The sequence below is a fragment of the Novosphingobium umbonatum genome (genome assembly GCF_004005905.1).
Classification (GTDB): domain Bacteria; phylum Pseudomonadota; class Alphaproteobacteria; order Sphingomonadales; family Sphingomonadaceae; genus Novosphingobium; species Novosphingobium umbonatum.
Genome location: NZ_SACO01000002.1, coordinates 398,324 through 455,994, shown reverse-complemented (window position 1 = coordinate 455,994; position 57,671 = coordinate 398,324). Strand labels below are relative to the sequence as shown.

At 62.3% G+C, this 57,671-nt stretch carries 51 protein-coding genes (1 of these 51 cut by a window edge); 21 read left to right on the top strand and 30 right to left on the bottom strand.

The features are described from left to right. Positions 1–473, bottom strand: the start of a protein-coding gene (locus tag EOE18_RS04435) for a sugar phosphate isomerase/epimerase family protein (RefSeq protein ID WP_246027255.1). Its footprint begins 529 nt before the window's first position; 473 of the gene's 1,002 nt are visible here — the first part of the coding sequence; the start codon lies at positions 471–473; its stop codon lies off the left edge, out of view. Between the two features lie 4 nt (positions 474–477). Beyond that, the gene (locus EOE18_RS04430) at positions 478–1,677 is read right to left on the bottom strand and encodes an MFS transporter (RefSeq protein ID WP_246027254.1); all 1,200 of its coding nucleotides are present in this window, start codon (positions 1,675–1,677) and stop codon (positions 478–480) included. Between the two features lie 506 nt (positions 1,678–2,183). Here EOE18_RS04430 and EOE18_RS04425 point away from each other — a divergent pair. From EOE18_RS04425 to EOE18_RS04390, 8 genes are all read left to right on the top strand, one after another. Next, a complete protein-coding gene (locus tag EOE18_RS04425; RefSeq protein ID WP_127706581.1) occupies positions 2,184–4,391 on the top strand; it encodes a TonB-dependent receptor in 2,208 nt (735 codons plus the stop codon). A 156-nt stretch (positions 4,392–4,547) separates the two neighbouring features. Continuing rightward, a complete protein-coding gene (locus EOE18_RS04420; RefSeq protein ID WP_127706579.1) occupies positions 4,548–5,456 on the top strand; it encodes a LysR family transcriptional regulator in 909 nt (302 codons plus the stop codon). Between the two features lie 158 nt (positions 5,457–5,614). Continuing rightward, positions 5,615–6,730 (top strand): FAD-dependent oxidoreductase, encoded by a 1,116-nt coding sequence (locus EOE18_RS04415; protein WP_127706577.1) that lies wholly within the window; start codon positions 5,615–5,617, stop codon positions 6,728–6,730. Positions 6,731–6,745: 15 nt separating this feature from the next. Then, positions 6,746–7,648, top strand: coding sequence for a VOC family protein (locus EOE18_RS04410; protein WP_127706575.1), 903 nt, complete (start codon positions 6,746–6,748; stop codon positions 7,646–7,648). Further along, positions 7,645–8,106, top strand: a complete 462-nt coding sequence (locus EOE18_RS04405) for a nuclear transport factor 2 family protein (protein ID WP_246027253.1) — start codon at positions 7,645–7,647, stop codon at positions 8,104–8,106. The genes EOE18_RS04410 and EOE18_RS04405 overlap by 4 nt, the downstream gene beginning before the upstream one ends. 8 nt (positions 8,107–8,114) lie before the next feature. Next, the gene (locus EOE18_RS04400; RefSeq protein WP_127706573.1) at positions 8,115–9,272 is read left to right on the top strand and encodes an alpha/beta hydrolase family protein; all 1,158 of its coding nucleotides are present in this window, start codon (positions 8,115–8,117) and stop codon (positions 9,270–9,272) included. Further along, a complete protein-coding gene (locus tag EOE18_RS04395; RefSeq protein ID WP_127706571.1) occupies positions 9,269–10,060 on the top strand; it encodes a cyclase family protein in 792 nt (263 codons plus the stop codon). Before EOE18_RS04400 ends, EOE18_RS04395 begins: the two co-directional genes overlap by 4 nt. Positions 10,061–10,063: 3 nt before the next feature. Beyond that, the gene (locus EOE18_RS04390; protein WP_127706569.1) at positions 10,064–11,023 is read left to right on the top strand and encodes a fumarylacetoacetate hydrolase family protein; all 960 of its coding nucleotides are present in this window, start codon (positions 10,064–10,066) and stop codon (positions 11,021–11,023) included. An 86-nt stretch (positions 11,024–11,109) separates the two neighbouring features. Here the strand turns inward: EOE18_RS04390 and EOE18_RS04385 are convergent, their stop codons facing one another. The 7 genes from EOE18_RS04385 to EOE18_RS04355 form a co-directional block, all read right to left on the bottom strand. Then, positions 11,110–11,811, bottom strand: a complete 702-nt coding sequence (locus EOE18_RS04385; RefSeq protein ID WP_164852658.1) for a cupin domain-containing protein — start codon at positions 11,809–11,811, stop codon at positions 11,110–11,112. 4 nt (positions 11,812–11,815) lie between these two features. Further along, positions 11,816–12,973 carry an amidohydrolase gene (locus EOE18_RS04380; RefSeq protein WP_127706565.1) on the bottom strand — a complete coding sequence of 386 codons (1,158 nt, stop codon included), beginning with the start codon at positions 12,971–12,973 and terminating at the stop codon, positions 11,816–11,818. Beyond that, entirely contained in the window at positions 12,966–13,487 is a 522-nt protein-coding gene (locus EOE18_RS04375) for an Lrp/AsnC family transcriptional regulator (protein ID WP_127706563.1), read from the bottom strand. Before EOE18_RS04375 ends, EOE18_RS04380 begins: the two co-directional genes overlap by 8 nt. Before the next feature lie 19 nt (positions 13,488–13,506). Continuing rightward, positions 13,507–14,892: an aspartate aminotransferase family protein gene (locus EOE18_RS04370; protein WP_127706561.1), complete on the bottom strand. Its 1,386-nt coding sequence runs from the start codon at positions 14,890–14,892 to the stop codon at positions 13,507–13,509. A 111-nt stretch (positions 14,893–15,003) separates the two neighbouring features. Beyond that, positions 15,004–16,071, bottom strand: coding sequence for a tartrate dehydrogenase (locus EOE18_RS04365; RefSeq protein WP_127706559.1), 1,068 nt, complete (start codon positions 16,069–16,071; stop codon positions 15,004–15,006). Between the two features lie 4 nt (positions 16,072–16,075). Next, on the bottom strand, positions 16,076–17,536 hold the full coding sequence (locus EOE18_RS04360) for an NAD-dependent succinate-semialdehyde dehydrogenase (RefSeq protein WP_127706557.1): 1,461 nt from the start codon (positions 17,534–17,536) through the stop codon (positions 16,076–16,078). A 3-nt stretch (positions 17,537–17,539) separates the two neighbouring features. Beyond that, positions 17,540–18,409, bottom strand: coding sequence for a GNAT family N-acetyltransferase (locus EOE18_RS04355; RefSeq protein ID WP_164852657.1), 870 nt, complete (start codon positions 18,407–18,409; stop codon positions 17,540–17,542). 198 nt (positions 18,410–18,607) lie between these two features. Here EOE18_RS04355 and EOE18_RS04350 point away from each other — a divergent pair, with 198 nt between their 5' ends. Further along, complete coding sequence (locus tag EOE18_RS04350) at positions 18,608–20,077, top strand: aldehyde dehydrogenase family protein (RefSeq protein ID WP_127706553.1); 1,470 nt, start codon at positions 18,608–18,610, stop codon at positions 20,075–20,077. On the opposite strand, the gene EOE18_RS04345 is transcribed toward EOE18_RS04350, so the two are convergent. From EOE18_RS04345 to EOE18_RS04300, 10 genes are all read right to left on the bottom strand, one after another. Then, positions 20,074–21,216 (bottom strand): NAD(P)/FAD-dependent oxidoreductase, encoded by a 1,143-nt coding sequence (locus tag EOE18_RS04345; RefSeq protein ID WP_127706551.1) that lies wholly within the window; start codon positions 21,214–21,216, stop codon positions 20,074–20,076. The two genes, EOE18_RS04350 and EOE18_RS04345, sit on opposite strands and share 4 nt — an antisense overlap. After that, entirely contained in the window at positions 21,213–22,595 is a 1,383-nt protein-coding gene (locus tag EOE18_RS04340) for an FAD/NAD(P)-dependent oxidoreductase (protein ID WP_127706549.1), read from the bottom strand. The genes EOE18_RS04345 and EOE18_RS04340 overlap by 4 nt, the downstream gene beginning before the upstream one ends. Continuing rightward, positions 22,577–22,900, bottom strand: a complete 324-nt coding sequence (locus EOE18_RS04335; RefSeq protein ID WP_127706547.1) for a (2Fe-2S)-binding protein — start codon at positions 22,898–22,900, stop codon at positions 22,577–22,579. Before EOE18_RS04335 ends, EOE18_RS04340 begins: the two co-directional genes overlap by 19 nt. Further along, positions 22,897–24,678: an ABC transporter ATP-binding protein gene (locus tag EOE18_RS04330; RefSeq protein WP_127706545.1), complete on the bottom strand. Its 1,782-nt coding sequence runs from the start codon at positions 24,676–24,678 to the stop codon at positions 22,897–22,899. The genes EOE18_RS04335 and EOE18_RS04330 overlap by 4 nt, the downstream gene beginning before the upstream one ends. Next, positions 24,678–25,496 (bottom strand): ABC transporter permease, encoded by an 819-nt coding sequence (locus EOE18_RS04325; protein WP_127706543.1) that lies wholly within the window; start codon positions 25,494–25,496, stop codon positions 24,678–24,680. The genes EOE18_RS04330 and EOE18_RS04325 overlap by 1 nt, the downstream gene beginning before the upstream one ends. After that, the gene (locus tag EOE18_RS04320; RefSeq protein ID WP_425464283.1) at positions 25,493–26,464 is read right to left on the bottom strand and encodes an ABC transporter permease; all 972 of its coding nucleotides are present in this window, start codon (positions 26,462–26,464) and stop codon (positions 25,493–25,495) included. The genes EOE18_RS04325 and EOE18_RS04320 overlap by 4 nt, the downstream gene beginning before the upstream one ends. Beyond that, on the bottom strand, positions 26,461–27,975 hold the full coding sequence (locus EOE18_RS04315; protein ID WP_127706677.1) for an ABC transporter substrate-binding protein: 1,515 nt from the start codon (positions 27,973–27,975) through the stop codon (positions 26,461–26,463). Before EOE18_RS04315 ends, EOE18_RS04320 begins: the two co-directional genes overlap by 4 nt. After that, positions 27,975–29,255 (bottom strand): NAD(P)/FAD-dependent oxidoreductase, encoded by a 1,281-nt coding sequence (locus EOE18_RS04310; RefSeq protein WP_127706539.1) that lies wholly within the window; start codon positions 29,253–29,255, stop codon positions 27,975–27,977. The genes EOE18_RS04315 and EOE18_RS04310 overlap by 1 nt, the downstream gene beginning before the upstream one ends. A gap of 3 nt (positions 29,256–29,258) precedes the next feature. After that, a complete protein-coding gene (locus EOE18_RS04305) occupies positions 29,259–29,927 on the bottom strand; it encodes a haloacid dehalogenase type II (protein WP_127706537.1) in 669 nt (222 codons plus the stop codon). Between the two features lie 150 nt (positions 29,928–30,077). Then, a complete protein-coding gene (locus tag EOE18_RS04300) occupies positions 30,078–31,004 on the bottom strand; it encodes a 2-hydroxyacid dehydrogenase (protein WP_127706535.1) in 927 nt (308 codons plus the stop codon). 338 nt (positions 31,005–31,342) lie between these two features. On the opposite strand from EOE18_RS04300, the gene EOE18_RS04295 reads away from it, so the two are divergent. After that, on the top strand, positions 31,343–31,723 hold the full coding sequence (locus tag EOE18_RS04295) for a c-type cytochrome (RefSeq protein WP_246027251.1): 381 nt from the start codon (positions 31,343–31,345) through the stop codon (positions 31,721–31,723). 97 nt (positions 31,724–31,820) lie between these two features. On the opposite strand, the gene EOE18_RS04290 is transcribed toward EOE18_RS04295, so the two are convergent. Further along, complete coding sequence (locus EOE18_RS04290; protein WP_164852656.1) at positions 31,821–32,366, bottom strand: rhodanese-like domain-containing protein; 546 nt, start codon at positions 32,364–32,366, stop codon at positions 31,821–31,823. Between the two features lie 107 nt (positions 32,367–32,473). Here EOE18_RS04290 and EOE18_RS04285 point away from each other — a divergent pair, with 107 nt between their 5' ends. Both EOE18_RS04285 and EOE18_RS04280 read left to right on the top strand, forming a co-directional pair. After that, positions 32,474–33,226 (top strand): quinoprotein dehydrogenase-associated SoxYZ-like carrier, encoded by a 753-nt coding sequence (locus EOE18_RS04285; RefSeq protein WP_246027250.1) that lies wholly within the window; start codon positions 32,474–32,476, stop codon positions 33,224–33,226. Next, positions 33,226–34,161, top strand: coding sequence for a quinoprotein relay system zinc metallohydrolase 1 (locus EOE18_RS04280; RefSeq protein WP_127706531.1), 936 nt, complete (start codon positions 33,226–33,228; stop codon positions 34,159–34,161). The genes EOE18_RS04285 and EOE18_RS04280 overlap by 1 nt, the downstream gene beginning before the upstream one ends. Before the next feature lie 92 nt (positions 34,162–34,253). On the opposite strand, the gene EOE18_RS04275 is transcribed toward EOE18_RS04280, so the two are convergent. Further along, positions 34,254–35,669, bottom strand: a complete 1,416-nt coding sequence (locus EOE18_RS04275; RefSeq protein WP_127706529.1) for a porin — start codon at positions 35,667–35,669, stop codon at positions 34,254–34,256. Positions 35,670–35,811: 142 nt separating this feature from the next. Next, entirely contained in the window at positions 35,812–36,837 is a 1,026-nt protein-coding gene (locus tag EOE18_RS04270) for a PQQ-dependent catabolism-associated beta-propeller protein (RefSeq protein ID WP_246027249.1), read from the bottom strand. Between the two features lie 149 nt (positions 36,838–36,986). Here EOE18_RS04270 and pedF point away from each other — a divergent pair, with 149 nt between their 5' ends. The 4 genes from pedF (at position 36,987) to EOE18_RS04250 (ending at position 40,989) form a co-directional block, all read left to right on the top strand. Continuing rightward, on the top strand, positions 36,987–37,430 hold the full coding sequence (gene pedF, locus EOE18_RS04265) for a cytochrome c-550 PedF (protein ID WP_127706527.1): 444 nt from the start codon (positions 36,987–36,989) through the stop codon (positions 37,428–37,430). An 8-nt stretch (positions 37,431–37,438) separates the two neighbouring features. Beyond that, a complete protein-coding gene (locus EOE18_RS04260) occupies positions 37,439–38,293 on the top strand; it encodes a substrate-binding periplasmic protein (protein WP_127706525.1) in 855 nt (284 codons plus the stop codon). A gap of 144 nt (positions 38,294–38,437) precedes the next feature. Beyond that, the gene (locus EOE18_RS04255) at positions 38,438–40,192 is read left to right on the top strand and encodes a methanol/ethanol family PQQ-dependent dehydrogenase (protein ID WP_127706523.1); all 1,755 of its coding nucleotides are present in this window, start codon (positions 38,438–38,440) and stop codon (positions 40,190–40,192) included. A 149-nt stretch (positions 40,193–40,341) separates the two neighbouring features. Then, positions 40,342–40,989, top strand: a complete 648-nt coding sequence (locus EOE18_RS04250; RefSeq protein ID WP_246027261.1) for a response regulator transcription factor — start codon at positions 40,342–40,344, stop codon at positions 40,987–40,989. Positions 40,990–41,004: 15 nt separating this feature from the next. Here EOE18_RS04250 and EOE18_RS04245 read toward each other — a convergent pair whose 3' ends face one another. The 5 genes from EOE18_RS04245 to EOE18_RS04225 all read right to left on the bottom strand — a co-directional run bounded on the left by EOE18_RS04245 (position 41,005) and on the right by EOE18_RS04225 (position 49,088). Further along, a complete protein-coding gene (locus EOE18_RS04245; RefSeq protein WP_127706519.1) occupies positions 41,005–43,236 on the bottom strand; it encodes a hybrid sensor histidine kinase/response regulator in 2,232 nt (743 codons plus the stop codon). After that, positions 43,236–44,384: an FIST N-terminal domain-containing protein gene (locus tag EOE18_RS04240; RefSeq protein ID WP_342772633.1), complete on the bottom strand. Its 1,149-nt coding sequence runs from the start codon at positions 44,382–44,384 to the stop codon at positions 43,236–43,238. Before EOE18_RS04240 ends, EOE18_RS04245 begins: the two co-directional genes overlap by 1 nt. A 140-nt stretch (positions 44,385–44,524) precedes the next feature. After that, the gene (locus tag EOE18_RS04235) at positions 44,525–44,875 is read right to left on the bottom strand and encodes a DUF779 domain-containing protein (RefSeq protein WP_246027260.1); all 351 of its coding nucleotides are present in this window, start codon (positions 44,873–44,875) and stop codon (positions 44,525–44,527) included. A 92-nt stretch (positions 44,876–44,967) separates the two neighbouring features. After that, positions 44,968–46,488, bottom strand: coding sequence for an aldehyde dehydrogenase (gene adh, locus EOE18_RS04230; protein ID WP_127706515.1), 1,521 nt, complete (start codon positions 46,486–46,488; stop codon positions 44,968–44,970). Between the two features lie 98 nt (positions 46,489–46,586). After that, on the bottom strand, positions 46,587–49,088 hold the full coding sequence (locus EOE18_RS04225) for a TonB-dependent receptor (RefSeq protein ID WP_246027248.1): 2,502 nt from the start codon (positions 49,086–49,088) through the stop codon (positions 46,587–46,589). Between the two features lie 274 nt (positions 49,089–49,362). Here EOE18_RS04225 and EOE18_RS04220 point away from each other — a divergent pair, with 274 nt between their 5' ends. The 4 genes from EOE18_RS04220 to EOE18_RS04205 all read left to right on the top strand — a co-directional run bounded on the left by EOE18_RS04220 (position 49,363) and on the right by EOE18_RS04205 (position 54,415). Then, positions 49,363–50,352 carry an aldo/keto reductase gene (locus EOE18_RS04220; RefSeq protein WP_127706513.1) on the top strand — a complete coding sequence of 330 codons (990 nt, stop codon included), beginning with the start codon at positions 49,363–49,365 and terminating at the stop codon, positions 50,350–50,352. Further along, complete coding sequence (locus EOE18_RS04215; RefSeq protein WP_246027247.1) at positions 50,349–51,467, top strand: multidrug effflux MFS transporter; 1,119 nt, start codon at positions 50,349–50,351, stop codon at positions 51,465–51,467. The genes EOE18_RS04220 and EOE18_RS04215 overlap by 4 nt, the downstream gene beginning before the upstream one ends. Positions 51,468–51,545: 78 nt before the next feature. After that, entirely contained in the window at positions 51,546–52,067 is a 522-nt protein-coding gene (locus EOE18_RS04210) for a (2Fe-2S)-binding protein (RefSeq protein ID WP_127706511.1), read from the top strand. Further along, complete coding sequence (locus EOE18_RS04205) at positions 52,067–54,415, top strand: molybdopterin cofactor-binding domain-containing protein (protein ID WP_127706663.1); 2,349 nt, start codon at positions 52,067–52,069, stop codon at positions 54,413–54,415. The genes EOE18_RS04210 and EOE18_RS04205 overlap by 1 nt, the downstream gene beginning before the upstream one ends. A gap of 222 nt (positions 54,416–54,637) precedes the next feature. On the opposite strand, the gene EOE18_RS04200 is transcribed toward EOE18_RS04205, so the two are convergent. Together EOE18_RS04200 and EOE18_RS18995 are read right to left on the bottom strand one after the other, a co-directional pair. Beyond that, positions 54,638–55,675, bottom strand: coding sequence for a tyrosine-type recombinase/integrase (locus tag EOE18_RS04200; protein ID WP_127706509.1), 1,038 nt, complete (start codon positions 55,673–55,675; stop codon positions 54,638–54,640). 3 nt (positions 55,676–55,678) lie between these two features. Next, the gene (locus EOE18_RS18995) at positions 55,679–55,942 is read right to left on the bottom strand and encodes a helix-turn-helix domain-containing protein (protein ID WP_127706507.1); all 264 of its coding nucleotides are present in this window, start codon (positions 55,940–55,942) and stop codon (positions 55,679–55,681) included. 130 nt (positions 55,943–56,072) lie between these two features. Between EOE18_RS18995 and EOE18_RS04190 the strand changes: the two genes are divergently transcribed. Next, complete coding sequence (locus tag EOE18_RS04190) at positions 56,073–56,657, top strand: hypothetical protein (RefSeq protein WP_127706505.1); 585 nt, start codon at positions 56,073–56,075, stop codon at positions 56,655–56,657. A gap of 323 nt (positions 56,658–56,980) precedes the next feature. Here EOE18_RS04190 and EOE18_RS04185 read toward each other — a convergent pair whose 3' ends face one another. Further along, on the bottom strand, positions 56,981–57,262 hold the full coding sequence (locus tag EOE18_RS04185) for a hypothetical protein (RefSeq protein WP_127706503.1): 282 nt from the start codon (positions 57,260–57,262) through the stop codon (positions 56,981–56,983). Between the last annotated feature and the right edge of the window lie 409 nt (positions 57,263–57,671).

Below are 57,671 nucleotides of genomic sequence, written 5' to 3'. Positions count from 1 at the left end.
ATGGTGCGCAGGATCCATGCATGGTCCAGATACCACGGAGCATGCACTTCCACCCCCATATGCACGTCCAGCTTTTCCGCCATGGGCACGCATTTTTCGAGGATATCGGGGCGCACGAAAATCAGGATGCGCATATTCTTGATGCCAAGGCGGTTGCACAGCACCAGATCGCGATGGATGCTTTCCACCTGTTCCTCATCGCTCATCAGGCGGTCCTTGCGGCGCTTGGTGTCGAGGAACATGTCATAGCAGGTGAAATGCGCGCCATGGCGGGCCAGCATGTCCTGCCATTCGCCAATCTGCTGGTCGGTGATGTTGGGGAAGGTGGGCATGTTCTGCTCGGGCAGGATTTCGATACCCTTCGCGCCGATGCTGGCACCAAAGGCCACCACATCTTCGACGCTCATGCGGCCGAGGAACATTTCCTCCTGAAAACTATAGAGGCTGATGCCCCGCTGGATCTTCGATTTCATGCGATTAGGCTCCGATAGGGGCGGCGTCGCGCGCACGCCCGGAAACAACGATCAACACCAGCAAAGCGCAGGCGAGGCCAAAGCCACCCGCGATTTGGAATGCGCCCTGCATCGTGCCGCTGGACACGCGCAAGGCGCTGACCAACAGCGGAGAGGTGAACTGGCCAAAGAAGAAACAGGCGGTCCAGATGCCCATGCCGCGCCCGCGATGGGCAAAGGGCAGCTTGCTCTGCGCCCAAGCCACCAGACAGGGCACCGCCATGCCCGCGCCGGTCTGCTGGATGGCCATGCCAACCACCATGCCGCGCCAGTCATGGATCATGCCGATGACCAAAAGGCCCACGCCCAGCAGCGCGAAGAGCGCGAACAATTGCCAGCGGATGCCGAATTTGCCGGTGAACCAGAACACGCCCGCGCCCGCCATGACGAACAGGCTGGGGATGGTGGTCAGGCGGCCGATTTCGCTGGCGTCTTTCACGCCGATTTCCTGCCACACCATGCCGCCATTGATGATGAAGACATAATAAAGCGCGCTGCCCAGCAGGGTGAAGCCGGCAAAGGTCAGCACCGCGTTCCAAGGGAAAGCGGTGGGCGCTTCGTCCATGCCCAGCATCTTGCGGACAGTCTCGTCGCTTTCAGGCTCATAGAGGAAGGCGTAGCTGGCGAAGAAAGCGGGGAAGCCGACCAGATAGATGAGGAAAGTGGCGTTCCACTGGAATTGCGTGAGATAGCCCGAGGCAAGGATCACCGCGCTGCCCAGAAACGGCCCGAGCAGGCCCTGCATGGTCAGCCAGAAGCGGCGGTCTTTCTCTTCCCAATAATCGCCCACCAAAGTGTTGAGCGTGGTGAGAATCGCCGCCTCGGCTACGCCCAGCGCCAGACGCGAGGCATAAATCTGGTCAATCGAATCGAGGAAGAAAGGCGCTGCACCGACGATGCCATAGAGACTGGTCGAAACCAGCAACAGGCGGCGGCGGCCATAACGGTCCACCAGCAGGCCTGCCACCAACGCCAGCAGGGCGATGGTCAGACCGGGGGCCGATACCATGGCGGGAACCTTGGCCATGGCCGAAGGGTCGCTTTTGGAAAAATGCTCGATAATCGCGGGCACCGCGGGGAACATCGAAACAATGGCAACAATGGGCAAAAAGGCCACGGTTACCAAGGTGATACCTTGCGCAGTGCCGGCCCTGCGCTTGGGCATGGCTGGGGCGGGCTCCATTCAACTCTCTCCCGATTCGAGGCCGCGCGCATGGCAAGCGGGCTGGCGTTATTGGAATTTGTATTCTGAAAATAGGAGCGGCCCGTCGGATTTGTCAAGCGCTTCGCGACCAGGCTGGCGCCACGCCTGTCGCGGGGAGGTGCATCGCGACGGGACACCTGGCGCCTCCATCATTTCGTTTGATGATTTTCGATCAGGATTATGAATTTTACAGATTAGAACCTCAGTTTTTATATGGATGGCGCGCAGTTTCCGAATCCATCTGTCCATGCCTTTGCCGCAACATCCGGCGCTTGGCTCAATAGGCTGGGCCAATCCGCAAGGCGCTGCCAATTTGCCACACTGCTCTGGCAAAACCGGGGCCGAGGCAATGGGTGGCAAAGCTGCATGGTTGACAGGTGAATTTTCTGCTCACATTTTAGAACCCGAGTTTTGATTTTGGATTGGGCGGCGGGGTCAACATCCGCCTCCGCACTGGGAGAGTTACGATGAACAGCGGTTTTTCCGCCGCGCTTTGCGCATCCGTCAGCATGGTCGCTTTCTGCTCGCTGGCCACTCCAGCCATGGCGCAGGAAGCCAAGCCCGCTGGTTTGCAGGAAATTGTGGTGACCGCCAGTCGCGTGGAAACCGCTGCGCAAAAGACGCCTATCGCGCTGACCGTCTACACCGGTGCCGATCTGGCGGGTAAGGGCATCAGCAATGTGCAGGCCCTGTCCTCGATCGACCCCAGCCTGAACATCACCAGCAGCACCGGCGCCGCCTATGTCGCGGTGCGCGGCATTGCCTCGACCGACGTGACCGAAACCGGCGACCCTTCGGTGCCGATTGCCCGCGACGGTTTTTACACCAACCGCTCGTTCAACATCGCCTCCTCGATGTATGACATTGCCCGCGTGGAAGTGTTGAAGGGCCCGCAGGGCACGCTCAATGGCCGCAACTCAACCGGCGGTCTGCTCTCGATCATCACCAACCGCCCCACGGCCAAGGATGGCGGCTATGCCGCGCTGGGCGTGGGCAATTATGGCGCGTTTGAAAGCGATCTGGGCGCCAATATCGCGGTAACCGACAAGTTGCAGGTGCGCGCTTCGGGCACCTATCGCTATCATCAGGGCTATCGCACGGTGACCGGCCTGTACAATGGCCAGACGTTGCGCGGCGATGACAGCAATGTGGCCTCGGGCCGTTTCCAGATGGCATGGCGTCCGGTCGATGGTCTGAAGCTCTGGGCTTCTTATCAGCATGACTCGATCGACAATGTCGGCGATGTGACCAAGGACAGCACGATCCGCACCCGCGTTTCGCTGGCCAATGTGCAGACTTTCTCGGGCAATGCGCCCAGCTCGACCAAGCTGACGGCTGATCGCGTGCGTTGGGAAGCGGTTTATGATGCGCTGCCCGCTGGTCTGTCGCTGACCTATGCTGGTGGTTTCGACAAGAGCAGCTTCCGCCGCAAGACCGATGCCACCGGCCCTGTCTATGATGCGGTGCGCCAGTTCATTCAGGGCGAAGATCCCAAGACCTGGAACCACGAAGTGCGCCTGTCGAACAGCAGCGCTTCCAAGCTGTTTTTCCAGACCGGCTGGTTCCATTTCCAGGAACGCAACATCATCAATTCGGGCCTGTATAACCTGCAGATGACCGGCATGTTCGCCCCCGGCGCGGCGCTGTCCGCGATGGGGCAGGCGGGCAAATATGGCATCAAGTTCGACTATGACATCCTGACCAAGTCGGACGCCATTTTCGGACAGGTGGCTTATCGTCTGAACGATCAGGTCAAGCTGAGCCTTGGCGCGCGCAACACCTGGGACAGCAAGTCGCGCATCGGCAATGCCGTGCTTTATCTGCCCGCACTGGCCAGCCCCTTTGCGCCCAACCGGACGCTGACCACGCCGGGCAATGGCGATATGAGCACGTCCAAGCTGACCTATCACGCCGGTGTGGACTATCAGATCACCCCGCGCAGCCTCGTCTATGCCAAGTTTGATACCGGCTACAAATCGGGCGGCTTCAACTCCAACGGCAGCGCGGCCTCGGTGGCCTATGCGCCCGAAACCTTGAAGGCATGGGAAATCGGCACCAAGAACCGCTTCCTCGACAACAAGCTGCAGGTGAACGCTGCCGCCTTCTATTTCGACTACAGCGGCTATCAGGCCTCGCGTTCCACCGATGCGTTGAGCGGCGGTTCGGGCATTTTCAACATCGGTTCGGCCAAGATCTATGGCGCCGAATTGCAGACCATTGCCCTGATCGAGGGCTTCCGTCTGGATAGCAACATCGCCTATCTGCACACCGAATTCGGCAAGGGCATTTCGGTGCGCGATGGCGGCGGCACCACCCGCGACATCAGCGGCCATCGCCTGCCCAACGCGCCCGCCTTCACCGCCACGTTCGGGGCGGAACGCATGATCGATCTGGGCGTGGGTTCGCTGACCCCGCGCATCGATGGCAAATATTCCTCGGACTTCTATTATGACGTGTTCAACGATGCCGACACGCGCTCCAAGGCCTATGTCACCGGCAATCTTTCGGTGAATTTCAAGCCTGCGCATGGCGGATGGCAGATCGATGCCTATGTCCGTAACTTCACCGACAAGGTGGTGCTGGCCAATGCGGCGCGCAATTTCGTGGCGCTGAAGAACACCTACCAGTTCCAGGCTCCGCGCACTTTCGGCATCCGTGCCAGTGTAAAGTTCTAAGCGCGTAAAGTTCTAAGGCTGGTTTGATTGCGAAGGTCCTGCTCCTCTCCATACAGCAGGCCATGAGGGAGCCGCCGGAAGGGATGCCTTTCCGGCGGTTCTTTTATGGCTTATGGGAAAGGGGTGAATGCATAAACCATAATTGGGATTGCGCCTGTGCGTTTCAAAAATCTCGACCTCAATCTGCTGGTGGTCTTTTCAGCCTTGATGGAAACCCGCAGCGTGACGCGCAGTGCGGAAAAGCTGGGCCTGACCCAGCCCGCCGCCAGCGCGGCCCTGCGGCGACTGCGCGACTATTTCGGCGATGATATGCTGGTGCAGGTGGGCAAGCGCATGCATCCCACCCCCTTTGCCGAGGCGCTTTACCCGCAGATCCAGCGCAGCCTGCACAGCGTGGAGCAAGCGATTGCCACGCCTGCCGGATTCGATCCTGCCACCTCCACCCGCCGGTTCCGTATCAATGCCTCGGACTATGTGATGGTGGCGGTTTTGGTGGGGCTGGCCGAAAGGCTGGCGGCCAGCGCGCCGCATGTGCAGTTGGAAGTGGCGGTTCCCACCGAACGCAATGCCGACGAGCTGGAGGCTGGAAAGATTGACCTTTTGGTTACGCCAGAGCCCTTCCTTGCCCCATGGCATCCGTCGGAATTCCTGTATGAGGAAGAGCAGGTGGTGGTAGGTTGGGCGGGCAATCCGGTGTTTCCCAAAGGGTTGGGGGTGGAGGAATTCTTTGCCGCTGGCCATGTCGGCGTGGCCATAGGCGCGCGGCGGGCGGCCACTTTTGCCGACACGCAATTGGCGCGCATGGGGCGGGCGCGGCGAATCGAGATCGAGGTCGCCTCCTTTGCCAGCGTGCCATGGTTCCTGCAAAACACGATGCGACTGGCGGTTTTGCACAAGAGGCTGGTGCAGGCGATGATGCCGCAATTCGATCTGGCCTATGCCTCCATGCCCTTTCCCTTTCCCCGCCTGCGCGAAATGGCCCAGTTTCATGAATCGCGGCGCGATGATGCGGGGCTGGTCTGGTTGCGCGAACAATTGCGTCTGGCGGCCTATAGTGCGGCATAATCAAAATCTATCCATTTCCATCACAACAATGACTTTTACACATTGATGCCTCCCCCCTTACACAGGGGGCAAGAAGGGCGCGCGCCCTCCATTTGCGCGCCCAAGGAGAGCATGATGCGTCGGGACAAGCACGCCGCGCGGCCAAAGGAGTTGCGGGCATGAACAATCTGGACATTCTGGTAATCGGCGGCGGCATTGGCGGCCTGACCAGCGCGATCGCGCTGTGCAAGGCGGGCCACAAGGTGACCGTGATCGAACGCGACCCCAATTGGTCGGTCTATGGCGTGGGGATTATCCAGCAATCCAACGTGCTGTCGGCCGCGCAGCAATTGGGCATTCTGGAAGGCTATCTGGCCGCTGGCGTCGGTTTTGATGCGGTGGAAATCTATACGCCCACCGGACAAAAGGTCGCGCGTATCCCCGGTCATCCCGTGGCGCCGGGCCTGCCCGCCAATATGGGTATTGGCCGCCCCGCCTTGCACAAGCTGCTGGGCGACAGCGCAAAGGCGGCAGGCGCGGAAATCCGTCTGGGCGTGACGGCCAGCGCGATTGACGACACGGGCGATGCGGTCAACGTCAGCTTCAGCGATGGCACCAGCGGCACCTATGCCTTGGTGGTGGGCGCCGATGGCGTCTATTCGCAGACCCGCGCCACCGTGCTGCCCGATGCGCCCAAGCCCGCCTTCACGGGTCAGGCGGTGTGGCGCTACAATTTCCCGCGCCCTGCCGATCTGGACGCGCTGCATGTCTATAATGGCCCGATTGGCGCCGGCCTTGTGCCGATCAGCGCCGATCTGATGTATATGTATGTCACCACGCCCGAGCCGGACAATCCTTGGTATCCCAAGGAAGGCATTGCCGCGGCCATGCGCGCGAAACTGGCCAATGCCGCCCCCGCGATCAAGGAACTGGCCGAGCAGATCACCGATGACGAGGGCGTGGTCTATCGCCCGCTCGAGGGCATGATGCTCTATGGCGAATGGCACAAGGGCCGCGTCGTGCTGCTGGGCGATGCCGTGCATGCCACCACGCCGCATCTGGGGCAGGGCGCGGGCATGGCGATCGAGGACAGCATCGTGCTGGCCGATGAAATCGCCAAGGCCGCAACGCCCGAAGAAGCCTTCACCGCCTATCGCAACCGCCGCTTCGAACGCTGCCGCTTCATCGTCGAGAAGAGCCTTGAGATCTGCCACGGCCAGATCGGCAAGGGCCCGCCGGTGGATAATGCCAAAGCCACCGCAGACATGTTCGCTGTTGTTTCGCAGCCTATCTGATTCAGGGAATTACCAATGAGCCGAGTGACCGAAATCCGCTATGTGGGCTATGGCGTTACCGATTTTGACGCCGAAACCGCCTATTACGAAACCAAATGGGGCCTTGAGCGCGTGGCCAGCGACGATGGCATGGCCTGGTTCAAGGCGCAGGGCCATGACGAGCATCACGTGGTGCGCCTGCGCAATGCCGAGGAAAACCGCATCGACGTGATCGCCCTTTCGGCCGATACGCGCGGTGATGTCGATGCGCTGGCCGCCAAGGTCGAAGCGGCCGGTGGCCAGATCGTTCACGCCCCCCGTGAATTGACCACGCCGGGCGGTGGCTATGGCTTCCGCTTCTTCACCCCCGATGGCATCCAGATGGAAATCAGCGCTGATGTGGCCCGTGGGCCCAAGCGCGATATCCAGCATTGGGAAGGCGTGCCGGTCAAAATCAGCCATATCGTGCTGCACAGCCCCAACCACAAGGCTTTGGTGGAATGGTTCTGCAATGTGCTGGGCTTCAAACAGTCCGACTGGCTGGGCGATTTCATGTGCTTCCTGCGCTGCAACGAGGCCCATCATCGCTTCGCTATTCTGCCAGGGCCAGCCTGCCTCAACCATGTCGCTTATGACATGCTGGGCGTGGATGATGTGATGCGCGGCATCCACCGTCTGAAGCAGATGGATGTGAACATCGGTTGGGGTCCGGGCCGTCACACGGCGGGCAACAACACGTTCAGCTATTTCGTGACCCCCTCGGGCTTTGTGACCGAATATACCAGCGATCTGGAAGTGGTGGATTTCGAAACCCGCGAACCCACCGTTTACACGCCCGCTCCGATGGTGATGGACCAGTGGGGCATTGGCACCGGCGGCCCGCAGACCTTGCCGCATCCGCATGAAAATGCGGGCCTGTTTGTCGCGGTCGACGCGTGAACAAGCCCTCGTGCCTGTTGATGCTGGCAGCGCTGGTCGCGCTGCCAGCCAGCGGGCAGGCGCGCCCTGCCAAAGCGTCCTCGCTGACCGAGCGCAACCGCGCGATCATCAGCGATTTCGCGCAAATCTTTTACGGCAAGCGCGACGTTCGCACCGCGTTCAACCGCTATGTCGCGCCCGATTATATCCAGCATAATGCCGGTATTCTGGACGGGCGCGATGAGGCGATTGCCGCGCTGGAACCGATGTTTTCCCAGCCCGAGGCGCGGTTTGAAGTCAAACGCATCATCGTTGACGGCAATATGGCGGTGATCCACCTCTATGGCCGCGCCGGTTCGGTTGGTTCGGGCGGCACCGTGGCCGATATCTATCGCCTGAAAGATGGCAAGATTGTCGAACACTGGGATATTCTCCAGCCTATCGCCGCCAACACCAAAAACCCCCACCCCTATTTCTGACGGATCCCATGGCCCTTTATTCCCCCTTTCCGAACTATATCTGGAACCTCTCGGTCGCCATCGCGCTGGAAAGCGGCGGGCAGATCGGCGAAATCGTCGATATGTGCCAGCCCATCATCGATGCCGCTGCCGGTGGCGGCGATGCCGGCACGCCCGCTTTCATGAAGCAATGGGCGGCGATGGGGGAAAAGCTGCTGGAACTGGCCGCTGAAGACGAGGCACGCGGGCGCGGCTTTTCGGCCAGCGCCAAGCTGGAGCGCGCCTCGCTCTATCTGATGGTGGCCGAGCGGATGCAGGGCCATGGTGCACCGGGCCGCAAGGAAACCTATGCCAAGGCGTTGGAAGCTTTTGAACGCTCGGCCAAGCTGGGCAAGATCAACCGCGAGCGGGTGGAAATTCCTTTGGCGAGCGGCACGATGCCCGCGCTTTATACCCGTGGCGAAGGGGAAGGCCCACGCCCTGTGGTGGTCTATTGCAATGGTCTGGATAGCTGCAAGGAGCTGCTCTACTGGAGCCGCCTGCCCGAAGCCCTTTCCAAGCGCGGCATTTCCACCCTTTGCGTGGACCAGCCCGGTTCGGGCGAGGCCCTGCGCCTGCAAGGCCTGCCGGTGGACCCGCATTCGGAAAACTGGGCGAGCAAGGCGGTGGACTGGCTGGAAGCCCAGAGCGATGTGGACCCCAAGCGGATCGGCATGACCGGCATTTCGCTGGGCGGCCATTTCGCCCCGCGCGCGGTGGCCTATGAGCCGCGTTTTGCCAGCGGCGCCTGCTGGGGCGCGAACCACAATTGGCGCGAGGTGCAGGACAAGCGCATGAAGCGCGAGGGCGAAAACCCCGTGCCGCATTATTGGGCGCATGTGATGTGGGCCTTTGGCGCAGAGACGATGGAAGATTTCCTCGCCAAGTCCGATGCAATGAACCTCAATGGTCATATGGACGGGGTGAAGGTGCCCTTCCTCGTCACCCATGGCGCCGATGACCGCCAGATCAGCGTGGACTATGCCCATGACTGCTATAACCAGCTGGTCAATTCGCCCCGTCGCGAGCTGAAGATCTTCACCGCCCGCGAAGGCGGCGTGGAGCATGTGGGCGCGGATAATATGGCCTATGGTCGCGATTATATCGCGGACTGGTTCGCCGATACGCTGGGAGGTTGGACCGCATGAGCCGCCGTTTCGTCGACCTGTCGATCACGCTGTGCAATGACGTGATCACCGATCCGCCTTTCCTGAAGCCGGAGATCACCTATCAGACCCATGGCGAAACCATGGGCGAGCTGGGCCATTTCTTCCCCGGCGTGACGGCGGAACAGACGCCCGATGGCGCGGGTTTTGCGGCGGCGGAATGGGTGAAGCTGACCACCCATTCGGGCACCCATCTGGATGCGCCCTATCATTTCCATCCCACGATGGACGCCGCCAGCGGCGAGGCCAAGCGTTCCTTGACCATCGATGAAATCCCGCTGGAATGGTGTTTCCAGCGCGGGGTGAAGTTGGACTTCCGCCATTTTCCCGATGGCTATGTGGTGACGGCGCAGGATGTGGAAGATGAACTGAACCGCATCGGCCATGAGCTTGCCCCGCTCGATATCGTGCTGGTCAATACGGCGGCGGGTATGGCGGTGGGCAACCCCAACTATGTCAATATCGGCTGCGGGATCGGCTATGAGGCCACCATGTATCTCACCTCGCGCGGGGTGCGGGTCACCGGCACCGATGCGTGGAGCTGGGACGCGCCTTTTGCCCATACGGCGGAAAAGGTGGCCGAAACCGGCGATACCTCGCTGATCTGGGAAGGGCATAAGGCAGGCCGCGACATCGGCTATTGCCACTTGGAAAAGCTGCATAACCTTGAGGCTTTGCCGCCCCATGGTTTCACCGTTTCCTGCTTCCCCCACAAGATCAAGGGCGCTTCGGCGGGCTGGACCCGCGCTGTGGCGATCATCGAGGAATAGTCCATGCGTTTGGCAACCTTGCATAATGCCCGCCCCGATGGCGAATTGGTGGTGGTTTCTGCCGATGGCCAGCGTTACCTGAGCGCATCAGGGCTGACGTTGATTGGCGCGATCGCGGATTGGGATGCGGCGCTGCCTGCTCTGGAAAAGCTGGCTGGCTTGCTGGAACAGGGCAAGGGCGGGGTTTTGGACGCTGCCCGCATCGTCGCCCCCATGCCGCGTTCGTGGCAATGGCTGGATGGCTCGGCCTTTGCCCAGCATGGCGAATTGATGCAGATCGCCTTCCACTTGCCGCCGGTCGATACGGATCGCCCGCTGATGTATCAGGGCGTGTCGGACAAGTTCTACAGCGCGACCGATGACATCCCGCTGCCCTCCGAGGCCGACGGCATCGATTTTGAAGGCGAGTTCGGCGTGATTGTCGATGCGGTGCCGATGGGTGTCAGCGCCGAAGAAGCCGCCTCGCATATCAAGCTGCTGGTGCAGATCAACGACTGGTCCTTGCGCGCGATTGCGCCGGTGGAAATGAAAACTGGCTTTGGCTGGGTGCAGGCCAAGCCGCCCTGCAGCATGGCGCCCTTTGCCGTGACGCCCGATGAATTGGGCGAGGACTGGCGCGATGGCCGCATTTGCGCCGATCTGGCCGTGACGTGGAATGGCGCGCCCTTCGGTCTGGTCAAGGGCGACCAGATGGGCTTTTCTTTCCCCGAGTTGGTGGCCCATGCCGCGCGTAGCCGCGATCTGGTGGCGGGCACGATCATCGGTTCGGGCACCGTGTCCAACGCCGAATATGCCACGCGGGGTTCGGCCTGCATTTCGGAACGCCGCGCGATTGAAATGATCGCCGATGGCAAGCCCAGCACCAGCTTCATGCACTTTGGCGACCGCGTGCAGATGGAAGCGCGCACCGCCCAAGGCACCACGCCCTTTGGCGCGATTGACCAGATCGTCACCCGCGCCTGAAGGCCAAAGCAGCATATAAAAACAGGCGCGATAGGAGGGTGGGTCCTATCGCGCCTGTTCCTTTGCGATCCCGCCCCGTTAAGGGTTCAGGCTTTGGGGCGATAGATCGCGAAAAGCTTGGTCACATCCTCGCGGCTTTCCCAGCTGCATTGCGCGCCTTGCTCGACAAGGAACAGGTCGCCTGCGCGGAAGGTGCCTTCGCGGCCTTCCTCGTCGATGAAGGTTACGCTGCCCTCCAGCAGATACATCAGCTCGAAATGGCGATAGGCCATGGCGCGGCGGTGATAGGGGGTGGAATCCCAGATGCCGACCATGAATTCCCCGTCGCCAGACAGGAATTGCGTGTGGTTATGGCATTGCGGCGTGGGGCCGATCAGCAATTCGGCCAAAGGCGCGCCCGATGGCTGACGCTCGGTGGTCGGGTCCAGCAGGGTAACGCCCGCGCTTTCCACCGCTCCGCCGGTGTAAAGCATGGTGACCAAGCGGGCACTATCGGCGCTCCAGCCAAAGCTTTGCGGGCCGGATAGGACGATGCTCTGCCCCTTGGCCAGCACATGCGTGGCGCCGCCCAAGGTAATGCTAGCCTCACCCTCGGCCACCGCCAGCACCGTATCGCCTGCCAGAGACACGGCCTCGCCCGTGCCGGACAGCAGGCTGGCGCGCAGCTCCACCGGCCCGCCGCGCAAGGGCAACAGCGCCGCATCCGCGCCAAAGGGATCGGCGCCAGCCAAAGCGGTCCGGGCAAAAGCGGCAAGGTCGATGAAGGAAGGGCAGGTGGTCAGGGTCATAGTTCTACTCTTGCGGCGCCAGCCAGTGACGGGCCAGCGCGATATGGAGACGCAGGCCGGTTTCCAGCACGCTGTCGTTGAAATCATAATGCGGATTGTGCAGCGGGGGCGGGTTCTCGCCCTTGCCCTGACCCAGCCAGATATAGGCACCGGGCCGGACCTGCAGCATGAAGGAAAAGTCTTCCGATGTAGCCGCCGGTTCGGCCGCCAGTTCGGCATGGGCCACGGTGGCCGCTACCGCCAGCGCGTCCTGCGCTGCTTGCGCGTCATTGATGGTGGCGGGGTAATAGCGGTCATAGGCCAGCTCTGCCTGCACTTCGAAACCGGCCTCGATGCCGGAAACGATCTGGCGGATACGCTGTTCGATGCGGTCCTGCACGGCGGGGTCGAATGTGCGCACCGTGCCGCCCACCATCGCCTCGCCGGGGATGACATTATGCGCGTGGCCCGCGTGGATTTCGGTGACCGATAGCACCGCATTGGCGCTGGCGGGCGCGTTGCGGGCGATGATCGTGTTCAATTGCTGGACCAGACTGGCAGCAGCCAGAATGGAATCCTTGGTATCATGGGGAACCGCCGCATGGCCGCCACGCCCGCGCAAGGTGATGCGGAACTTGTCCGCCGCGCCCATGATCGCGCCGGGGCGGGTGGCGATCGTGCCCGCAGGCAGGCTGGGCCAATTGTGCAGGGCATAGACGCGATCACAGGGGAAGCGCTCGAACAGCCCGTCCTCGATCATCGCGCGGGCGCCGCCTTGGCCTTCCTCGGCGGGCTGGAAGATGAAATGCACCGTGCCGTCCAGACCAGAAGGATCCGCCGCCAAAGCCTGCGCCGCGCCCAGCAGCATGGCCATATGCCCGTCATGCCCGCAGCCGTGGAAACAGCCTTCGTGGCGGCTGGCATAGGGCAGGCCGGTCTGTTCATGGATCGGCAGCGCGTCCATATCGGCGCGCAGGCCGATGGTGCGACCCGAAGCGCCCGCGCGCAACACACCCACCACGCCGGTTCCGCCAATGCCCTCATGCACTTCCAGCCCTGCGGCGCGCAACGTATCGGCAATCACCCGCGCAGTGCGATGTTCGGCAAAGCCCAATTCGGGATAGGCGTGGATGTCGTGGCGCAGTTCCACCAGCGGCGCGATCAGATCGGCAATATCAGTCATGGCTTGCTCCCGCACTTCCCGACAGATTTTGCCCAAACAGGTTCTGGATCGGGAAATGGTGTTTGATGAAAGGCGATTTGATCACAACATAGGAGAAATATTTCTCGATGCCATAATCGCTTTCCAGCATGCCCTCGATGATCGACTGGTAATGCGAAACCCCGCGCGTGACGAATTTGAGCAGATAGTCATAGCCGCCCGACACCAGATGGCATTCGACAATCTCGTCCAGCTTGAAAATGCGGCTTTCAAAGCGGGAGAAATCGCCGCGCCGGTGTTCGGACAGGGTGACCTCGGTGAAAATGGTGAGGAATTCGCCCAGTTTGCGCAGATTGATATGCGCGCCATAGCCGGTGATATAGCCCGCCTGTTCCAGCCTTTTCACCCGCGTCAGACAGGGGCTGGGCGACAGGCCCACCGCATCGGCCAGTTCGACATTGGTGATGCGCCCGGCCTGTTGCAGCTTGGCAAGGATCTTCAAATCGATGCGGTCGAGTTTGAGGCCGGGCATCATGGCGGGGGTTTTCCTCTTTTTAGCCCAGAGCCGCGCGAATGTCGGGCTGCTCCAGCAATTGATCCAGCGTCAATTGCACGCGGTCGAAGATAATGTCCATTTCCTCGACCGTGCAGGTCAGCGCGGGGGCAAAGCCGATAACGGCATTGGCAAAGCAACGCACGATCAGGCCATTGTCCCAAGTCATCTGCGACAGGCGGTCGCCAAGGTTGAGTTCGGCGGGGAACATGCCCTTGGTCGCCTTGTCGGTGACCAGTTCAATCGCGCCCAGCATCCCGCGATAGCGCACATCGCCCACCAGAGGATGGCTGCGGATGGCTTCCATACGCTCGGCAAAACGCGCGCCGGTCTTCACGCCATTGGCCAGCACACCACCCTCGCGGTAAAGGCGCAAAACTTCCAGCGCGACAGCCGCCGAGACCGGATGGCCCGAATAGGTCATGCCATGGCCGACAGGCAGCGGGCTGGCATCGGCAATTGTTTCATAGATGTGGTTGGCCATGAACATCGCGCCCATCGGAGCATAGCCGCTGGTCAAGCCCTTGGCGGTGGTCATGAAGTCGGGGGTGACGCCTTCTTCCTCGCAAGCAAACAAAGGTCCGGTGCGGCCAAAGCCGGTAATCACTTCATCCACCAGCATCAGGATGCCAAGGCGGGTGCAGGCCTCGCGCAGGGCTTTGAGCCAGCCCTTGGGCGGCACGATCACCCCGCCGCTGCCCTGAATGGGTTCGCAGCAGAAGGCAGCCACCTTGTCCGCGCCGATTTCGGCCACCTTGGCCTCCAGCGCGGCCACCGTGCTGGCGATCACGGCGGCATCATCATCGCCCTGCGGGTGGCGATAGGGATAGGGCGAGGGGATATGGTGCTGCCACTTATAGGGCAGGTCAAACCCGCGATGGAAATTGCCCAGCGCCGTCAGCCCCGCGCCGGTGGAGGAGGAGCCGTGATAGCCCCATTCCAGCGCGATGAATTCCTTCTTCTCCGGCTTACCAATGGCGTTGAAATAATGGATGATATAGCGGACCGCGCTGTCCACCGCATCCGAACCGCCCAAGGTGAAGAATACATGGTCCAGCCCTTCGGGCGTCAGCGCGGTCAATTCTGCCGCCAGACGGATCGCCGGTTCGCTGGCGAAATGGAAATAGCCCGTGGCATAGGGCAGGCGGCGCATTTGATCGGCGGCGGCCTCCACAATGGACTCCTGCCCATAGCCGACATTGACGCACCACAGGCCTGCAAAAGCGTCGATCACGCGCTTGCCATCAATATCGGTCAACCACATGCCATCGGCGCTGGCCAGCACGCGGGCGCCATGCGCCTCGTGGCCACGGAAAGAGGCGACAGGATGGATCAGGTGATCGCGGTCCAGTTCGATCAGTGAGCGGTTGGTCAAGGTTTCGGTCATATGAGATAAACCTATGCAAGCGGTTCAGGCCTGTGTGGCCAAAGTGAGGGGTAGGCGCGGCATAAAATGCTGTGGCTTGGCCGATGGCTTCGGCAATCGGCTTTGGTTGAATTAGCCGATGGCCTCCGCAATCGCCTTGCCACATTCCACCGTATTGGCGCTGCCCTTCAAATCCCCCGTGCGGCCCGCAGGCGTGGCCAGCACATGTTCGATTGCGCGCATGATACCAGCGGCGGCCTCCGCTTCGCCCAGATGTTCCAGCATCATCGCCGCCGACCAGATCTGGCCCACCGGATTGGCAATGCCCAGCCCCGCAATATCGGGCGCGGACCCGTGTACCGGTTCAAACAGGCTGGGATGTTCGCCGGTGGGGTTGATATTGCCCGATGGCGCGATGCCGATGGTGCCGGTGCAGGCGGGGCCAAGGTCGGACAAGATATCGCCAAACAGATTGGAGGCCACCACCACATCGAAACGCTGCGGGTTCATCACGAATTGCGCGGTCAGGATGTCGATATGGTATTTGTCATGGGTGACGCCGGGATATTCCGGCGCAATCGCCTCCACGCGCCCGTCCCAGAAAGGCATGGTGATGGCAATGCCGTTGGATTTGGTGGCGCTGGTCAGGTGTTTGCGCTTGCGCTTGCTGGCCAGATCAAAGGCAAAGCGCAACACGCGGTCTACGCCATGGCGGGTCATCACCGTTTCCTGAATGACAATCTCGCGTTCGGTGCCGGGGAACATATGGCCGCCCACGCTGGAATATTCGCCTTCGGTGTTTTCGCGCACGACCCAGAAGTCAATGTCCCCCGGTTCACGGCCCGCCAGCGGGCAGGGCACGCCGGGCATCAGGCGCACGGGGCGCAGGTTGACGAACTGGTCATATTCGCGGCGGAATTGCAGCAGGCTCTGCCACAGGGAAATGTGGTCGGGAACCGTAGCGGGCCAGCCCACCGCGCCAAAGAAAATCGCGTCGGGACGGCCGATCTGCGCCTTCCAGTCCTCGGGCATCATGCGGCCATGTTGGGCATAGTAATCGCAATCGGCAAAGGCATGGACCTGCAAATCCAGCCCGAAACCATAGCTGCTTGCCGCTTTTTCCAGCGCGCGCAGACCTTCGGGCATCACTTCCTTGCCAATGCCGTCTCCCGCGATGACGGCGATCTTGTAATTGCGCATGGGTTTATGCCCCCAGTTCCAGCCCGCCAATGTGGAAGGCCTTGGTTTCCAGATATTCCTCGATGCCCTGTTGCCCGCCTTCGCGGCCAAGGCCCGATTGCTTCACCCCGCCAAAGGGTGCCATTTCCATGGCAATGCTGCCGGTGTTGAGCGCGATCATCCCCGCCTCCAGCGCCTCGGCCACGCGGAAAGAGCGCGAGAGATCACGCGTGTAGAAATAGGCGGCAAGGCCGAAAGGCGTGGCATTGGCCATCTCGATCGCCTGAGCCTCGCTGGTAAAGCGGAACAGGGGCGCGATGGGGCCGAAGGTTTCTTCGGAGGCCAGACGCATATCGGGCGTGGCATCGCCAATGATGATCGGGCGCACGAAGCGGTCATCGCTGCGCCCTTGGCCCGCGCCCAAAATCCTGCCGCCCTTGGCCAGAGCATCCTCGCGATGGGCGGTGACTTTTTCCACCGCGGCGGCATTGATCAGCGGGCCGACGGTCGAGCCTGCCTCCATGCCCGGCGCTGCCTGCAATTGCGCCACGGCAGCGGCCAGTTTTTCGGCAAAGGCATCATAGACTTCATCGGCCACCAGCAAACGGTTGGCGCAGACGCAGGTTTGCCCCGCATTGCGGAATTTGGACGCCATGGCCGCCTTCACCGCCAGATCCAGATCCGCATCGGCAAACACGATCAGCGGCGCATTGCCGCCCAGCTCCATGCTGGTGCGTTTGATGGTGCGCGCGCATTGTTCCAGCAGCAGCGCCCCCACGCGGGTCGATCCGGTGAAGGACAATTTGCGCACCAACGGGCTGGCCGTGATGGTGGCGCCTATGGCGGATGGCAGGCCGGTGACAATATTGATGACGCCTGCCGGAAAACCCGCCCGCAAAGCCAGTTCACCCAAGGCCAGCGCGGTAAAAGGCGTCAGTTCCGAAGGCTTGATTACCACGGGGCAACCGGCGGCCAAGGCTGGCGCGCATTTGCGGGTGATCATCGCGGCGGGGAAATTCCATGGCGTGATCGCCGCCGAAACACCCACAGGCTCGGTCAGCACGATGATGCGTCGGTCGGCCTCGGGCGAGACGATATTTCGCCCGCCGGTGCGTAATCCCTCGGCGGCAAACCATTTGATGAAGCTGGCGGCATAGCGCACCTCGCCAAGAGCTTCGGCCAAAGGCTTGCCCTGTTCGGCGGTCATGATGCGGGCCAGATCTTCGGCATGGGCCAGAACCAGCCCATGCCACGTCTCCAGCAGAGCGCAGCGTGCGCCTGCGGTGAGGGCGCGCCATGGGGCCCATGCTGCATGGGCGGCGGCGATGGCTTGGGCGGTGTCATCGGCGGTGCAATCGGGCACCGCGCCCAAAGTATGGCCCACAGCCGGATCGAGCACCGGCAGCGCATCGCGGGCATCAGCGCCCAGCCATTGGCCACCAATCAACGCGGCCTGTTTGAGCAGAGTGGGGTCGGACAGTTGCATGATTTATCCCATCGCCTGCGCGGAAAGCGCGAAAAGAACCGCCTCGCCCTGTGCCTCGGGCAAGGGCCCGCGCACCATGCTCCGCACCGTATCCACCCGCGGCAGGCCCAGCCCTTCCAGCCATGGCGAAAGACCGCTGGCCTCGGTGACATCCAGACGGGTGAAATTGCCCGCATTCTGCGCCAGCCAATGCAGGATCAGCACTTTGGCCCCGTCCACATCGGGCGCCACCACCGGCGCAATCGACCAGCCACGGCCAAAGCGGCGCAGATTGGCAAAGCCCACCGGCACATCGTCATGGGTCAGCACCACGGTGCGGTCTTGCGCGTTCAGCACCTGCATCATGGCGTGGCGGTCGGTGCCGGTGGCGCTGCTATACAGATGCCCCGGCGTTTGCTCGCTTGCACCCAGCGGTCGGATGCGCTCGCCTTGGCGCAATTGAGCCAGCGGCACATTGGGCAGGACACCCTGATGCTGATGCAGGATGCCATAATCGGCAAAGCCCAGCTTTTCATACAAAGGCGCGCCCTCGACCGTGGCCTGCAGGATGATGCTGCGTTCGCCCAACTGGTCCATCATCGCCTGCATCAAACGGCGGCCATAGCCTTTGCCCTGATGGGCATTGTCGACAATCACCAGCCCCAGCGTCGCGGCATGATCGCCATAGGGAAAGCCCAGCGCCGTGCCGATCACCTCGCCCTGCCATTGCGCCACGATGCCTTGGCCCACTTGCAGGAACAGCGCCCAATCCTCTTCGCGATGGGGCCAATGCAGCGCGCGGGTCATTTCCACCGCGCGTTCAATATCGCTCTCCTGCATGGCGCGGAAAAGGATATCATCGCCTGCTTGCTGGCTTTTGGCCTGATCGCTCACTTGCTGCACTCCTTTGGCGGGGCCGCAAACAGGGCGCGCCGCATCATCCTTGACCATGGCTTAGCCCCCGTGCTTTGGAATAGGCTACCGCCTTGGCGATGACTTCGGAAGATTACACCGTTCCTTGAGCCCCTTTGCCCAGTCGATTCTGCCGCGCGGGGTTTAGGCTGTGGCCATAACCTCCTGTGGAGCCAAGCCATGACCCCTGAATTCAACCCCGATTCCATCCGCCCCGAACTGGCGGCCAATTTCATCGCGGGGCGCAGAATTCTGGGGCAGGGCGCGGTTTTGGATGTGGTTCGCCCCTCCGATGGCGCCTTGCTGGCGCCTTTGCATGCCGCCAGCATGGACCAGATGAGCCAAGCGGCAGAAGATGCCGCCAAGGCGCAAAAGCAGAGCGGTTGGGGCCGGATGGACCCGCGCGCCCGCGCCCGTATTCTGCGCCGCTGGGCCGATGCAATCGAGGCGGACCGCGCCGTGCTGGCCCCGCTGGAGGCGGTTGGCTCCACCCGCACCTTGGGCGAAATTCTGGCTTGGGACCTGCCCTATACGGCGGAATGCATCCGCTTCTTTGCCGAATTTGCCGATAAGCATGGCGGGGAAGTGGGCGCCACGGCGGATGACCGCTTCGGCTTTACCGCCAATGAACCCTATGGCGTGGTGGCCGCCATCGCGCCTTGGAACCTGCCGCTGGTGATGGCGGCGTGGAAACTGGGGCCGGCCTTGGCGGCGGGCAATGCGGTGGTTTTGAAGCCTTCCGAACTCACGCCTTTCTCGGTGGTGCGTCTGGCCGAACTGGCCATCGAGGCGGGCCTGCCTGCGGGTATTTTCAATGTGGTGCAGGGCATGGGCCATGACATTGGCGACGGGCTGGTGCGTGCCGATCAAGTAGGCAAGGTCAGCTTCACCGGCTCCACCGCCACGGGCCGCGCGATCATGAGTGCTTGCGCGGCAACTGGCCCCAAGCCTTGCACGCTGGAACTGGGCGGCAAAAGCCCGCAGATCATCTTTGCCGATGCCGATCTGGACAAGGCCTGCGCGATTGTGGCGCGGGCGATCACGCTGAACGCGGGGCAGGTTTGCGTTGCCGGATCGCGCCTGTTGGTGGAGGCCAGGGTGGCCGAAGAGGTGACGGCGCGCATCGCCGCCCTGCTCCGCGCGCATCGGCTGGGTGAGACGTGGAACGCCTCCACCACAATGGGCCCAATCGTTTCGGAAAAGCAATTGGCGGGCATTGATGCCATCGTGCAAACCGCAAGGGCAGAGGGCGGCGAGGCGATTACCGGCGGGGCGCGGGTTGATCGTGATGGCACATTCTATCAGCCGACCTTGCTGACCGGCCTGTCGGCTGACGCCACCGCGGTGCAGAGCGAAATCTTCGGCCCCGTGCTGACGGTGCAGAGCTTTGCCGACGATGAGGAAGCCTATGCTCTGGCGAATGGCACGCGCTATGGTCTGGCGGCGGGCGTGCATACGCAGAACCTTTCCCGCGCGATCCGCGCCACGCGGGCGCTGGAGGCGGGCACGGTCTGGGTCAATCGCTATGGCCGTTCCGATGATTTCATCCTGCCCACCGGAGGCTTCAAACAATCGGGCATCGGCAAGGATCTGGGCCGCGAGGCTTATCTGGGCAGTTGCAAGAGCAAGACGGTGTTGATCGGGCTTTAGTCCCGATCAACAAACCGCGTGATGCTATAGGGCGCGATGGGAATATCGGTGGTGCCGGTGGCGATCAGCTCGGCCATGGTTTCGCCCACGCCCGGCCCGATCTGGAACCCGCTGCCCGAAAAGCCGAAAGCATGGAACAGGCCCGACACTTTCGCGCTGGGGCCCATCACCGGCAGGCTGTCATCGGTATAGCCCTCAATCCCGCTCCACACGCGGATCACCTGCAAACGCGACAGGGCAGGGGCCAGACGGCGCAGATGTTCAAACTGTGTCATGCTGTTTTGCGGCAGGACATAGGCGCGGTAATCATCGGGATAGGACGGCGCGCGGGTGGAGCCGCCCAGCACGATATTGCCGCGGGCCACTTGGCGGAAATAGACGGTTTCCACCTCGTCGGGCGTCATCACCCCCACGGCAGGGGCAATGGCATAGGGCACCGGCTCGGTCACGCTCAATGTCGGCGCGCGCGGGGTCAGCGGGATCGTCTCGCCAAACCAGCCCGCGATCTTGCCCGCCCATGCGCCCGCCGTAATCAGCAGAACAGGCGCGGAAAAGCGGCGGCCATCCTTGGCGGTCAGCAGGAAATCCTCGCCCTGCTTTTCGGCATGGACGATCTGGGTGTCTTCTACGATGTTGGCGCCCAGCCTTGCTGCCGCACGGGCAAAGGCAGGGGCGGCAAGGCGCGGATTGGCATGGCCGTCACTGGCCGAATAGGAACCCGCCAGCACATCGGGGCCGAGCCAAGGGAATTTCTCGCGCAGGGCGTTGGAGGTCAGCAGTTCCAGATCCAGCCCTTCCTCGCGGGCTAGGGCGGCATATTCCTCCATCTTGCCGATGTTTTCCGGCCGCTCGCGGAAACAGACGCGGATATGGCCGCCTTGCAAATATTCCACATCCTCGCCCAGCAATTCGCGGGCATTGCGCCAGATGCGGCTGGCGCGATTGGCCAGAGGAAGTTGGAAAATCGGGCGGCCCTGACGGCGCACATTGCCGAAATTGGTGCCGCTGGCTTGGCGGCCCACCTTGTCGGTTTCCAGCACCATGGCCGAAATGCCGCGCTGCGCCAGAAAGAAGGCGGTGGAACAGCCCATCAGCCCGCCCCCGATAATGGCGACATCGCTTTTGACGATCTGGCTCATAGGTCGATCCTTTTGAGGGCCACGGGGATGGGTTTGACCGGCGCCTGCCCGCGCAGCCTTCCGGTCTCTTCCAAGGGAACAGCGCGGGCGGCAGCGATGATTTCGGCGCTGGCATGGCCGCAATAGCGCCCCTGACAGCGGCCCATGCCCACGCGGCTGAAGGCTTTGGCGCGGTTGGCTTCCTGCGCATGGGCGCTTTGCACACTGGCGCGCAAAGTGGCGGCTGTCACCGCCTCGCAGCGGCAGACGATGGCTTCATCGGGGATGGCGGCCACCATGTGATGCGGCCATGGGAAGGCCTGCGCCAGCCCTTGCGCAAAGCGGACATAGCGCGCCTTTTCGGACAGCAGCCAGCGGCGACGGTCAGCGTCCACGGCAGCATTCACGGAAAGGCCCAGATCGGCCAGCGCGGCCATGGCGGCCAGCTCGCCGGTCACTTCGGCGCTGCGTGCGCCCGCCACTTTGGCACCATCGCCGCCCAGATAGACTTTGTTCCCCGCGCGGCCCTGCGCATCGCTTTGCGGCAACCACTGGCGGGTCAAGGCATCAAAGGCAAAGGGCACGCGGGCCAGATCGGCCAATTGCGCCTCGGGCTTCACATGCCAGCCCATGGCCACCGCATCGCCGGCAAAATGCTTGGATGCGCCCTTGTGGCGCACAGTCACGCCCGAGACGCCGCTTTGCGGATCGCCATGGATCTCCACCGGCTCCACCCCAGTCAGCACCGGTACACCAGCGCGTTTCAGATCGGCCAGCAGCTTTACCCCCTGCCACAGCAGATCGGGGCATTCGGCCAGTTTGGGTGCGGCCTTCACCCGCAGCCAGAAGGGCGAGGTATCCAGCACGGCGGCCACATCGGCCCCCGCCTTCACATATTGCGCGGCGGCCAGATAGAGCAGCGGGCCGGAGCCCAGAAAGATCACCTGATGCCCGATGGCGCAGCCCTGCGCTTTCAGGGCGATTTGCGCCCCGCCCAACGAATAGCAGCCCGCCGCCTGCCAGCCCTTGACCGGCGCCACGCGGTCGCTGGCTCCGCTACAGATGATCAGCGCGTCATAGGCGATGGCCTGTGTCTCGCCATCCTTGGCCGTCCACACATGGCCATCGGCCACATTCCACACCAGGGTTTCGGGGCGATAGTCGATCTGGCCTTCCAGCGCGGCGAAATCCTGATGGATGGCCTGCGCACGGGCGGCCTCGCTGCCATAGAGTTCGGCATGGTTACGGGTGAAATTTTCCGGCGGGCGGCGGTAGATTTGCCCGCCGGCGCGGGCGGCCTCGTCGATCACGATGGGCCGCAAACCGGCGCGCGCCACCGTCTGCGCCGCGCGCACACCGGCTGGCCCCGCGCCGATGATGATTACAGCAGGCTTGCCCATGAGGCCTCCGGTTGGCTGGTGGAGATGGCCATGCCTTCTTCCACAGGGGTGGAGCAGGCTCGCAGGCGGTGGCCGTCGGCCGTCCATACCCAGCAATCCTGACAGGCGCTCATCAGGCAAAAGCCCGCGCGGCGCCCATCGCCGGGTTCAAGGCTGGCAAATTCGCTGGTCCGCAAGGCATCGCCATGGGTCAGCATCGCCACCATCAGCGTGTCACCGGCCAGAGCCTTGATCGCCCTGCCATCGACCGTCAGCGATACCGCAGGCCGGTCGGTTTCGACCAGACGTTTGAAACGGGGCGTCATGCGCTCTCCTTGTCATGCTTGATAGGCCCGCGATGGCAAAGCCAGCGCATGCCGTCACCTGTCTTGGGGGGCGCGGGCTGATGGTCGCAAATGCCCGCTATGGCCACATCACATCGCGGCAGGAAGGGGCAGAGGCCCGCCTGTTTCTCACCACGGTGAATCGGGGCGGGTGTGGCGCCCAGCCAGCTCGGGTCCATGGTCGGCAGGCTGTCCAGCAGCAGGCGCGTATAGGGGTGATGCTCCGGCCCGTTAAAGGCCTCGCGGCTGGCCAGTTCCACCGGCGTGCCGCCATAAAGCACCAGCACCTTTTCGCACAAGGATGCGACTGCATGGATATCATGGCTGATAAACACCGTGGCCAGCCCCAGATCACGGCGCAAATCCTCGATCAGCGACAGGATCGCCGCGCCCACCACCGTGTCCAGCGCGCTGGTCACTTCATCGCAGAGCAGGATACGCGGCTCTGCGGCCAGAGCGCGGGCCAGATTGACGCGCTGTTTCTGTCCGCCCGACAATTTGGTAACCGGCCGGTCGATCACATCGGCGGGCAGGCGGGTGAGGTCGAGCAATTCAGCCACCCGCCGGTCGGCTGCCGCCCCGCGCAGGCCGTGGTAATGGCGCAAGGGGCGGGCCAGAATGCGGCGCACGCTATGGGCGGGGTTGAGCGCGGTATCGGCATTCTGGAACACCAGTTGCACCGCGCGGAATTGATCGAGCGAGCGCGCCTCCAATGTGGGCGGCAGCGGCGCGCCATCCAGAAGCACTTGCCCCTGCGCGGCGGGCAAAAGGCCGGCGATCACGCGGGCGAGGGTGGACTTGCCCGATCCGCTTTCGCCAATGATCCCCAAAGTGCCGCCAGCGGGCAGATCAAAGCTGATATCGCGCAGGACAGGGATCGCGGGCTGGCCATCGGTCACCTTGCCGTAGCCTGCGGTCAGTCCCTGCACCGACAGCACCGGTGCCGCATCGGCTGCCGAGGGCGCAGCGGGCACGGGGCGGGGCGCGTTGACAAGGCTTTGCGTATAGGCATCCTGCGGCGCGCGCAGGATCTGTTCGGCGGGGCCTTCCTCCACCAGGCGGCCTTTATGCAGCACGGCAATCCGGTCGGCCATTTGCGCCACCACGGCAAGGTCATGGCTGACATAGATGGCGGTGGCGCCGCGCCCATGGTCCACACTGGCCAGCGCGGTTTTGAAACATTTGAGCACTTCGACCTGCGTGGTCACATCCAGCGCGGTGGTCGGCTCGTCAAGGATCACCAGTTCGGGATCGGTGATCAGGGCCATGGCCGCCATCAGCCGCTGCAATTGGCCGCCCGACACCTGATGCGGGTAACGATCGCCAATGGTTTCCGCGTCGGGCAGGGCCAGCGCGCGGAACAGGTCCACCGCTTTGGCCTCGGCCTGCTGGCGGGTCATGATGCGGTGGATCAGTGCCGGTTCGATCACCTGCGCCATGATCCGGCGCGAAGGGTTGAAAGCGGCGGCTGCGCTTTGCGCGATATAGCTGATATAACGCCCGCGAAGGGCGGCCAGCTCGTCTTCGCTCTTACGATCGATGGCCATGCCGCCCACGCGGATCGTGCCGCTGGCGATACGCCCGCCATGGCGACACCATCCCATCAGCGCCAGCGCGGTGGTGCTTTTGCCCGAACCGCTTTCGCCAATCAGCGCCAGAACCTGCCCGCGTGGCAGGGCAAAGCTGATATCGGACACGATGGGCGTGGAACCAACCGAAACCGAGAGGCTCTCGACCAGTATATGGGGAGCATTTTCCATCACTGCCCCTCCGGCTTCATCGCGTCGATCAACAGATTGGTGCCCACGGTCAGCAGGGCAATCGCCAGCGCAGGGGCAAGGATGGCGGGTGCGCCTTCGGTCAGGCCCGAGATATTCTCGCGCACCAGCGAGCCCAGATCGGCATAGGGCGGCTGTACCCCAAGGCCGAGGAAGGACAGGCCCGACAGCAGCAGCACCACAAACACAAAGCGCAGGCCCAGATCGGCCAGCAGGGGATGGACCATATTGGGCAGCACCTCATGCCAGGCGATGGCCCATTTGCCCTCGCCCCGCGCCCGCGCCGCCGCCACGAAATCCAGCGCGGCAAGGTTCATGGCCAGCGCGCGGGCAATTCGGAAATTGCCCGGCACATAGGTGAGCGCGCAGATGAGCAGCAGCAAAGGCAAAGACGACCCACAAGCCGCCACCAGCACCAGCGCGAGGATCTTGGACGGGATCGAGATCAACGTGTCCATCAGGCGCGAGATCACCTCGTCCACCCGCCCGCCGCACAGGCTGGCCGCCAGCGCGATGGATGTGCCGCAAAGCGAGGCGAGCAGCGCCGCGCCCAGCCCCAGCACCACCGTATAGCGCGTGCCATAGAGCAGGCGGGAAAGCACATCGCGGCCCAGATAATCGCTGCCCAGCCAGAAACGGGCGGACAGGCCGGAGAACACATCCTCATCCACAAAGGCGCCCACCGGATGCGGGGCCAGCCATGGGCCAGCCAGCGCCAGCAGCAGCCAGAAACCTACGAAAGCAGCCGCGATGCGATTGGCAGCGGGCGCCTTGGCCCAGAGGGAGGCGAATTGTTTCATTGCGCACGTAACCTTGGATTGGCGATCAGCGCCACCATGTCGGCAGCCAGCATCAACAGCAGATAGGCCGAGCAAAAGATCATAGCGCAGGCCTGCAACAGCGGCATGTCGCGGCTGGTGACGGCATTGACCATCAGGCTGGCCAGACCCGGGAAGTTGAAAATGGTTTCCACAATGATCGCCCCGCCCATCAGATAGGACAGCGAAAGCGCCATGGCGTTGACAATCGGCCCAAGGCAATTGGGCAAGACATGGCCCAGCACCACACGGGAGAGCGAGGCACCTTTCAGCCTTGCCATCTCCACATAGGGCCGGTCGAGTTGATCGGCGATGGCGGCGCGGGTCATGCGCGCCATTTGCGCCACCACCACCACCGTCAGCGAAAGGATCGGCAGCGCGCAGGAGCGCAAGGTCTCGCTCCATGTCGCTTCGGCCGAAACCATGGCCAGCGAGGGCAGCCACATCAATTTGACGCAAAAGAGCAGCACGCCCAGAGTGGCGACCAGAAATTCGGGCAGGGCCACCATGGACAGCGAGGCCAGATTGATCGCGCGGTCGATCCATGATCCGCGCCTGATCGCCGCGGTAATCCCCATGGCCAGCGCCAGCGGCACGGCCAGCGCCGCCGTCATCCCCGCCAGCATCAAGGTGTTGGGCAGGCGTTCGGCGATAATCTCGGCCACGGGCATGCCCGCCACCAGCGATTGCCCCGCATCGGCGCGCGCCATGCCCGCGAGCCATTGCGCATAGCGGACGGGCGCGGGTTGATCGAGGCCCATCTCATGACGCAGGGCGGCAACCTGTTCGGGCGTGGCCGATTGGCCAAGGGCTTCTTGCGCAGCGTCGCCGGGCAACAGGCCCGCCAGCGCAAAGATCACCACCGATACCATGATCAGCGTGACCAAGGCCGAACCGATCCGGCGCAGCAGCAGCGGCCACAAGCTTTGTTGCCGGTGTGATCCGCTCATGCCGCCCACCATACGTTCTCGGCAAATTGATAACCCATCAACCCGCCCATCGGATGCGGGTTCATGCCCTTCAACCGGCGGTCCAGCCCGTCGATCAGGCTGATGAACACCGGAATGATCGATCCGCATTGGTCATGCACAATCGCCTGCATTTCGTGATACATGGCGCGGCGGCGGTTTTCGTCCACCTCGCCGCGTGCGGCCATCAGCAATTGGTCAAAACGCGGGTTTTTCCAGCCCGTCTCGTTCCATGCCGCATCGGATTTGTAGAAAAGGCTGAACACCAGATCGGCGGTGGGGCGCGGGTTGGTGCTGCCAAAGGATAGCGGGTGGCGCATCCAATGGGTTGACCAATAACCATCGGCGGGCACGCGGGTGATCGCCAGATCCAGCCCCACCCTTGCGCCATATTCCTGCAGCACCGAGGCCATATCCACCGCGCCTTCTACGGCGGGTCCGGCATAGATCGGCAGGCGCACCCCGCGCAATCCGCTGCGGTTGATGTGCCAGCGGGCGCGGTCCAGATCGAGCGTGGTTTGCGGGATATGCGGGTTGTAATAGGGGTGGAAGGGCGGGATCGGTTGATCATTGCCGATGGTGGCAAAGCCACGGAACAGGGCGCGCTTGATCAGCGGCCGGTCGACCAGATGTTTCATGGCGGCGATGAAATCGGGATTGCCGCTGGGCAGCCGGTCCATGCGCGAAATCAGATTGGAATAAAGCGCCGAAGGCGTGGTGGCGATCACATGGGCGGGCGAGCTTTCCACGCGCTTGGTCGATTGCGGGGCGACCGCATTGATCAATTGCACGTCGCCCGCCAGCAGCGCGTTGATGCGGCTCACCTCGTCGGGAATGGCGATCAGCTCGATCCGGTCGAGATAGGGCTTGCCCGAGACCCAGTAATCGGGGTTGCGGACCGCTACAGTGCGGATGCCGGGTTTGAATTCGGCCAGTTTGAACGGGCCGGTGCCATTGCCATCGGGCTTTGCTGTGCCCTTGCGCAGGATCAGGAAATGCGATTGCGCCAGCATGGCGGGCAAATCGGCATTGGGGCCCGACAGGGCGATCACTACGCCATAGCGGCCATCGGCGCGCACTTGCGTGAATTGCGCGGCAATGCTGGCCATTTTGCTGCCCAGCTTGGGGTCTTTGTGGCGCAGCAGGGAAAAGACCACATCGGCGCTGGTCAGTTCGCCGCCCTGATGGAAATGCACGCCCTTGCGCAGGGTGATATGCCATGTCGCGCGATCCGCGCTTTCGATCCTTTCGGCCAGCGCGGGATGGGCGATCATGTCATGGCCGATGCGGGTCAGGCCCGAATAGAGCATGAAATGGCGCACATAATCGGTCGATAGTGCGCCCTTGGCAGGGTCCAGCGTATCGGCGGTGGAGGAGGATTGCGTGGCGACGCGGATCGATCCGCCGCGTTTGGGCAGGGCAGCGCCCCAAGCCGTGGCGGGCATCAAGCCAGCGCCCATGCCGGCCAGCAAGGATCGGCGCGAAAAGTCCATCATTGCAGCGCGTCCAGCACGCGGTAATAGGCGCCGACAAAGGGCAGGAACCATGGCTTGCCCAGATGACCGGGGATGGCGGGCCATGCCAGACCATCAAAGGGATTGGCCGCAGAATTGCCGCCCATCACCTTGGCCATTTGCTGGCCCATATGGGTGGCCATTTGCACGCCATGGCCCGAATAGCCCATGGCATAGAACAGCCCGTCATGCTCCCCCGCGCGGGGCAGGCGGTCCTGCGTCAGATCAATCGCGCCGCCCCAGCGATGCTCGATGGGCACAGAGGCCAGATCGGGGAACAGGGCCAGCATGGCCTTTTCCAGAATATCCGCGCTTTTGAGATCGGAGGCCGGATTGGACAGGGCAAAGCGCGCCCGCCCGCCAAATACCAGGCGGTTGTCACCCGTCAGGCGGAAATAATTGCCGATGATGCGGCTGGTCACATAATTGCGGCGGGTGGGGAACAATTCCTGCGCCAAAGCTTGCGGCAAAGGCGCGGTGGCAATGGCAAAGCTGCCCACGGTAACGATACGGCGGCGGAACCAGCCAAAGGGCGCCTGCGGGCTGGCCCCGCCGGTGGCGACCAGCACTTGGCCTGCACTCAGGCTGCCGCGCGGGGTTTGCACCATATGGCCGGTGCCATGGCGCGTCAGGCCGGTGACGGGGGCCTGTTCCCAGATCTGCGCGCCAGCTCGGGCGGCGGCCTGTGCCAGCCCCACGCCAAAGCGGCCGACATGCAATTGCGCGCTGGTGTGCTGGATCAAGGCTCCATGGAAACCCTCGGCCTTGATCTCGTCCTTGACCCCTGCGGCATCGACCAAAGTGACATTGGGGTCCACTTCCGACAGGGCGCGATAGGCGGCCTCCAGCTTGGGGAAATGTTCGGGCTTGGCGGCCAGTTTGGCGCGGCCTGCGCGGCGGAAATCGCAGTCTATGCCTTCCTCGCGCGCCAAGCGCTCTACCGTATCCACCGCATCGCAATGGGCCAGATACCATTGCCGCGCCTTGTCCATGCCATGGGCGGCGGCCAGACTGGCAAAATCATGGGCGGTGCCCGCATTGCATTGCCCGCCATTGCGGCCCGATGCCGCGCCGATCACTTGGGCTGCTTCCAGCAGGGCCACGCTGGCCCCGCTTTTGGCCAGAGCCAAGGCGGCGGACAGGCCGGTGAACCCGCCCCCGATGATGGCCACATCATAGCGGCCTTCCACAGGCCCCGCCGCGCCGCCGGTAAAGGCGGGGGCACTGGCTTGCCACAGGGAGGGGGCGGGCTCGGTCATACCTTACAGGCCAACCAGCGCGGGCAGGCAGCCGATATGGGGGATTTCCACATCGCGGTAGTTACCGTTCGAAGGCTCGTGCCCGCGGCCCACAAAGACGCGGGTGCCAAAGCCAAGGTCAGTCGCGCTGTTCTGGTCATAGCGGAAGGAGGAGGAGACATGCATGCCCACTTCCGGACCCCAGCCCAGCTGGTCGAACATATATTCAAACGCCTGCAGGCGCGGCTTGTAGGCCTGTGCGCTTTCGGCGGTGTAAACGGCGTAGAAAGGCGCGCCCAGCTTGGCCACATTGTCGTGGATCTGGCTGTTCATCGCGTTGGACAGGATCACCAGCGGGATCTTGGTGCCGATTTTCGACAGGCCACCGGGCACATCGGCATGCGGGCCCCAGGTGGGCACGGCCTGATAGATCGCCTCGCCATAGCCCTCATCATAGGCCACGCCATATTTTTTCGCGGTGCGGGCCAGCGCATTGCCGATCACCTCGCGATAGGGCTTCCATGCGCCCAGCACCTCGTCGAACCGATAGGCAGAGAAATCCTTGATGAAGGCTTCCATCTTGGCTTCGTCCAGCACATTGCCGTAAAAGTCGCGGGCCATCTCGCCCATGTGGAATTTGATCAGCGTGCCATAGCAGTCAAAGCTGATGAATTTCGGGGTGAAGATCGTCATGGTCCAGCTTCCTTCCATCGGCCACGCATGGGGCGGCGCTTACCCTCACAATAGGCCACTGGCCGCGCGGAAGATGCAGCCGATTGCGAATAGGGCAAAGGGCTGCATGCCGTTTTTTGCCGATGCCATTCGGCACAAGATGCTGCGGCTTTAGTAACCCTTGGTCCGGTCTATGTCGCCTGCCACGCTCTGCCCCGCCATCACCGCGCGCAAGGCATCCATCAGCGCATAGACGGCGGTGTCGATACGGGTGACGCCGGCAATATGGGGGGTGAGGAAAACCGCCGGATGCGCCCGTAAAGCATGGGTTTCGGGCAGGGGTTCGGGGGTGGAAACATCCAGCATTGCCGCGCCGATCTGCCCGCTGTCCAAGGCTTCGATCAGATCATCCTGCACCAGATGCCCGCCGCGCGCCACATTGATCAGGCAGGCCCCCTTGGGCATTTGCGCGAAGGTGTCACGGCACAGAATGCCGCGCGTTTCGTCCGTCAGAGGCAGCAGGCAGACCAGAATGTCGCATTGGGCCAGAAAGGTGCCCATGCCATCGGCGCCGTGGAAGGTGGTCACCCCTTCAATCTGGCGCGGCGAACGGCTCCAGCCCGACAGGCGAAAACCGATGGGCGACAGCATGCGGATCGCGGCCTGACCCAGTTCGCCCAGCCCCATAAAGCCCACGCGGCGTTCGCGCGCCATTTTGACCGGCAGATAGGGGAAGGTTCCCGAGCGTTGCCCCGCCACCAAGGCAGGCAGATCGCGGTGCAGCGCCAGCACGGCCATGGTAACAAATTCGGCCATGGTGGTGGTGATGCCCGGCTCGATCATCCGCACCACACGGACATGGTCGGGCAGCAAGGACAGGTCCAGTTGGTCCACGCCCGCGCCGATGGAGAACAGCACTTCCAGATTGGGCAGGGCGGTGATGATTTCCTCGCTGAGCGTCCATGCGATCAGATAGCGCACCTCCTGCCCATCGCCGATGTCGGGCCAGCAGCGGAAGGGCACTTGCGGCAGATCACGCGCGAAAATCTCGGCCCAGGCCTTGCCGCGTGCGGGGTCGCCACAATGGAGGATGGTCATGAAAATCTGTCCTGCTTGGAGGGGGATGGGGGGAGCTTCTGTCCGGTATTCCATGGCCAGCCTATGGGCGACAAGACGCATTTGTGACCGAATTGCCCCAAGGGCGCGGCGCGAAATTCCGAAATCGGAACGGGGATGCGGGGCGTTGGAGCGTTTTCCGATCATTCAGGATCGAAAAACGCGATAAGCCCGCGCGGCGATTGAGCGTTGCTTTTCCGTTCGCGTCAGCTTGAACGGAAATCGCCCTAACGTTCCAAAGTCCAATAGCGCGGTTGGGCCGCTTCGTGGCAAATTCTGCAGGCAAGAATAGGCCTTATAAGGCCAGCGGGAGAATATTTATGCTGTTTGCGAAAGGTTTGGCCCTTGGGGCTTTGGTGATCTCCATGGCGGCGGCGGCCCATGCTGCTCCGGCCCAGGCTGCTCCGGCCACGCCGCCTGCGGTGTTTGCCCGTTGCGCGGTATGCCATGACGCCACCAAGGGCGGGCCGGACAAGATCGGCCCCAATCTGCACGGCGTGTTTGGCAAGAAGGGCGGCGAGGGCAAGTTCCATTTCTCCGCCCCGTTCAAGGCGGCCAAGCTGAAGCTGGATGAAGCCACACTGGACAAATGGATCGAGGCGCCGATGACCATGGTGCCCGGCACGGCCATGGCCTTCCCCGGCATCAAGGATCCGGCCAAGCGCAAGGAAATCGTGGAATATCTCAAGACTCTGCGCTGATTTTGACGCGCTATAGTCCGTTTCTGGACGGGCCCTTCGGGTCGCACTCGGTTAAGGTGCCTGAACAGAAAAGAGGCGCCTGAACAGGGGGGGCGTCTCATCGGGGATGGAGCATTGCGGTTGGTCCACCGGCGGCGCTCCATCCTTCCACCCCTTCCTCCAGCCAGAAGACATGGGTTCGCCCTTCGCGGGCAAGACGGCGGGCCGCGTTCCAGCCCATCCAGCAATCCTGATGGCAGAATAGCACCACCGGTGCTTGGGGCCTTGCCGCCACGATGGCCTGCAATCGTGCCCATGCCTCGCTATCGGGCGGCGCCTTGCCCGCAGCGGGCAGCCAGACTGCGCCCTTGATGCTGCTATGCGGCAGGGCCAATTGCCATTCCCCCTTGGCATCGCGCAGCCCGTTTTCGGGCATGGCCACATCGATGAACAAGGCATTGTGCCCCGCCACCATGCGCAAAGCCTTTGCCAGCGGCAGTTTGCGTGCCGGTTCGGGCGTGCGGTCGACCGGTGCGCGATATTGGCCGCTGCGATAGCCGTCGGCGTCAAACAAAGGCGCGGGCGCAGGCGATTGCGCCAAGGCCAAAGAGGGCAGGGCGCAACAGGCGAGAGCTATTCCCCAAAACCGCGCAAAGCACCGCATGGCTACACCCTTTCTTTGTACCAAGGTTCTATAGGACAGGCTTGGCTTGTGCCCTAGAGTGCTTTGGTATGATGCGGTCTGTTGCGCCTTGGACAAGGATAGGTCTGTTGGCCGGAGCCAGTCTGGCGGCGGCATCGCCCTGTGCGGCAGAGAGTGCCTTGCCCGCCGATCCCTTGGCCTCGCCCATGTGGGCCTATCGTGCAGGCGAGATATTGGATGGCAAGCCGGTGGTGTTTGACGGCAAGGTCCAGCTGTCCATCCCCATGTTGGCCGAAAACCAGCGCCAGTTTCCGGTGATGGCCGATGCGCGCGCCCTTCAGGGCGTGGTCAGGCTGTTGATCTGGGCCGATCTCAACCCCATTCCTCTGGCGGTGGATTATCGTCCCGTGCAGGCGCTGCCGGTCATCGCCACCCGCATCAAGCTGGACCAGCGCACGCCTGTGCGCGCGGCCGCGCAAACCGCCGATGGCGTGTGGCATATGGCTGGGGCCTGGGTGGATGCGGCGGGCGGGGGCTGCTCGGCGCCGCCGCTCAGCCGTGCGCGGGGGGATTGGGCGGATCATCTGGGCGAATTGCGGGGGCGGCTATGGTTCAGCCCGCAAGCCTTGCGCCTGCGGTTCAGCCTGCGGCACCCGATGGATACCGGGCTGGTGGCCAATATCCCTGCCTTTCACATTGATCAGGTGGCCGTGAAGGATGCCGATGGCAATGTGCTGGGCGAACTGCGCCTGCAGGCATCAGTGGCCGAAGACCCTGCCTTTACGCTGGAATTCGCTCCTGCCTTGCGCGGCGTGGTGATCGAGGCGCGTGATACGTCGGGCCATGACAGCCGTGGCCAATTGATGGTGGAGAAGCCTTGATGCTGGGCCGGCGCGCTTTTTTGGCGGGTGCGGCCTTGGCCTTGGCGCAGGGCAAAGCCTTGGCGGCGACCTCTGCCCCGCTGCCCAAGGCAGAGCAGGTGGGCGATGGCCTATGGGTGGTGCGCGGCGCGGATGAACCGATCGCATGGGGCAATGGCGGGGCGATAGCCAATAGCGTGATCCTTGATGCGCCTGCGGGAGCGGTCCTGATCGATCCGGGCCCATCGCGGCTTTACGGGCAGGCCTTGGGGCGGCTGGCCCAGCGGCTATGCAGCAAGAAGGTGGGGATGGTGTTGATCACCCATCTCCACCCCGATCATGCGATGGGGGCCTGCGCCTTTGATCCGGCGATCGTCCATGCCCTGCCGCAAACCCGCAAGGATATTGGCGAGCAAGGCTCCGACTTTGCCGATGCGCTTTATCGCATTCTGGCCGGGGCGATGCAGGGCACCACGGTGCTTACCCCGCAGGGTGATCTGGCGGCGGGGCCGTTGGATGCTATGGGGCGGGGCTTGCAGCTTTACGCGCTGAACGGCCATTCGGCGGGTGATCTGGTGGTGCTGGATGAACAGACGCAGGCGTTGATCACCGGCGATCTGGTGTTTCACAACCGCGCTCCGGCCACGCCGCATGCTCGGATCGATCAATGGCAGGATAGTCTGTCCAAGCTGGAGGCGATCCCCCATCGCCTGTTGATCCCCGGCCATGGCCCGCTGGACACAGGCGGCGAGGCCTTGGCACAGACCCGCGACTGGCTGGGCTGGGTGCAGGACAGTCTGCAGCGCGCGGTCGATAGTGGGCTGGATATGGTCGAGGCGGGGGCGTTGCCGATCCCCGATCGTTTCGCCCCATTGCGGCAGGCCCGCTATGAATGGCAGCGCAGTGTGGCGCATTTTTACGCCGGTCTGGAAACGCAGGCGCTGCCTATTTTATAAAGCCTCTCTTATAAAGGCCATCTTGTAAAAAATGTGGCCGGGGGAAAGGCCTCATCCCCCGACCACATGGCGTCACACAGCTATGGCTGGCATCAGAAGAACAGAATGCCCCCCACCGCCAGCGCATCGCTTTGCGCCGCATTGCCATTATGGGCCTGTGCCTTGGCATGGATATATTCGCCGATCAGCGTGACCCAATTGGTCAGGCGATAGCGGGCTTGGCCCACATAGCTGGAGTTTTTGGACACCAGCGTGGGATTGGCCAGAGCATCGGCGGCATTGGCATATTTCAGATTGCTCTCGCCATAGCTGCCGCCAACCGAGAATTTGCCGAAGCTGGCCAAGGCTTGCAGATAGAAGCCATCGCTCTTGCGCGCATTACCCGAAGCATCGGTGTCAAAAAGGCCGAACACGGTCGTGCCCAGACCCTTGGCGGTGTAGTAATAGCCGGTCAGCGTCAGCGGGCCGGTGGTGACACGTGCGCCTGCATCCAAGCCTTCGCCGGTATAGCTCTTGGCGGTCAGCGAGTCGTGCTTCTGGCTGATACCTGACAGCCAGAGATGGGTGGACACCCCGCCAAACTTGCCATCATGGCTCAACTTGGCCTGAAAACCGGGGGCCGCATTGGCCTGTGCGGGGCCGGTCAGCGAGGACAGGGGCTGGAACACGCCCACCGAGATTTGCGCGCCGCCCATGCTGGGCGAGCTATAGGTCATTTGCGGCTGGAAATCGGTGTAGATATAGCCCGACCCGATACGGCCCAGCGTGGTGTTGCCGGGGGCCACATTGCCGCCGGTCGCGCCGGAGGACAGCAGGGTGATGTCGTTGAGAATCGCATCCGACCCGAACAGGCCAATATCGCGGCCGATCTTGAACGTGCCCACATTGGGCTTGCCAAAGGTCAGATAGGTCTGGCGGAAGTCGATCCCTGCCGTGGCCAGCGCGGTGGGCTGTCCGCCATTGTTGGCGCCCAGTGCGCCCCATGCGGTGCTGTTGATGCCCGGATACATGCCAAAGAAGGCGCCCACATCCCAACCGGCCTGCTGGGTGCTGACCGAGACGGTGAGGAAGCCGGGCAGCAGGCCGTTGCGTACCGAGCTGGAGCTACCCTTGCCTACGCTGGCAATGCCGCCGGTAACCGCCGTATTGGCCGAAGGCGTGGCCGGATTGTCATTGACGTAATAGCCATTGACCGAGCCGGTGAATTTGATGGTCGCCACGCCCAGATCCAGCCCGATGCCGCTGCTGGTGGGTTTGGCATAGACCGCGTTGCCGGAGGGTGCCGCGACGGATGCTGGGGCAGGCGTAGCCACCGGAGTTGCCGCTTCGGCCTTTTCCTCGGCCAGCATCTGGGTGTAATCTTCGTCGGACAGAATGCCCTTTTCATGCAGGCGTTTGAGCAAAGCCTGTGTGGTGGGGCCTGCCATAGCAGCCTCGGGCACCACCATGGCCAGCACAGCCAAAGCGCCCAGCGCAGCCGAAGCGCGCAAGCGATTCTTCGATTTCATCGCAATCCCTTCCCTGTTTTTATTCTTGAGCTGTCTTGCGAAGCAGCAGGGGAAGAATGCGCGCTAGATCAGGGGTGGAAAATTGGACCTTGGTCCTCATCCCTTGGGAGGAGATTAGAGGAATATCCGGAAAGGGGCCAGTTCAGCCACCCGAAGGCGCGCCCGATCCAGTGATGGCCACGCCCCACGCGCCTTGTCCCGCCGGAACCGTTGCCATGACTTTGCGGCTGGCGATGTCGATGATCGACACATCATTGCTATTGCCATTGGCGACCACGGCTTTGGTGCCATCGGGGGTGATTTCCAGCAGCCACGGCCTTGCGCCCACCTTGATATAGGCCTCCACCTTGCGGCTGGCCACATCGACCACCGCCACCATATCGGCACGGCCCAGCGCGATCAGCGCGGTCTTGCCATCAGGCGTAAAGCGGATGCCGCAGGGCAGGATCCGCATATTGGCCACACCGGGCGGGGCAAAGGGGATGGTGGCCAGCACCCCATGGCTTTGCGCGTCCAGCACATGCACCACACCGGCCATCTCTGCCGAGACCCAGACCTCGTTCCCGTCGGGGCGATAGGCCGGATAGCGCGGGCGGCCCTTGATCGGCACCTTGTCCACCACGGAGCGATCGATCAGCGATATGAAGGCCAGACTCGCCCCATCCTCGCTGGCGGCGGTCAGCCAATGACCATCGGGGCTTTCGCTCAGCCCTTCGGGCTCGCGGTCCACGCTCACCTGCCACAGCACCTTGCGGTCGGCTATGTCCAATGCGCTGACCGCACTGTCATCCTCGTTGGAGACGAAGAGCACCTTGCCATCGCGCGACAGGGCGAATTGTTCAGGATCGCTTCCCGCCGCGATTTGTGCGACCAGATGGCCGTCCTGTCGGTCGCGCATTTCCACCGCATTGTCGGTGCTGGTGCAGATCAGCACATAGCGGCCATCGGCGGACAGGGTGATGCCACGCGGGCGGCGGCCCACGTTCCAGGTCGCCACCGCCTTTTGCGCTTCGACATCCACCACGCTCACCGTCGCGTCGCGCTCGTTGCTGATATAGGCCAGCGTCGCGGCATAGGCGCTGGGGGCGCCATGGGGCGCAAGAGCGAGAAAAGCCGCCAGCGGGCAGGCGATGCGCGAGGTAAGGGTCAGCTTCATGGATCCAGTCATGCCCCAATGCCTAGCCGATGCTATTCTACCATGGTGCAATTGGGGGAATCCGCGCATCTGCCTATTCTGTCACCTGTTAAAAATTGCTTGCGATAAGGCGCAAGCTCGCCGCGGCGCAGACTGCGGTGTTCGGGAGAAAGAGCGAACTCATGGAATGGACCCCATCGCGGGTGGCGCTGAGCGCTGCCGCCCTGATTTTGATCGCCTCGGCCGGTGCCCGCCTGTCGGCGCATGGCAATGTGACGCCGCAGGCGGTGGACACTTCGGCGCTGCCCGATCTGGAAGGCGGCAATGATAAATGGGTTCAGCACAATCCCTATCGCGGCAATGCCAAAGCGATCGAGATTGGCCAATCGGCCTATGGCCAGAATTGCGCGCGTTGCCACGGGCTGGACGCGATCTCGGGCGGTATTGCGCCCGATCTGCGCTATCTGGAACTGGGCGATAGCGGGGATGAATGGTTTATCCAGCGTTTCCAGCACGGCTCGGTGCGCGATGGTAAGGTCTATATGCCGCCGATGGGCGAGGTTTTGGGCCAGAAGGCCGGTTGGGCGATCCGCGCCTATCTTGAAACCAAGCATAGCGAGGATTGATCCTGCCCATGCGCCCCGCCCCCAATCGCCGCCAGTTGCTGGGCGGCCTGATCGCCTCGCTTTTCGCGCCCCATGCCATGGCCGCGCCTTTGGCCAAGGTGAGGGAACTGGGCGTGTTGCGGGTGGGGGTGTACAAGCACAACCGCCCCTGGTCCTGGAGCGAGGACGGGGTGCTCAAGGGCATCGACGTTGATCTGGCCAAGGCTTTTGCGACCAAGCTGGGGCTGCGACTCGACATCGTGGAGTTCACCGCGGGCGAGAATCTGAGCGATGATTTGCGCAATGTGGTGTGGCGCGGGGGCTTGCTGGGGTTCCAGCGTTGCGATGTGATGATGCATGTGCCCTTTGAGCGCAAGTTGCAGCAAGACAATGACAATGTCGCCATCGCCGCCCCCTATTGCCGCGAAGGTTTCGCCGCCGCATGCGTCGAGGGTACGCTCGATTGCGAGGCGCCGCCGGTCAGCTGGCGCGGCAAAAGATTGGCAGCCTCGACCACCTCGATTGGCGATTTTTACCTGATGGCCGGTTTTGGCGGCATTTTGCGAAACAGCATCGCCCATTTCAACACCGGCTATGAAGCAGTGGCGGCTTTGGGCGAGGGCAAGGCCGATGCGGTGGTGGCCAGCAATGCCGAGGTGGAAGCTGGCCTTAAAGACATGAACAACCCCAAGCTCCGCCGCCGCAAGGCGCCTTTGCCGGCGATGATTTCCGAAGGATGGGATGTGGGGATCGCCGTGCGCGAAGATAGCCGCTCGCTCAGCGATGCGATCGAGCGCGTTTTGGCCGCCATGGTCAAGGATGGCGCGCTGGCCAAGATCTTCCTTGCCCATGGCGTGGCGTGGCAAGCGCCTCTGGCGGGGTGAACCCATGCGCCATGGGCCTTTTCCTTCTCCCAAGGTCCAATTGCCGGGCGCGGGCCTGTCTATAGGCTCCGTTCCTATCAAGCCTGACGGGCAAAATTTCCGTTCCGACCAAGCCTACAAGAAAACACATAACAGGAGGGATTGATGAAGGGCTCTTTCATTCGCACTGGCTTTGCCGCCACGGCGGCGCTGGCGGTTGCCGCGCTGGCTTTGGGCGCACCGCTCAAGGCCGCTGGTCCGACCAGCGAGGACATCAAGAACGACGCCACCTCGACCGGCGACGTGCTCAGCTATGGCATGGGCCCCAAGGCCCAGCGCTTCAGCCCGCTGACCCAGATCAACACCGAGACCGTCTCGCGTCTGGTCCCCGCTTTCGCCGCCTCGCTGGGCGATGAAAAACAGCGCGGGCAGGAATCGCAGCCGATCGTCTATGATGGCACGATTTATGTCACCGCCTCCTATTCGCGCGTCTTTGCCTTTGATGCGCGCACGGGTGAAAAGAAGTGGCAATATACCGCCCGCCTGCCCGATGGCATCATGCCCTGCTGTGACGTGGTCAACCGCGGCGCGGCGATCCATGGCGACAAGATCATTTTTATGACGCTGGACGCGCATATTATCGCGCTGAACCGCCACACCGGCAAGGTGATCTGGAACAAGGCGGTGGGCGACTATCAGGCCGGTTATTCAGCGACCGCCGCACCGATGATCGTCAAGGATATGGTGATCACCGGCAATTCGGGCGGTGAATTCGGCATTGTCGGCGCGGTGCAGGCGCGCAATGTGGATACCGGCGAGCTGATCTGGGACCGACCCGTGATCGAAGGCCATATGGGCACGCTCAAGGGCCAGCCCAACGGCATGACCGGCAAGCTGAACGCGACTTGGCAGGGCGACCTGTGGAAGACCGGCGGCGGCGCGACCTGGCTGGGCGGCACCTATGATCCGGAAACCAACCTGATCTATATGGGCACCGGCAACCCCGCCCCGTGGAACAGCCATCTGCGCCCCGGCGACAATCTCTACACCGCCTCGACGCTGGCCATTGATGCCGATACGGGCGTGATCAAGTGGCATTACCAGACCACCCCGCATGATGGCTGGGACTTTGACGGGGTGAACGAATTTATCCCCTTTGACGCCACCATCAATGGCAAGCCAATGAAGCTGGGCGCGAAGGCCGACCGTAACGGCTATTTCTTCGTGCTGGACCGCACCAATGGCAAGTTCGTGTCGGCCAACAAATTCGTGATGCAGACCACCTGGGCCAATGGTTACAACCAGAAGACTGGCCGCCCCAATGTGATCGAGGAAGGCCGCCCCGGCGCCCCGCTGGGCGCGGAAAAGGGCAAGATGGTGTTCTCCAGCCCCAGCTTCCTGGGCGGCAAGAACTGGATGCCCATGGCCTATTCGCAGCAGACGGGCCTGTTCTATGTCCCCTCCAACGACTGGGGCATGGATATCTGGAACGAACCCATCGCCTATAAAAAGGGCGCGGCCTATCTGGGCGCGGGCTTTACCATCAAGCCGATCGCGCCTGACCATATTGGCGTGCTGCGCGCGATGGACCCCACCACCGGCAAGATCGTGTGGGAAGCTCCCAACAAGGCGCCTTTGTGGGGCGGGGTGATGACCACCGCTGGCGGTCTGGTGTTTACCGGCACGCCCGAAGGCTATCTGAAGGCCTTTGACGCCAAGACTGGCAAGGAGCTTTGGAAGTTCCAGACCGGTTCGGGCGTGGTCGGTTCGCCCATCACCTGGGAACAGGATGGCGAGCAATATGTGGCCGTCATGTCGGGCTGGGGCGGCGCTGTGCCGCTGTGGGGTGGCGAAGTGGCCAAGACCTTCAAGGAAATCAGCCAGGGCGGCGCCTTGTGGGTGTTTAAACTGCCGCGATAAATTGTGGCATAGGGCGGGGGGCTGGTCTATCCAGAGGGCAGCCCCCCTGCATATCCCCGAAACCAAGGGGGGCAATAAGCATAAGGGGTTGAAGGATGCATAACCCGAGCCATAAGGCCGCCACCGAATCTGTGGCCGATCCCTATGTGATGGCTCCCGCCGGAGAGCCTGAGCGGGTGTTGATCGTGGATGACCACTCGCTGGTGCGCGACGGGTTGCGCAGCATCTTTGACGATACTTTCCCCGATTGCGACATTCTCGAAGCCGAAAATCTGGACGCCACCTTGCAGGTGCTGGCCGACAATGCCGAGGTGGATCTGGTGATGCTGGATCTCAACATCCCCGATGTGTCGCGGCTGTCGGGACTGACACGGCTGCGCGAGGAATTTCCGCATATTCCGGTGGTGATGGTTTCGGGCGAGTTTGACGCGCGCACGGTGCAGGATGCGCTGGCGATGGGGGCGGCGGGCTTTGTGCCCAAGTCTTTAAAGCGCGCAGCGATTATCGAGGCGCTATGTCAGGTGCTGGCGGGCGAGATCTATGTGCCCGACATGGGCGATGACAGCGCCCAGACCGAGGTGGACAAGATCCGCACCCGTATCGACAGCCTGACCGGCCAGCAAAGGGTGGTGTTGGGCCATCTGGTGGCAGGCAAGCTGAACAAGCAGATCGCCTATGAGCTGGATGTGTCGATCACCACGGTAAAGGCCCATGTCTCGGCCATTTTGCAAAAGATGCGGGTGTTCAGCCGCACGCAGGCGGTGATCCATGCCAATCGGGTGGGGTTCAAGCTGTAACGCCTTTGCCCGCCCTCACATGATTTCCAATTGCCGCAACAAGGCCCTCAATTGTGCGGGCTTTACCGGTTTATACAGCAGCGGAATGCCCATAGCGGCCAAGGCCTGCTTCGTTTCCGGCCCGCGATCGGCCGAGACCACCACCGCTGGCAGATCGGCCCGATAGCGGCCGCGCAGATCGGCCACGGCTTGATCGCCGGTCAAACCATCGTCCAGATGGAAATCCACCACGCAGAGCATGGGGCTCTTGTCCTTGGCTTCATTGCAGAAGGCCTTGCCTACCGCCGGATCGGACGGGTCATGGGTGGCCACCACATCCAGCCCCCAGTTTTCCAGCAGCGCCTTCATCCCCGCCAAAACGCCCGCGTCATTGTCGATCACCACCACTACGCCATGGGCGGGGCGGCGCAATTGGATGCGTTCGGGCGTGCTCGCTCCATCGGCAGGGGCGGCGGGCTGGGCCAGCGGCAGGGTGATGGAAAAGGTCGATCCCACCCCCACCGCCGTATCCAGCGTGATATCATGCCCCAGCATGGTCGACACGCGCCGCACAATCGCCAGCCCCAGCCCCTTGCCCGGAATGCGCGAGGCATGGGGCAGGCGGTGGAATTCGCGGAAGATCAGCTCGCGGTCTTTCTCCGTAATGCCCGGCCCGGTGTCGCGTACGCCAACGGTCAGCGCGCCTTCACTTTGGGTGATCTCCACCGCCACCTGGCCTTGCGCGGTGTAGCGGATGGCGTTGGACACGAAATTTTGCAGCACGCGGCGCAGCAGGCGGGCATCGCTGGCCACCCATGCGCCCGTTTCCGGCACGATCAGATCCAGCCCCCCCGCCCGCGCCAAAGGCGAGAATTCGATGCGCAAGGCGTTGAAGATCTGTCCCAAGGCGATGGGGCGGATGTCGGGCTGGATCGCGCCGGCATCAAGCCGCGAGATTTCGAACAGCGCTTCGAGCAGGTCCTCCACCGAATCCAGCGCGATGGTGGTCTGTTCGACCAGACTGCGCGGGCGGGCGGGCAGGCGGCATTCATCCAGCGCCGAGACAAACAGCCGCGCGGCATTGAGCGGTTGCAACAGGTCATGGCTGGCGGCGGCCAGAAAGCTGGTTTTGGAACGGTTGGCGGTCTCGGCCTCGTCCTTGGCCTCTTCCAATTGGTGGTTCAGCTCCACCAGCTGCGCGGTGCGCTCCTCCACCCGCCGCTCCAAAGTCTCGGCGGTTTCGGTCAGGGAGCGGTGGAACTGGATGCTCTCGGTCACATCGTCAAAGGTGAAGACCATGCCCCCCGTCGACAAGCGTACCGAGCGGATCATGAAATGGCGCTCGCCCATCATGCAGGGGGTTTCGCGCCGATCGCCCTCGTCGCGCCACATCAGAGCCTCGCTCTGGTCCAGATGGCAATGGCTGCGGCACCATGCGATCAATCCTGCATGGGTGGACAGGTCCAGCGGGTCCGGCTTGCGCCCGTCCACCGCCTCCAGCAGGTTGAGCAATTCGCCGTTCCACGCCTGTAGCCGCAGGTCGGGGCCGAACATGCAGACGCCTTCGGACAAAGTATCGAGCAGCGCCTGCAGGGCCAGATTACGCTCGGCCAGTTCCTGCGCGCGCTGGCGGGCATCCTCGGCCTTGACCGAGGTGATGTCGGTATAGACGCCGACCGTGCCGCCTTCGCTGGTACGCTTTTCGTTGATCTGTACCCAGCGCCCGTTGGACAGCCATTGCACATGGGCACCGGCGGCCAGACGGTGGCGCTCGACCCGCTCGCTCAACCAGCGGTCGGGGGCGACGATGGCCCCGATGGTGGCGCGGGCATGGACCAAGGCTTCGGCCATGGTCGAAAAGTCGGGGGAATCGGTGGCAAGTGGCACAAATTGCGGCCAGATGTCGAGAAAGGCGCTGTTGCACATCACCATCTTGTCATCGGCGTCAAACAGGGCGAAGCCGTCACTCAGCGATTCAATGGCATCGCGCAGGCGCATACGCGCGGCATCGGCATCAGCGCTGGCCGCCGCCAATTGCGCATTCATCGCGTTCAGCCTGCCCAGCGCCGTTTCCAGTGCGGCGGTTCGCTCGCGCACCATCGCCTCCAGCGCGATGGCGGTTTCGAACATGGAATAGGCGCCGCCCTGCATATCGGTGGCGCGCTCTACTCGATCGATCAGCGCGGCATTGATCTTTTCCAGCTTGCGCACTCTTTCGCGCAATTCCTCCACCTCGCTGGCGGGAGCGGGAGGAGACAGGCTGGCCATCAGGCGCGCCTTTGGCCAATCGCCAGACCGCTGAAAGTCTGGTTCATATGGGCCGAACGGAATTGTTCGCCATAGGTGTTGAAGCCGAAGACATGGTGGTCAACATAAAGCGAGGAGATCTCGCGCGAGATTTGATGCTGGGCCGCATCAATGCGGTTGAGGACGCAATCGAAACCGATGATTTTGTCTATCTCGCCCACGGCAGCCTCGCAATTTGAGAATACCTCATGCAGTTCGGCTATACGATTGACCGGCTCTCCGATAGTCAGGACAATTCCAGCGTCGATGGCGCAGTAAAAAGTAAGGCTGTCATCGGGGTTGACCGACTGGATCGAGCGGACGTGATAGCGCCCCCCGATCCGCACCATCGGCGGGTGGGCGGCAAAGGTCAGCGCGTCCAGCGGGCCCGATTCAATGCCGATCAGCCGGCGATAGGCCTGCGCCGCCGGTTCGGCGTTGATCTCATAAACGGTGCGTGAGGCTGCATCGGCTTGTGTCACCACCATTTTCTGCGCGCCCGCGCGGTAATGGGTGGAGCAAAAGGCATGAAGGGGGCGCTGGCTGCTGAGCAGCGCGATGACGGCGGCCTGTCGGTGAAAGGCGCCCTCATGCAGAATGGCGGTGTCGCGGAAGGCCAAGGCATCGCCGCTCGATCCGCCGATCAGTTCCACATCGCCCAGCGCTTCCTGCGCGATCATGGCCAGCAACTCCTCGCGGTGGGACAGGCCGTCGACAAAGATCATCGCCACATGCATCGCCGCCGGATCGCGCCGCCGCGCATCGGCCACCAGACGACGGATCTGCGCCTGCGCCTGCACCACGTCCAATGCATCCAGATCGGTAAAGCGCAAGGAGGTGAGGGTAAATTCGTCCTGCGGAAAGCCGATGAACAGCAGGCTGTCCTCATCATAGCCGCGCTGGGTCAATTCGCCCGCGCTGGTGCAGCCGACCAAAGTGATATCGGGCAATTGGCGGGAAAATTCCCGCGCCAGTTCCTGCCGGTCAAAATTGCTGGAGCAGAACACCAGACCGCTGCCCACGCGCGCTTTTGCCGCCATACGCGCAATATCGGCCACGGCCGCTTCGGCCTGATGCTCATGCGAAGCATAGGCCAGCAGATCATCCTGCCTCGAAGCCTGAACAACCACCTTGACGGTGTCCTTTCCCCATATGGGCTGCGTCAAATGCGCGCCTTCTTAAATCTCTTTTTGCGCCAGTTTGCGTCGATTTCCACCTCTTTCTTGTGGTTTGGGGTCCCCTGATGGAACAAATCCCTTGCCTTGGCCGCTTATACGCTATCGCCAAGGGGCGGCGGGCCTGCCGCGGCCAGAGCGGCGGCTTCCTCATCGCTGAAAACGCGGCTGCGGGTGATGAAGCGGAAGCCCTCGGGTGCCTCCAGACTCATGCCTGCGCCGCGTCCGGGCACCAGATCGATGGTGAGTTGGGTATGCTGCCAATATTCAAACTGCGCCGCGCCGATCCAGACCGGACAATCCCCGCCAATATGGCCCAGCAAGACATCGCTGGCGCCGGTACGGAATTCGCCGCGCAGAAAACACATCGGGGCGGAGCCATCACAGCAGCCGCCCGATTGGTGAAACATCAAAGGCCCATGGGCCTGCGTCAAACGCGCGATCATGGCCTCTGCCGCCGGTGTCGATAGCACACGCGGCGGCAGGGCGGGGGTGAGAGGAAGGTGGAGCCCAACCACCGGCCTTCCTCCCGGTTCCATCAGAAGAAGCCCAGCTTCTTGGGGCTGTAGCTGACCAGCAGATTCTTGGTCTGCTGATAATGGTCCAGCATCATCTTGTGCGTTTCGCGGCCAATGCCCGATTGCTTGTAACCGCCAAAGGCCGCGTGGGCGGGATAGGCGTGATAGCAATTGGTCCATACGCGTCCGGCCTGAATGGCGCGGCCAAAGCGGTAGCAGGTGTTGGCATCGCGGCTCCACACACCAGCGCCAAGGCCATAAAGCGTGTCATTGGCGATCGAGAGCGCTTCTTCATCGCTGGAGAATTTGGTGACCGAAAGGACAGGGCCGAAGATTTCCTCCTGAAAGATGCGCATCTTGTTATGGCCTTCGAACACGGTAGGGCGCATGTAATAGCCGCCTGCCAGCTCGCCTTCCTGCATCAGCCTTTCGCCGCCGGTCAGCAGCTTGGCGCCTTCGGCCTTGCCGATGTCGATATAGGACAGGATCTTTTCCAGCTGGTCATTCGAGGCCTGCGCGCCGATCATCGTGGCAGGGTCTAGCGGGCTGCCCAGCTTGATCGCTTCCACGCGGCGGATCGCCTTTTCCATGAAGGCATCATAGATCGATTCATGCACCAGCGCGCGGCTCGGGCAGGTGCAGACCTCGCCCTGATTGAGCGCGAACATGGTGAAGCCTTCCAGCGCCTTGTCGAGGAAGTCGTCATCCTGCGCCATCACATCGGCAAAGAAGATATTGGGGCTCTTGCCGCCCAGTTCCAGCGTGCAGGGAATGAGGTTCTCGCTGGCATATTGCATGATCAGGCGGCCGGTGGAGGTTTCACCGGTAAAGGCGATCTTGGCAATGCGCTTGTTGGTGGCCAGAGGCTTGCCCGCCTCGATCCCGAAACCGTTGACGATGTTGAGCACGCCTGCGGGCAGGATGTCGGCAATCATTTCGGCCAACACGAGGATGGACATGGGCGTCTGTTCGGCAGGCTTCAACACCACGCAATTGCCCGCAGCAATTGCGGGGGCCAGCTTCCATGCGGCCATCAACAGCGGGAAATTCCAGGGGATGATCTGGCCCACCACGCCCAGAGGCTCGTGGAAGTGATAGCCGACCGTGTCATGGTCGATTTCCGAAATGCCGCCTTCCTGCGCGCGGATGCAACCGGCGAAATAGCGGAAATGGTCAATCGCCAGCGGCAGATCGGCGGCGGTGGTTTCGCGGATCGGCTTGCCATTGTCGATGGTTTCCACCAGCGCCAACTGGCCCAGATTGGCTTCCAGACGATCGGCAATGCGCAGCATCACATTGGCGCGTTCGGCAGGCGAGGTGCGCGCCCAGCCTTCGCGGGCGGCATGGGCGGCATCCAGCGCCAGTTCAATATCCTCCGCCGTGCCGCGCGCCACCTGACAGACGGGCTGGCCGGTCAGCGGCGAGATATTGTCGAAATACTGCCCGCGCACCGGCGCAACCCATTTGCCGCCGATGAAATTGTCGAATTTGTCGCGGATGAGCGAATGGGAGGCAAATTTGCCAAGGGCCTGTTCCAGCATGATAGTCTCTCCTGCCTGCGTCTGTCAGGCTGCGGTGCCTGCTGCGCGATGGGGCAAGACTAGGTCAGATCAGGGCCTCGGCCTATTGTACCTAAGACCTACATGCGCATCCGCAGGCCCAGTGTGAAGGCGCGCGGGGCGGCAGGGGCAAGGAAGGTGGAATGCAGCAACGGGCGTTCGCCATCGATCACAGGGCCGGCAAAGGGGCGGGCCACAAATTGACCATTGGCGTCAAAGGCCGTGGCGCCCAATTGCGCGCCCGTGGCATAGCGCGTGTCCAGCAGGTTGCGGATGCCCAGCGTCAGGGTGGCCCTTGGGAAAGGCTGATAGGTCAGCGTCAGATTGGTGACCACATAGGCTTCTGTCTTGCCCGCGCCCAGATAATAGGTGCCATCGGCGCGGTGGCGGTTGTTCTCGTTGCCGCGCGCATAGACGCCGGAGGAGGCGGTGGCATCGAGATCCAGCGCGAGGCGATGCGTGATTTGCCAGCCCAATCCGGCCTTGAGCAAATGGCGGGGCAGCAGCGGGATGCGGTCGCCGCTTTGCACTATAATGCTGCCGTCAAAACCGGCGGCGGGGCCATTGTTGGAGGAATTGCCTGATCCGCCCACGCTTTCTCCGCTGCGATAGGTGGCGTCCAGCAAGGTATAGCTGGCGTTCAACCGCAGCGGGTCAAGGCTGGCGCTGCCGCTTATTTCGATGCCCTGTCGGCGCGTCTGGCCGAAATTGCGGAAATAGCCATAGCCGGTGGCCGAGGCGGTGACGAAGAGAATATCGTCCCTGCTGTCGGTGCGGAAGGCGCTGGCCGATAGCGCCCAATTCGGCCTTTGCAGCGCGAATTTGGCCTCCATGCGCTGCGCCACCACCTGCGCCAGCGGAGGATCGCCCGCCAGCGCATTGGGCAGGCGGCAGGGGCTTTCCGGATCGGAACAGCCCAGTTCGATGGCCGATGGCGCGCGCGAGGCTTGCGACCAGCCCAGCGTCACCAACGCGCCCGCGCCCGCCTGCCAATTGAGCGCGGCGGAAGGGTTGAGGCGGGCATAGCTGGGGTTGCTGTCGAGCGATCCGGTGCCACCGCCCGGCGTGATGCGGTCGCGGTTGCGGACCTTGCTGTAATCCCATCGCGCGGCCAGATCGAGGCTGAGCGGGCGGGCCAGTTGCAGATTGGCCAGCGCATAAAGCCCCAGCACCCGTGTCCGGCTATGCAGATCAACCCTTGCGTCAAAGGCATTTTCCGAGGTTTGGGTGCCATCGGCATGGGCGCCTGCACCTTCTACCACCGCCACCGAACGGTCGGGCAGCAGATAGCCGAACTGGCTGGTCTGGGCGAATTGCGCGCGGTTGCTCTGGGCCGATCCGCCAAGGGTCACTTGGCGCAAAAGGCCATGGGCAGGGGCATAGGTCAGCTCCAGATTGCCGCCCCATTCCTCCTGGCTGGTGCTGGATCGGTTGAGCAGCCCGTTGCATTTCTCATTGGGTTCATCGTTGATCAACACATTGGCGATGCAGCGCCATTTGGGGAAAGCAGTATTGGTCGCCGTTTCGCCCGAAAGCGGAAAGCCGCTATAGCCCGCCGCCGCCAGAGCGGCCCGCTCGGCGGCATTGGGTTGATACAGGCTTTGGCCCAGCGCGCCTTCATTGACATCCGCGCCATTGGTGTGGCTGGTCGCCTTGCGCCAGAACAGATTGCCCCTGATCTGCGCGTGATCGCCCAGCGGGCTTTGCCCGTTCAGCATGGCCATCCAGCCACGATTATGGTTCATGTCCGGCTTGGTATAGACGCTGCGGTAATCGCGGTCGAGCAGCCGGAATTCCTGCAGGCCATTGCCGTTGAAGCGGCTGTCGGCGCCATGCAGTGCAAGGCCCAGCTTGCTTTCCCCGCTTTGCCACCCGATGCGGCCATAGCCATGCCAGACGCGCGAGCCGGAATCCTGCCGCCAGCCCGTCTCGCGCATCGCATCGCCATAGGCGAACCAGTCCATGCCATTGTCCAGCACCCCTCCGGCCTGCAACTGGGCCTTGCGCTGGCCGAAAGACCCTGCCGAGACATCGCCCACCACGCCGCCATCGCTGCGCCCGTCGCGCAATTTTACCTGTATCGCCCCGCCCAGCGCGTTGCGGCCAAATTGCGGCGCGGCGCCCGACACCAGCCCGATCGAGGATATAGCGCCCGTGGGGATCAGGTCCCAATTGACCCCGTCACCAAAGGGCTGGTTCAAACGAACGCCATCCATCCAGACCGACAGGCCCTGCGCGGTGCCCAGCACGGGCGATGAGGTGAAGCCGTGGTAATGGACATCCATCGACAGCAGGCTGCCCTGCATATCGGACACCGACACGCCGGGGGCATAGCGGCCCAGCAGGTCGGACAGGGCCTGCGGGCGGCTCTTGTCGATCAAGGGCTGGTCCAGCGTGTTGGCCTGCGGGTCGCCCAAAGGGCTGGCGGTGACGATAATCGCGGCATCGGCTTCTGTCCCGTCGGGCGAGGCTTTGGCCTCTGCGCCGGAGGCATGTTGCGCGGTGACGGCCAGGGCGAGCCCTGCCCATACCATGGCGCGACGTGATGACCTGTCCGATAATGCTTGCTTGAACGTCTTCACCCGCCAGCTCCCTCTGGTGCAAAGAGGTTATGCCGCGTGTCCCTTTATCATGGCCCTTGGCCGGAACTACGCGCAAACCATCAGCCTGTCATCGCATGGCCAATCGGGGGCGGGTATTGGTCTAAGGTCGGATCGCAAGGGGCAAGGGCCTGATCAAGGAGGGCTTTGGCCCATTACTGATTTTCATAAGTTCATGCCGGATGGCCCTACTAATCCTGTCCGGTGCTGCGGGGTAAAGGAACTCCAAGGCCAACACGCCCTTGGAGTTCGTTCTATGCAAAACCGCCAAATTGGACATCTGACCGTTTCTGCCCTTGGCTTTGGCTGTATGGGGCTTGATTTCGGCTATTCCAGCACGCTGCCGCCCGAACAGAGCATCGCCCTGATCCGCGCTGCCGCCGAGCGCGGGGTGACATTTTTCGACACCGCCGAGGTCTATGGCCCGTGGACCAATGAACAAGTGGTGGGCGAGGCGCTGGCGCCCTTCAAGGGGCAGGTGGTGATTGCCACCAAATTCGGTTTCAACATTGATCCCGACAGCGGCGCCATGCTGGGCGTGGACAGCCGCCCCGAAACCATCCGCCGCGTATGCGAAGCCTCGCTCAAACGTCTGGGCGTAGAGGCGATCGACCTGTTCTATCAGCATCGCGTCGACCCTGCCGTGCCGATCGAGGATGTGGCCGGTGCGGTGCGTGACCTGATCGCGCAGGGCAAGGTCAAGCATTTCGGCATGAGCGAGCCTTCGGCGGCCACTTTGCGCCGCGCCCATGCGGTGCAGCCGGTCAGCGCGGTGCAGAATGAATATTCGCTCTGGACGCGGCAGGTGGAAAGCAATGGCATTCTGGAGGCTTGCGACCAGCTTGGCATCGGTCTTGTGCCCTATTCGCCGCTGGGCAAGGGCTTTTTGACCGGCGCGATCACCAGCGCGCAGGATGTGCCCGCGGGCGAGTTCCGTTCTGCCCTGCCGCGTTTCCAGCAGGAGGCGATTGATCACAATCTGGCGCTGGTGGACGCCATCCGCGGCATCGCCGCCGCCAAAGGCACCACGCCCGCCCAGATCGCCTTGGCATGGTTGCTTGCCAAGCGCCCGTTCATCGTGCCAATCCCCGGCACCACCAAGCTGCACCGTCTGGAAGAAAATCTGGGCGCGGCGCAGGTGGCATTGACGGAGGCCGAATTGGCGGAAATTGAACAGGTTCTGGGCCGCATCGATGTGATGGGGGGCCGTTATACGCCTGCGATAGAGGCGATGACCGGCCTGTGAGCGCATCCGCCCCCGCAACGAAAGCCGCGCATCCCCTGCGCCTGTTGGCTGTGCTTTGCGCGTTGATGGGCTTTGCCTCCATCTCCACCGATTTCTATCTGCCAGCCATGCCGGCCATGGCCGCCTCGCTGCATGCGCGGCAGGCGCAGATGGAATGGACCATTTCGGCCTATCTGGTGGGGTTCAGCCTTGGCCAATTGGTGTGGGGGCCGATTGGCGACCGCTATGGCCGCAAGCGTCCGATTGCGGCGGGGCTGGTGCTGTCGCGCGCGATGGTGCGTGATCTTTATGGGCCGGACAAGGCGGGGCAGATGCTTTCTACCCTGATCACCGTGATGGCGGTGGCGCCTTTGGTGGGGCCATGGCTGGGCGGGCAGGTTTTGCTGGTGGCGGGCTGGCGCGCGATTTTCTGGCTGCTGGTGGTGATTGGCGTGGTCACGGGGCTGGGGCTGGCCACCGTGCCCGAAACCCTGCCAGCGGAGCGGCGCCAGATCGTGCCCTGGGGCGATCTGGCGGGGCAATATGGGCGACTTTTGCGCGATGCCACGGTGCTGCGTTGCGCCAGCATTGGTGCGGCCTATTACCTTGGCGTCTATGCCTATGTGGCGGGCACCAGCTTTGCCTATATCACCTATCACCATGTCAGCCCGCAGCATTACGGCCTGCTGTTCGGTGCCGGTATCATCGGGATTATGGGCGCCAATATGGCCAATGTCCGCCTGCTGCCCCGCTTTGGCGGCGCGCGGGTGATGCGCTGGGGCGGATGGATGGCCTGTATGTCGGGTGTGGCCTTGGCCTTGGCGGCATCGACAGATTTCGGCGGGCTATGGGGGCTGGTGCTGCCCTGTTTCGTGTTTGTCAGCGCCTCGGGCCTGATTGTGGCCAATGCCATGGCGCAGGCGATGGCGGGCCATCCGGCGCAGGCAGGCGCGGTTTCGGCTTTGCTGGGCGCCACGCAATATGGATCGGGCATGGTGGGGGCGGCGCTAATCGGGTTGTTGGCCGATGGCACGCCGCGACCGATGGGCTGGGTGATCGGGCTGGGCGGCTTGGCCTGTCTGGTGCCGGTGCTGGTCAAGGCGCGGCCCCGCTCTATTCATGAGCATGGATCATAAGCTCTATGCGGCTAGCCCCTATACCGCAAGGGAACAAGGTAGCGTAATCTCCCGCCAAAATCTGCGTGGGAGAATGCGATGACCACCCTCTCTGTCAATGGTGTCCAGCGCGAGGTGAAAGCCTCGCCCGATACGCCCTTGCTTTATGTGCTGCGCGGCGAGCTGGATGTGATGACGCCCAAATTCGGCTGCGGTCTGGCGCAATGCGGGGCCTGTTCGGTGCTGGCCGATGGCGAGGAAATCCGCGCCTGCATCACGCCGATTTCCGCGCTGGAGGGCAAGGATGTGACCACGGTGGACGGCCTGCCCGCACGCTGGGCCAAGCAGAAGGGGCTGACGCCCGATCCTGAACGGCTGCATCCGGTGCAACAGGCATGGGTGGATGAACAAGTGCCCCAATGCGGCATTTGCCAATTCGGCATGATGATCAAGGTGACCGAATTGCTGGAGCATAATCCCAAGCCCAGCGATGCCGATATCAAGGCGGCGCTGACCACCTCCGGCCCTTCGCCGCATCTGTGCCGCTGTGCTTCCTATGCCGCCATTCTGGATGGCGCCCACCGCGCGGCGGTGCTTATGGCTGAAGGAGGGGCGAAGTGATGCAGACCCCCGACCAGATCGATACGATCCCTGCCGATGGCCTGTCCATCCATGGCGCCCGCCTCTCGCGGCGCGGTTTTCTGGGCACGGGCGGGGCGCTGGTGGTGGCGCTGGGCCTGGCGGCTGATTTCGCCCGCGCCGAGGTTTCGGCGCAAGGCGCTTCGCTGAACGCAGCCCAGCCTTCCAGCTGGATCGAGATCCACCCCGACAGCACCATCACCATGCGGACGGGCAAATGTGATTTCGGGCAAAGCTCGATCTACACGGCCTATCGCCAGATCGTGGCCGAGGAATTGGGTGTGCCCTTGGAGGCGATCACCACGGTGATTGCGGGCGATACCGATCGCACCCCCGATGGCGGCGGCACCTTTGGTCTGTTGCGCAATGCCTCCACCAATATGCGCAAGGCGGCCGCCTATACGCGCGAGGCGGTGCTGGCGCTGGCGGCGCAGCGCTGGGGCGTGGCACGCAGCGCGCTGACCCTGCGCGATGGCGTGGTGAGCGGGGCGGGCCATAGCGAGAAGCTGGGCGCGCTGGTGGCAGGGCAGGATCTGCATCTGGCCATTCCGGTGGAAGGCAAGCTGACCGATTTCCGCGGGCTGGTGGTGACGGGCAATCCGCCGATGAAAGCGGTGGCCGATTACACCATCGTGGGCCAAGCGGTGAAGAACCCCATCCTGCGGCCCAAAGTCTCGGGCCAATTGCCATGGGTGGGCGATATCAAACTGCCCGGCATGCTGCATGCCCGCACGATCCATCCGGCCACTCTGGGCTCCACGCTGATCGCGGCGGGCAAGCTGGATACGGCGCAATTCCCCAAGGCGAAAATCGTGCAGCTGGGCAATCTGCTAGCCGTGGTCTCGCCCGACGAGTGGGAGGCGGTGCAGGCCGCCCAAGCCGTGGCCGCCGACACCAAATGGAGCGAATGGAAGGGTCTGCCCACTTCCGAAAAGCTGCTGGACCATTTGCAGCATAGGGTGGACTGGAGCGCGGTGCCCCCCACGCAAGGCGCAAAGAAGGGCGATGTGGCCAGCGTGAAAGGGGCCAAGACCCACCGCGCCAGCTATTTCATGCCCTATTTCAAACATGCGCCCATCGGCCCCTCGGTCTCGCTGGGCGATGTGAAACCCGATGGTTCGGTCACGGTGCATACCCATAGCCAGAACCCACAATTCCTGCGCATGGCCCTGGCCAAGATGCTGGGCGTGGGCGAGGATAAGGTGGTCGTGCGGACCTATGCGGGGCCGGGCCATTTTGGCCGCTCGAACGGCGGCAATGCCGGATCGGAAGACGAGGCCGTGCTGCTCAGCCGCGCTTTGGGCGTGCCGGTGCGGGTGCAATGGATGCGCCATGATGACATGGGCTGGTCGACGCAAAGCTCCACCGCCTATGCCGATATCAGCATTGCTCTGGATGCGCAGGGGCGGATTGCTTCCTATCAGGCCACCCATTCCGGCCCGCCGATGCAGGATGACCGCCCGATTGGCGCCATTCTGGCGGGCCTTCCGGTGATTGATCCGCCCACGGCCAGTAATCCCTCGCCCATCCATACCGCGAAAATGGGCATTGCCGACCGCTGGGTCTATGGCGCGGTGGAGCATGTGGCGGAAACGGGGCGCGGCACGATCCAGTTGGGCGAGAAGGAATCGCTGATCAAGGTGGGTCTGCGCGACCATTCGATGCGCACGCCGGTGCAGTTCCAGCAAAACTTCCCCCGCGAAGTGGCGATGAGCGAGGCGGCGATGCTGGCGGGCAAGGACGCGCTGCAATTCCGCATCGACCATACCGATGACCCTCGCGTGAAAGCGGTGCTGGAACGGTTGAAGCTGGAGGCGGCATGGGACACGCGCCCATCCCCCGCGCCCCGCACCAAAGGGGCCAAGCTGTTGCGTGGGCGGGGTGTGTCCTTCATGCTGCGCGACAATGGCTATTGGGCCTGCGCGGCGACCATTACCGTTGCCCCCGCCACCGGCGAGGTGAAGGTGGAGCGCATGGTGCTGGTGTCGGACCCGGGCATTGTGGTCAATCCGCTGCAATTGAAGCGGCAGGCGCAGGCGGGCTGTCTGATGGGCGTCAGTCAGGCCTTGCATGAGGAGGTCAGCTTTGACGAGGGCGCGGTGACCAGCCTTGACTGGGCCACCTATCCCATCCTCACCGCGCAGGAGATGCCTGATCTGAAGATCGTGCTGGCGCCCTATGCGGGGGCGCAGATCTATGGGCAGGGCTCGGAAAGCGCCAATGCGCTGGCCGCGCCCGCCATTGCGGGGGCCTTCCTCGACGCCACGGGCAAGCCGGTTCGTCGCCTGCCTTTGCGGCCCGACTATGTGAAGGCGGCGTTGAAAGCCTGACCATCGGGCGCGGCGGGGGCGTCCCTGCCGCGCCCGATTTCACGAGGCGCGAGCATCGGACGGCATATCTTTTTGAAAATCAGGCTTGACGAAGCGGGAAAAGTCGCGGATTAGCGTGCCCCCCCCGTGAAGGGGCGATTAGCTCAGTTGGTAGAGCATCTCGTTTACACCGAGAGGTGCAAGTCGGGAATTAAGCTTTAGAATCAATGGTGTGAGCGCATTTCATTTGGAAATTCCGGGGATATTACGGGAGTTCGCTGCATCGAGTGCTTTGCGAACGTCTTCTGGGGTTGCCTGAGCGTAACGCAGCGTCGTATTTAAATTGGTATGCTGCAGCGCGGTCTTTGCTGCTACAAGAGAACCAGTGTTTCTGACGATGCGCGTTGCGCAGGTGTGGCGAAGATCGTGAAGCCTCACGTGGGGCAGGTTAATTTTCTTACGGGCAGCCTCAAAGGCGTTGCGCAGAACATTTGCGGTTAGAGGTTGGCGTTGCCCTTTTTTTCGCGCACCGTTGCCTTTCTCGCAGAGGTAGCTGAAGACAGACTCGCAGTCTGTTGGCTGCCTGCGAATGATTGCAGTCAAAGTGTCCGTTAAAGGGCGCTGCACCGTATCGCCCCCTTTGAGTCGGGATCTAGCCGTCTTCTGCTCAAAATTGCAGTCGCTCCACTTAAGGTTGATGACCTCGTTTCTCCGCCAGCCTGACGTCAGCAAAAATTCGATCACATCTCGTAGATCGCCGCGCATCGCTTCCAGCAAACGATCTTGGTCCTCGTAGCTGAGTTCGCGGATGGGCAGCTTGGGCGGGCGGCGCCGCAAGCTGGCCCAGTCTGGCATATCGCCTATATTGTAGCGCATTTTGTCGATGTATCGCCAAAGTGCTTGAATGGTATCAACTTCACGATTGATCGTTGCAGTAGAGCGTTTCTCCTTTCGCTTTATAAAGTGCTTCTGTAGCTTGAGCGGTGTGACGTCCGACAGAAATGTGTTAGCTCCAAGAGATTTTTGAAATTCGCGAAGAATATAGGCTGTGGTTTTTTGTGAGGATTGGCTTTCAGTTTTTGATTGGTAGAGGGTTATCGCTTCTGAAATGGAAATTTCATCACGCCGATAGCTTGGAGTTGTGGCTTTGTTTCTGACGAATCTTTCGTATTCCTCGGCTTTCCGCTTGGTTTTCTGCCCGGTGCTTCCGTTGTAGCGGCGACCCTTGAATTGAAAATCGTAGTGGTAATAAGGTGAGCTTTTGGGGAGGTATACGGTCACCTTTCAGCCCCTCCTTCCGCCCGTGCTATCTTCGCTTCTGGAAGGGCGCCCGCGCCTTCTGCTCGGCGTTATGGTGCCGATGGCGGGTTCATTCGCGACAACCGCGTTGTCGATGAGTGCGTTGATGTCTTCGCGGCGATAGCGGACTAGGCGTCCGATTTTTACATATGGGAGGGACCCGTTGGTTCGAGCGTTTCGGACAGAGCGAGGGCTGATGTTTAATAGGTCGGCAGTTTGCTTTTCGGTCAGTAGGGCTGGAGATGACATGGTTGTCGTGGCTCACGGTTGTTTGGGTTGACGGCTGGGGTGAGTTTTGGAATAGCGCGCGTTGGCCTGTGCTTTAGTGCACGTTGTGTGTAATATGACACTCATTTTCGAGTGTCAAGAGGAGGCTTGAGTGTCGAAATATGTTTCGTCAACGAACTATGTGTCTGAGCCTTTGGGGATCGTTGGAGAGCCTTACGCGGAGACTCGCGCGGCGCTGATGCTTAAGGATGGCTTGCTTGCGCTGAAGCGGGATAAGCGTCGATCTGGCAGGGATGTGGCAAAGTCCTTAGGTTACAAGCAGTCTGTGGTTTTAAGTCACATGGCAAGTGGTCGGGTCCCAATTCCCCTTGAGCGGGCCGAAGCTATCGCCAATGAGGTGGAGATATCAGCCAGTGAATTCTTCTTGGCTGCTGTTGAGCAGAGGTGCGCTTCGGCAAGAAGGTTGTTATCTGATTCTTCTGATATTAAAGCGGATCAATCTTTCAGCTTCACAAGCGAGTTGGAGGAGTTGGCAGGTCTTCGAATTGAGAATTTGAGTTCGGAGCATAAAGCTGTCATGCGCGAGGTTGTTGCTGATCCCCGCCCTGCTCGGCGATGGTTGAGCGTGCAGGAGGTTGCGTTGGTTGGGCGCTGGCGTGCGGCTTGGTTGCGGGATGCAAAGATGCGGGAGGATCTTTTGAGTGCTATCCAGCACCTAGTTGGCGACACCCATTGACTGTGTGCGATATAACACATAAAATGTGTGAATGACTAGACATCTGTATGCCAACCCTCACAACCTCCGCCCGCATTTTGCCAAGTTCTTCGAAGACCAAGGGTACACTCATTTTTTGACCCTAAACAGTGAGCGTTCGCTCACTGTTCTTAGAATTAAATCTATCTTCGGCGCCTTTTGCAAAAAGGTTGACGGTAAAATTCTGAATGTCGCACGGGTCGAAAAGCGTCCGTCGTGTGAGCGACTGCGAGCAGTGGCAGTCCCTGAGCATTTGGAGAGTAATGCTCATCTCCACTGCTTGATCGACCTAAAGCCTTTACTGCCTAGATTTTCTGGTTCCGCTGAATGTGAAGAATTTCTTCGGAGATGCTGGAGGGACGTGTCCCGTACAGGAGGGTCGATTGATCTCCAGTTGCGCTCAGGCGTCGGTGCTGCGGCATATGCTTTGAAAGTCGCGGATCGCCGCGATCCCACATACTTTCTGTCATCAGATTTTCATCCCCACTGAATTTTTTGAACCACGCCCAGTTGAAGGCGTGGATATACCGCCCCTGGTTGCGGAATGACGGCCCTTTCGTCGACTGGTCACCGTCGCTGAGTTTCACACTCGGGCACCTCGCTTGAAGCGGGGTGCCATTCCTAGCCTATGGACGTAGGCGAAAAGCAAAAATCAGATTCTCCCATGAGAATAGACGTCCCAGGAAATGACATCCCCATGGATCGGATTGTTATGGCAATCTTCTTATCCTCGGAGCGAACCGAGGTAACCTGAAGCAGGAACGTCAACTTCGAAATCATGGGTTCCCAATAGACCTAGAGTGGGTCGAAAATGGGATTGTCACTTTCAAGGAGGACTTGGTCTCACCGGTAGTGGTTTGCCAAAGTTTGAGAGAGTCCGCGCCAAAGCATGCTGAGGATCTCCCTGCCCGAAACGTTATAGGTTTTTTTGGGCCAGCAGGTTTCGACGCGGAGTTGCAGCAAGAGCAGGGAGTATGTCCGCTAGCTCATCCGCAA

Bases quoted from the DNA above. Each gene is read 5' to 3' on its own strand.
- EOE18_RS04365 (WP_127706559.1), bottom strand. From the start codon at position 16,071: ATGCGCAATTACAAGATCGCCGTCATCGCGGGAGACGGCATTGGCAAG.
- EOE18_RS04425 (WP_127706581.1), top strand. From the start codon at position 2,184: ATGAACAGCGGTTTTTCCGCCGCGCTTTGCGCATCCGTCAGCATGGTC.
- EOE18_RS04430 (WP_246027254.1), bottom strand. From the start codon at position 1,677: ATGCCCAAGCGCAGGGCCGGCACTGCGCAAGGTATCACCTTGGTAACC.
- EOE18_RS04220 (WP_127706513.1), top strand. From the start codon at position 49,363: ATGCAAAACCGCCAAATTGGACATCTGACCGTTTCTGCCCTTGGCTTT.
- EOE18_RS04370 (WP_127706561.1), bottom strand. From the start codon at position 14,892: ATGACCGAAACCTTGACCAACCGCTCACTGATCGAACTGGACCGCGAT.
- EOE18_RS04245 (WP_127706519.1), bottom strand. From the start codon at position 43,236: ATGGCCAGCCTGTCTCCTCCCGCTCCCGCCAGCGAGGTGGAGGAATTG.
- EOE18_RS04345 (WP_127706551.1), bottom strand. From the start codon at position 21,216: ATGAGCCAGATCGTCAAAAGCGATGTCGCCATTATCGGGGGCGGGCTG.
- EOE18_RS04275 (WP_127706529.1), bottom strand. From the start codon at position 35,669: ATGAAATCGAAGAATCGCTTGCGCGCTTCGGCTGCGCTGGGCGCTTTG.
- EOE18_RS04350 (WP_127706553.1), top strand. From the start codon at position 18,608: ATGACCCCTGAATTCAACCCCGATTCCATCCGCCCCGAACTGGCGGCC.
- EOE18_RS18995 (WP_127706507.1), bottom strand. From the start codon at position 55,942: ATGTCATCTCCAGCCCTACTGACCGAAAAGCAAACTGCCGACCTATTA.
- EOE18_RS04315 (WP_127706677.1), bottom strand. From the start codon at position 27,975: ATGGACTTTTCGCGCCGATCCTTGCTGGCCGGCATGGGCGCTGGCTTG.
- EOE18_RS04300 (WP_127706535.1), bottom strand. From the start codon at position 31,004: ATGACCATCCTCCATTGTGGCGACCCCGCACGCGGCAAGGCCTGGGCC.
- EOE18_RS04250 (WP_246027261.1), top strand. From the start codon at position 40,342: ATGGCTCCCGCCGGAGAGCCTGAGCGGGTGTTGATCGTGGATGACCAC.
- EOE18_RS04255 (WP_127706523.1), top strand. From the start codon at position 38,438: ATGAAGGGCTCTTTCATTCGCACTGGCTTTGCCGCCACGGCGGCGCTG.
- EOE18_RS04385 (WP_164852658.1), bottom strand. From the start codon at position 11,811: ATGACCCTGACCACCTGCCCTTCCTTCATCGACCTTGCCGCTTTTGCC.
- EOE18_RS04305 (WP_127706537.1), bottom strand. From the start codon at position 29,927: ATGACGATCTTCACCCCGAAATTCATCAGCTTTGACTGCTATGGCACG.
- EOE18_RS04390 (WP_127706569.1), top strand. From the start codon at position 10,064: ATGCGTTTGGCAACCTTGCATAATGCCCGCCCCGATGGCGAATTGGTG.
- EOE18_RS04295 (WP_246027251.1), top strand. From the start codon at position 31,343: ATGCTGTTTGCGAAAGGTTTGGCCCTTGGGGCTTTGGTGATCTCCATG.
- EOE18_RS04415 (WP_127706577.1), top strand. From the start codon at position 5,615: ATGAACAATCTGGACATTCTGGTAATCGGCGGCGGCATTGGCGGCCTG.
- EOE18_RS04400 (WP_127706573.1), top strand. From the start codon at position 8,115: ATGGCCCTTTATTCCCCCTTTCCGAACTATATCTGGAACCTCTCGGTC.
- EOE18_RS04395 (WP_127706571.1), top strand. From the start codon at position 9,269: ATGAGCCGCCGTTTCGTCGACCTGTCGATCACGCTGTGCAATGACGTG.
- EOE18_RS04380 (WP_127706565.1), bottom strand. From the start codon at position 12,973: ATGACTGATATTGCCGATCTGATCGCGCCGCTGGTGGAACTGCGCCAC.
- EOE18_RS04290 (WP_164852656.1), bottom strand. From the start codon at position 32,366: ATGCGGTGCTTTGCGCGGTTTTGGGGAATAGCTCTCGCCTGTTGCGCC.
- EOE18_RS04235 (WP_246027260.1), bottom strand. From the start codon at position 44,875: ATGATCGCGCGTTTGACGCAGGCCCATGGGCCTTTGATGTTTCACCAA.
- EOE18_RS04260 (WP_127706525.1), top strand. From the start codon at position 37,439: ATGCGCCCCGCCCCCAATCGCCGCCAGTTGCTGGGCGGCCTGATCGCC.
- EOE18_RS04340 (WP_127706549.1), bottom strand. From the start codon at position 22,595: ATGGGCAAGCCTGCTGTAATCATCATCGGCGCGGGGCCAGCCGGTGTG.
- EOE18_RS04280 (WP_127706531.1), top strand. From the start codon at position 33,226: ATGCTGGGCCGGCGCGCTTTTTTGGCGGGTGCGGCCTTGGCCTTGGCG.
- EOE18_RS04205 (WP_127706663.1), top strand. From the start codon at position 52,067: ATGCAGACCCCCGACCAGATCGATACGATCCCTGCCGATGGCCTGTCC.
- EOE18_RS04335 (WP_127706547.1), bottom strand. From the start codon at position 22,900: ATGACGCCCCGTTTCAAACGTCTGGTCGAAACCGACCGGCCTGCGGTA.
- EOE18_RS04375 (WP_127706563.1), bottom strand. From the start codon at position 13,487: ATGATGCCCGGCCTCAAACTCGACCGCATCGATTTGAAGATCCTTGCC.
- EOE18_RS04410 (WP_127706575.1), top strand. From the start codon at position 6,746: ATGAGCCGAGTGACCGAAATCCGCTATGTGGGCTATGGCGTTACCGAT.
- pedF (WP_127706527.1), top strand. From the start codon at position 36,987: ATGGAATGGACCCCATCGCGGGTGGCGCTGAGCGCTGCCGCCCTGATT.
- EOE18_RS04270 (WP_246027249.1), bottom strand. From the start codon at position 36,837: ATGACTGGATCCATGAAGCTGACCCTTACCTCGCGCATCGCCTGCCCG.
- EOE18_RS04330 (WP_127706545.1), bottom strand. From the start codon at position 24,678: ATGGAAAATGCTCCCCATATACTGGTCGAGAGCCTCTCGGTTTCGGTT.
- EOE18_RS04360 (WP_127706557.1), bottom strand. From the start codon at position 17,536: ATGCAACTGTCCGACCCCACTCTGCTCAAACAGGCCGCGTTGATTGGT.
- adh (WP_127706515.1), bottom strand. From the start codon at position 46,488: ATGCTGGAACAGGCCCTTGGCAAATTTGCCTCCCATTCGCTCATCCGC.
- EOE18_RS04325 (WP_127706543.1), bottom strand. From the start codon at position 25,496: ATGAAACAATTCGCCTCCCTCTGGGCCAAGGCGCCCGCTGCCAATCGC.
- EOE18_RS04210 (WP_127706511.1), top strand. From the start codon at position 51,546: ATGACCACCCTCTCTGTCAATGGTGTCCAGCGCGAGGTGAAAGCCTCG.
- EOE18_RS04320 (WP_425464283.1), bottom strand. From the start codon at position 26,464: ATGAGCGGATCACACCGGCAACAAAGCTTGTGGCCGCTGCTGCTGCGC.
- EOE18_RS04310 (WP_127706539.1), bottom strand. From the start codon at position 29,255: ATGACCGAGCCCGCCCCCTCCCTGTGGCAAGCCAGTGCCCCCGCCTTT.